The 57,105-nt window shown below is 61.9% G+C and carries 53 protein-coding genes (2 of these 53 running past the window's edge); 41 read left to right on the forward strand and 12 right to left on the reverse strand.

The window, feature by feature from the left end:
* Together LPA37_RS11735 and oxlT are read left to right on the forward strand one after the other, a co-directional pair.
* On the forward strand, positions 1–388 hold the 3' portion of the coding sequence (locus tag LPA37_RS11735) for a GntR family transcriptional regulator (protein ID WP_228979748.1). The gene continues 332 nt to the left of window position 1, outside the view; 388 of the gene's 720 nt are visible here — the last part of the coding sequence; the start codon falls outside the window, past its left edge; the stop codon is at positions 386–388.
* Positions 389–670: 282 nt separating this feature from the next.
* Positions 671–1,990, forward strand: coding sequence for an oxalate/formate MFS antiporter (oxlT, locus tag LPA37_RS11740; RefSeq protein WP_229012628.1), 1,320 nt, complete (start codon positions 671–673; stop codon positions 1,988–1,990).
* Between the two features lie 174 nt (positions 1,991–2,164).
* On the opposite strand, the gene LPA37_RS11745 is transcribed toward oxlT, so the two are convergent.
* Positions 2,165–2,554: a hypothetical protein gene (locus tag LPA37_RS11745; protein ID WP_228979627.1), complete on the reverse strand. Its 390-nt coding sequence runs from the start codon at positions 2,552–2,554 to the stop codon at positions 2,165–2,167.
* Between the two features lie 506 nt (positions 2,555–3,060).
* Here LPA37_RS11745 and oxc point away from each other — a divergent pair.
* The 4 genes from oxc to LPA37_RS11765 all read left to right on the forward strand — a co-directional run bounded on the left by oxc (position 3,061) and on the right by LPA37_RS11765 (position 6,970).
* Complete coding sequence (gene oxc, locus LPA37_RS11750) at positions 3,061–4,803, forward strand: oxalyl-CoA decarboxylase (protein WP_228979626.1); 1,743 nt, start codon at positions 3,061–3,063, stop codon at positions 4,801–4,803.
* A gap of 29 nt (positions 4,804–4,832) precedes the next feature.
* Positions 4,833–6,083, forward strand: coding sequence for a formyl-CoA transferase (gene frc / locus LPA37_RS11755; protein WP_228979625.1), 1,251 nt, complete (start codon positions 4,833–4,835; stop codon positions 6,081–6,083).
* A 145-nt stretch (positions 6,084–6,228) separates the two neighbouring features.
* Positions 6,229–6,672 (forward strand): PAS domain-containing protein, encoded by a 444-nt coding sequence (locus tag LPA37_RS11760; RefSeq protein ID WP_228979623.1) that lies wholly within the window; start codon positions 6,229–6,231, stop codon positions 6,670–6,672.
* Positions 6,673–6,715: 43 nt separating this feature from the next.
* On the forward strand, positions 6,716–6,970 hold the full coding sequence (locus LPA37_RS11765; protein WP_229012629.1) for a hypothetical protein: 255 nt from the start codon (positions 6,716–6,718) through the stop codon (positions 6,968–6,970).
* A gap of 42 nt (positions 6,971–7,012) precedes the next feature.
* Here LPA37_RS11765 and LPA37_RS11770 read toward each other — a convergent pair whose 3' ends face one another.
* The 3 genes from LPA37_RS11770 to LPA37_RS11780 form a co-directional block, all read right to left on the reverse strand.
* Positions 7,013–8,482 (reverse strand): MDR family MFS transporter, encoded by a 1,470-nt coding sequence (locus LPA37_RS11770; protein ID WP_228979617.1) that lies wholly within the window; start codon positions 8,480–8,482, stop codon positions 7,013–7,015.
* Between the two features lie 170 nt (positions 8,483–8,652).
* Positions 8,653–9,570, reverse strand: a complete 918-nt coding sequence (locus tag LPA37_RS11775; RefSeq protein ID WP_228979615.1) for a DMT family transporter — start codon at positions 9,568–9,570, stop codon at positions 8,653–8,655.
* 381 nt (positions 9,571–9,951) lie between these two features.
* The gene (locus LPA37_RS11780; RefSeq protein ID WP_229012630.1) at positions 9,952–10,752 is read right to left on the reverse strand and encodes an N-acyl homoserine lactonase family protein; all 801 of its coding nucleotides are present in this window, start codon (positions 10,750–10,752) and stop codon (positions 9,952–9,954) included.
* A gap of 139 nt (positions 10,753–10,891) precedes the next feature.
* Here LPA37_RS11780 and LPA37_RS11785 point away from each other — a divergent pair, with 139 nt between their 5' ends.
* The 15 genes from LPA37_RS11785 (at position 10,892) to LPA37_RS11855 (ending at position 25,112) form a co-directional block, all read left to right on the forward strand.
* Positions 10,892–11,962 (forward strand): LacI family DNA-binding transcriptional regulator, encoded by a 1,071-nt coding sequence (locus tag LPA37_RS11785; RefSeq protein ID WP_228979611.1) that lies wholly within the window; start codon positions 10,892–10,894, stop codon positions 11,960–11,962.
* 353 nt (positions 11,963–12,315) lie between these two features.
* Positions 12,316–13,095, forward strand: coding sequence for an SDR family NAD(P)-dependent oxidoreductase (locus LPA37_RS11790; protein ID WP_229012631.1), 780 nt, complete (start codon positions 12,316–12,318; stop codon positions 13,093–13,095).
* Between the two features lie 182 nt (positions 13,096–13,277).
* The gene (locus LPA37_RS11795) at positions 13,278–14,681 is read left to right on the forward strand and encodes an MFS transporter (protein WP_228979608.1); all 1,404 of its coding nucleotides are present in this window, start codon (positions 13,278–13,280) and stop codon (positions 14,679–14,681) included.
* 63 nt (positions 14,682–14,744) lie between these two features.
* Positions 14,745–16,124 (forward strand): MmgE/PrpD family protein, encoded by a 1,380-nt coding sequence (locus tag LPA37_RS11800; RefSeq protein ID WP_229012632.1) that lies wholly within the window; start codon positions 14,745–14,747, stop codon positions 16,122–16,124.
* A gap of 69 nt (positions 16,125–16,193) precedes the next feature.
* Positions 16,194–17,093, forward strand: a complete 900-nt coding sequence (locus tag LPA37_RS11805) for an NAD(P)-dependent oxidoreductase (protein ID WP_228979604.1) — start codon at positions 16,194–16,196, stop codon at positions 17,091–17,093.
* Between the two features lie 60 nt (positions 17,094–17,153).
* The gene (locus LPA37_RS11810) at positions 17,154–17,480 is read left to right on the forward strand and encodes an NIPSNAP family protein (protein WP_228979602.1); all 327 of its coding nucleotides are present in this window, start codon (positions 17,154–17,156) and stop codon (positions 17,478–17,480) included.
* A gap of 30 nt (positions 17,481–17,510) precedes the next feature.
* Complete coding sequence (locus LPA37_RS11815; protein WP_229012633.1) at positions 17,511–18,941, forward strand: aldehyde dehydrogenase family protein; 1,431 nt, start codon at positions 17,511–17,513, stop codon at positions 18,939–18,941.
* A 112-nt stretch (positions 18,942–19,053) separates the two neighbouring features.
* On the forward strand, positions 19,054–19,449 hold the full coding sequence (locus LPA37_RS11820; protein ID WP_228979599.1) for a carboxymuconolactone decarboxylase family protein: 396 nt from the start codon (positions 19,054–19,056) through the stop codon (positions 19,447–19,449).
* Between the two features lie 70 nt (positions 19,450–19,519).
* Positions 19,520–20,869 carry an MFS transporter gene (locus LPA37_RS11825; RefSeq protein ID WP_228979596.1) on the forward strand — a complete coding sequence of 450 codons (1,350 nt, stop codon included), beginning with the start codon at positions 19,520–19,522 and terminating at the stop codon, positions 20,867–20,869.
* 42 nt (positions 20,870–20,911) lie between these two features.
* Positions 20,912–21,829 (forward strand): NAD(P)-dependent oxidoreductase, encoded by a 918-nt coding sequence (locus LPA37_RS11830; RefSeq protein WP_229012634.1) that lies wholly within the window; start codon positions 20,912–20,914, stop codon positions 21,827–21,829.
* Positions 21,826–22,218 carry a cupin domain-containing protein gene (locus LPA37_RS11835; protein ID WP_229012635.1) on the forward strand — a complete coding sequence of 131 codons (393 nt, stop codon included), beginning with the start codon at positions 21,826–21,828 and terminating at the stop codon, positions 22,216–22,218. Before LPA37_RS11830 ends, LPA37_RS11835 begins: the two co-directional genes overlap by 4 nt.
* A gap of 101 nt (positions 22,219–22,319) precedes the next feature.
* Positions 22,320–23,108: a carboxymuconolactone decarboxylase family protein gene (locus LPA37_RS11840; protein WP_228979590.1), complete on the forward strand. Its 789-nt coding sequence runs from the start codon at positions 22,320–22,322 to the stop codon at positions 23,106–23,108.
* A gap of 93 nt (positions 23,109–23,201) precedes the next feature.
* Positions 23,202–23,945 (forward strand): 2,3-bisphosphoglycerate-dependent phosphoglycerate mutase, encoded by a 744-nt coding sequence (locus tag LPA37_RS11845; RefSeq protein ID WP_229012636.1) that lies wholly within the window; start codon positions 23,202–23,204, stop codon positions 23,943–23,945.
* 87 nt (positions 23,946–24,032) lie between these two features.
* Positions 24,033–24,719, forward strand: a complete 687-nt coding sequence (locus LPA37_RS11850) for a GntR family transcriptional regulator (RefSeq protein ID WP_228979585.1) — start codon at positions 24,033–24,035, stop codon at positions 24,717–24,719.
* Between the two features lie 9 nt (positions 24,720–24,728).
* Entirely contained in the window at positions 24,729–25,112 is a 384-nt protein-coding gene (locus LPA37_RS11855; protein ID WP_229012637.1) for a hypothetical protein, read from the forward strand.
* 64 nt (positions 25,113–25,176) lie between these two features.
* Here LPA37_RS11855 and LPA37_RS11860 read toward each other — a convergent pair whose 3' ends face one another.
* Both LPA37_RS11860 and LPA37_RS11865 read right to left on the reverse strand, forming a co-directional pair.
* Positions 25,177–26,487: an MFS transporter gene (locus tag LPA37_RS11860; RefSeq protein ID WP_229012638.1), complete on the reverse strand. Its 1,311-nt coding sequence runs from the start codon at positions 26,485–26,487 to the stop codon at positions 25,177–25,179.
* Between the two features lie 97 nt (positions 26,488–26,584).
* Positions 26,585–27,706: a tartrate dehydrogenase gene (locus LPA37_RS11865; RefSeq protein WP_229012639.1), complete on the reverse strand. Its 1,122-nt coding sequence runs from the start codon at positions 27,704–27,706 to the stop codon at positions 26,585–26,587.
* Between the two features lie 109 nt (positions 27,707–27,815).
* On the opposite strand from LPA37_RS11865, the gene LPA37_RS11870 reads away from it, so the two are divergent.
* Positions 27,816–28,739 (forward strand): LysR substrate-binding domain-containing protein, encoded by a 924-nt coding sequence (locus tag LPA37_RS11870; protein ID WP_229012659.1) that lies wholly within the window; start codon positions 27,816–27,818, stop codon positions 28,737–28,739.
* Positions 28,740–29,157: 418 nt separating this feature from the next.
* Here LPA37_RS11870 and LPA37_RS11875 read toward each other — a convergent pair whose 3' ends face one another.
* Positions 29,158–29,451 (reverse strand): BON domain-containing protein, encoded by a 294-nt coding sequence (locus LPA37_RS11875; protein WP_228979581.1) that lies wholly within the window; start codon positions 29,449–29,451, stop codon positions 29,158–29,160.
* A gap of 770 nt (positions 29,452–30,221) precedes the next feature.
* Between LPA37_RS11875 and LPA37_RS11880 the strand changes: the two genes are divergently transcribed.
* The 9 genes from LPA37_RS11880 to LPA37_RS11920 all read left to right on the forward strand — a co-directional run bounded on the left by LPA37_RS11880 (position 30,222) and on the right by LPA37_RS11920 (position 39,519).
* On the forward strand, positions 30,222–31,373 hold the full coding sequence (locus LPA37_RS11880) for a porin (RefSeq protein WP_228979579.1): 1,152 nt from the start codon (positions 30,222–30,224) through the stop codon (positions 31,371–31,373).
* 196 nt (positions 31,374–31,569) lie between these two features.
* Positions 31,570–32,622 (forward strand): LacI family DNA-binding transcriptional regulator, encoded by a 1,053-nt coding sequence (locus LPA37_RS11885; RefSeq protein WP_229012640.1) that lies wholly within the window; start codon positions 31,570–31,572, stop codon positions 32,620–32,622.
* Positions 32,623–32,802: 180 nt separating this feature from the next.
* Positions 32,803–34,050, forward strand: coding sequence for an ABC transporter substrate-binding protein (locus LPA37_RS11890; RefSeq protein ID WP_229012641.1), 1,248 nt, complete (start codon positions 32,803–32,805; stop codon positions 34,048–34,050).
* A gap of 93 nt (positions 34,051–34,143) precedes the next feature.
* Positions 34,144–35,169: a carbohydrate ABC transporter permease gene (locus tag LPA37_RS11895; protein ID WP_229012642.1), complete on the forward strand. Its 1,026-nt coding sequence runs from the start codon at positions 34,144–34,146 to the stop codon at positions 35,167–35,169.
* On the forward strand, positions 35,166–35,996 hold the full coding sequence (locus tag LPA37_RS11900; RefSeq protein ID WP_228979565.1) for a carbohydrate ABC transporter permease: 831 nt from the start codon (positions 35,166–35,168) through the stop codon (positions 35,994–35,996). Before LPA37_RS11895 ends, LPA37_RS11900 begins: the two co-directional genes overlap by 4 nt.
* Before the next feature lie 62 nt (positions 35,997–36,058).
* Positions 36,059–37,486 carry a GH1 family beta-glucosidase gene (locus tag LPA37_RS11905; RefSeq protein ID WP_229012643.1) on the forward strand — a complete coding sequence of 476 codons (1,428 nt, stop codon included), beginning with the start codon at positions 36,059–36,061 and terminating at the stop codon, positions 37,484–37,486.
* Entirely contained in the window at positions 37,487–38,617 is a 1,131-nt protein-coding gene (locus LPA37_RS11910) for an ABC transporter ATP-binding protein (protein ID WP_229012644.1), read from the forward strand.
* 282 nt (positions 38,618–38,899) lie between these two features.
* Positions 38,900–39,133 carry a type II toxin-antitoxin system Phd/YefM family antitoxin gene (locus LPA37_RS11915; RefSeq protein WP_228979561.1) on the forward strand — a complete coding sequence of 78 codons (234 nt, stop codon included), beginning with the start codon at positions 38,900–38,902 and terminating at the stop codon, positions 39,131–39,133.
* Positions 39,130–39,519: a type II toxin-antitoxin system VapC family toxin gene (locus LPA37_RS11920; protein WP_228979557.1), complete on the forward strand. Its 390-nt coding sequence runs from the start codon at positions 39,130–39,132 to the stop codon at positions 39,517–39,519. Before LPA37_RS11915 ends, LPA37_RS11920 begins: the two co-directional genes overlap by 4 nt.
* On the opposite strand, the gene LPA37_RS11925 is transcribed toward LPA37_RS11920, so the two are convergent.
* A complete protein-coding gene (locus LPA37_RS11925; protein ID WP_228979555.1) occupies positions 39,498–40,577 on the reverse strand; it encodes a LacI family DNA-binding transcriptional regulator in 1,080 nt (359 codons plus the stop codon). The two genes, LPA37_RS11920 and LPA37_RS11925, sit on opposite strands and share 22 nt — an antisense overlap.
* Before the next feature lie 277 nt (positions 40,578–40,854).
* Here LPA37_RS11925 and LPA37_RS11930 point away from each other — a divergent pair, with 277 nt between their 5' ends.
* The 9 genes from LPA37_RS11930 to LPA37_RS11970 all read left to right on the forward strand — a co-directional run bounded on the left by LPA37_RS11930 (position 40,855) and on the right by LPA37_RS11970 (position 52,694).
* Complete coding sequence (locus tag LPA37_RS11930; RefSeq protein WP_229012645.1) at positions 40,855–42,120, forward strand: extracellular solute-binding protein; 1,266 nt, start codon at positions 40,855–40,857, stop codon at positions 42,118–42,120.
* A 62-nt stretch (positions 42,121–42,182) separates the two neighbouring features.
* Complete coding sequence (locus LPA37_RS11935) at positions 42,183–43,100, forward strand: carbohydrate ABC transporter permease (protein ID WP_228979550.1); 918 nt, start codon at positions 42,183–42,185, stop codon at positions 43,098–43,100.
* Positions 43,101–43,102: 2 nt separating this feature from the next.
* The gene (locus tag LPA37_RS11940) at positions 43,103–43,948 is read left to right on the forward strand and encodes a carbohydrate ABC transporter permease (protein ID WP_228979547.1); all 846 of its coding nucleotides are present in this window, start codon (positions 43,103–43,105) and stop codon (positions 43,946–43,948) included.
* Between the two features lie 116 nt (positions 43,949–44,064).
* Positions 44,065–45,195, forward strand: a complete 1,131-nt coding sequence (locus tag LPA37_RS11945; protein ID WP_229012646.1) for an ABC transporter ATP-binding protein — start codon at positions 44,065–44,067, stop codon at positions 45,193–45,195.
* Positions 45,196–45,460: 265 nt separating this feature from the next.
* Positions 45,461–47,866, forward strand: coding sequence for a glycoside hydrolase family 3 N-terminal domain-containing protein (locus LPA37_RS11950; protein WP_229012647.1), 2,406 nt, complete (start codon positions 45,461–45,463; stop codon positions 47,864–47,866).
* Between the two features lie 79 nt (positions 47,867–47,945).
* Entirely contained in the window at positions 47,946–48,713 is a 768-nt protein-coding gene (locus LPA37_RS11955) for an SDR family NAD(P)-dependent oxidoreductase (RefSeq protein ID WP_229012648.1), read from the forward strand.
* A complete protein-coding gene (locus LPA37_RS11960; protein WP_229012649.1) occupies positions 48,710–49,594 on the forward strand; it encodes an SMP-30/gluconolactonase/LRE family protein in 885 nt (294 codons plus the stop codon). The genes LPA37_RS11955 and LPA37_RS11960 overlap by 4 nt, the downstream gene beginning before the upstream one ends.
* Positions 49,595–49,637: 43 nt before the next feature.
* Positions 49,638–51,422, forward strand: coding sequence for an IlvD/Edd family dehydratase (locus LPA37_RS11965; protein WP_229012650.1), 1,785 nt, complete (start codon positions 49,638–49,640; stop codon positions 51,420–51,422).
* A gap of 84 nt (positions 51,423–51,506) precedes the next feature.
* Positions 51,507–52,694 (forward strand): fumarylacetoacetate hydrolase family protein, encoded by a 1,188-nt coding sequence (locus tag LPA37_RS11970; protein ID WP_229012651.1) that lies wholly within the window; start codon positions 51,507–51,509, stop codon positions 52,692–52,694.
* Positions 52,695–52,928: 234 nt separating this feature from the next.
* On the opposite strand, the gene LPA37_RS11975 is transcribed toward LPA37_RS11970, so the two are convergent.
* From LPA37_RS11975 to LPA37_RS11985, 3 genes are all read right to left on the reverse strand, one after another.
* Positions 52,929–53,201 (reverse strand): DUF4148 domain-containing protein, encoded by a 273-nt coding sequence (locus LPA37_RS11975; protein ID WP_228979746.1) that lies wholly within the window; start codon positions 53,199–53,201, stop codon positions 52,929–52,931.
* Positions 53,202–53,484: 283 nt separating this feature from the next.
* Entirely contained in the window at positions 53,485–54,777 is a 1,293-nt protein-coding gene (locus LPA37_RS11980) for an SUMF1/EgtB/PvdO family nonheme iron enzyme (protein ID WP_229012652.1), read from the reverse strand.
* Between the two features lie 161 nt (positions 54,778–54,938).
* Positions 54,939–55,700 carry a helix-turn-helix domain-containing protein gene (locus LPA37_RS11985; RefSeq protein ID WP_228979531.1) on the reverse strand — a complete coding sequence of 254 codons (762 nt, stop codon included), beginning with the start codon at positions 55,698–55,700 and terminating at the stop codon, positions 54,939–54,941.
* 422 nt (positions 55,701–56,122) lie between these two features.
* On the opposite strand from LPA37_RS11985, the gene LPA37_RS11990 reads away from it, so the two are divergent.
* Complete coding sequence (locus LPA37_RS11990; protein ID WP_228979530.1) at positions 56,123–56,812, forward strand: FadR/GntR family transcriptional regulator; 690 nt, start codon at positions 56,123–56,125, stop codon at positions 56,810–56,812.
* Positions 56,813–56,881: 69 nt separating this feature from the next.
* Here LPA37_RS11990 and LPA37_RS11995 read toward each other — a convergent pair whose 3' ends face one another.
* Positions 56,882–57,105, reverse strand: partial view of an acyl-homoserine-lactone synthase gene (locus tag LPA37_RS11995; protein ID WP_228979528.1) — the 3' end only. It continues 370 nt past the right edge of the window; the window shows 224 of its 594 coding nt (coding positions 371–594); its start codon lies beyond the right edge, outside the window; the stop codon is at positions 56,882–56,884.

Consider the following 57,105-nt stretch of genomic DNA (forward strand, 5'->3'; position numbering starts at 1 on the left):
AAGCATGGCGGCGCGTCTTGCCACGCTGCATGCCACCGATCTGGAAATCGCCCGGCTGCGTCGCATGTTCGATCATTTCCACGACACGACGCCCACCGATCACATCGCCGATTACTCGGACGCGAACATTGCGTTTCACCAGGCCATTGTCGAACTGTCGAAATCGCAGGTCATTCTCGACACGATTAAAAATATCTTTATTCACGTGCGCGCCATTCGCCGGTTGACGATTTCGCAAAGCGATCGTGCATCGCGTTCAATTGTCGATCATCTGCGCATTATTGAAGCGCTGGAATGTCGCGATACCGAGCTCGCCGAACGACTTACACGTCAGCATTCACTTGATCTCGCCGCTTTTGTCGAGGCGAACTGCGATTTTCTCGACTGATCGACACTTAAAAACCGTCTGACTGGAAGACGGTCAACGACAAGCCCGGGACGTTACCAACGACCGGGCTTTTCGCCATGCGCGCGCGATTTGTGACCCTGAATGACGAAATTCAATGCATAAGCAATAGCGAATGAAAATGATAAGGAATTTTGATTATTCGTAGATGTGTAATGTACTTAGCATGACTCCGTATAAGCCGGCGCAGCACGACTCAATGCAGCGCATCAGAACGCACAAAGCAGGACGCCGGCATCAATCAATATAACGGAGACAAGACACATGAACGTTCTTACCCAGCAACCGCCGGCCCCTTCTTTTATAGGGAACCGGTGGACTCAACTCGTCATTGGCATTGTGTGCATGGCACTCGTTGCCAATCTTCAATACGCATGGACTCTGTTCGTCGGGCCGATGAACGCGCGGCACCACTGGGGGCAGGCATCGATCCAGCTGGCCTTTTCGATTTTCATCCTCACCGAGACGTGGCTCGTGCCGGTTGAGGGCTGGCTGGTCGACCGGTTCGGTCCACGACCGGTGGTCGCCGTCGGCGCGCTGTGCGCGGGCGTCGCGTGGATCATGAATTCGTATGCAACGACCTTGCCCGAGTTGTACGTGGCGGCCGTGTTCGCGGGTCTCGGCGCGGGCGGCGTGTATGGCACATGCGTCGGCAATGCGCTGAAACTGTTTCCGGACCGGCGCGGGCTCGCGGCCGGACTGACGGCGGCGGGTTTTGGCGCCGGCGCCGCGGTCACCGTGATTCCGATCGCCAACATGATCACGCGCACGGGCTACGAACATACGTTCCTGTTCTTCGGCATCCTGCAGGGCGTATGCATCTTCGTGCTGGCGCTGCTGCTGCTCAAGCAGGCGCCGCGTCCGGCGTCCACCGCGAAGCGGAAGTTCGCGATGAGCAAGATCGATTACACGCCGGGCCAGATGATCAAGACACCGGTGTTCTGGGTGATCTACGCATCGTTCGTCGCGGTGGCCGCGGGCGGCCTGATGGCCACCGCGCAGATCGGCCCGATCGCGAAAGACTGGGGTCTCGCCAAACTGCCGATGAACTTCTTCGGCATGACGCTGCCGCTGCTCACGATGACGCTCTCGGTCGACAGCATCTGCAACGGCTTCACGCGTCCTTTATGCGGTTTCATCTCCGACAAGATCGGTCGCGAGAACACGATGTTTTTCATCTTCATCGGTGAGGGGCTCGCGCTGCTCGGCCTGATGCAGTACGGCAGCAACCCGTACGCGTTCATGACGTTCGCCGCGCTGGTCTTCCTGTTCTGGGGCGAGATCTATTCGATTTTCCCGGCGATCTGCGCGGACACGTTCGGCAGCAAATACGCGGCCTCCAATGCGGGCACGTTGTATACGGCGAAGGGCACGGCATCGCTGATCGTGCCGATCGCCTCGGTGCTGTCGGCGACGGGCGGCTGGAGTCTGGTGTTCATCGTCTCGGCGGTCATCACGATCGCGGCCGGCATCTCGGCGAAGTTCATTCTTGCGCCGATGCGTCGACGCTGGATCGAATCGAGCGATAACGCGGCGATGAATGCGGCCAGCGTCGCGACCAGTTCGGGCCTGAGCCATCACTGATACATACGGTCGCGAACGGATGGGCAGACAGGCCGGCGCGCGGCAACCGGCAACGAAGGTCGTGCAGTAAAAAAACTCACCCGGCTGCACAGGCAGCGGGGTGAGTTTTACACGTTAAGGCGGGAAAGTTTGCCGCGCATGGGCGCGGCACAAGACGGAACGTAAAGCTCGAATTCAGGCGCCGGCGAGCGCGGGCAGATCCGGTTCGCCCGACCAGTACGCGGCGATCGAGAAGCCTTGCGAGGCCGGCTGAACGGTTTGCGCGCCTGTGCTGGCTTCGACAGGCGAGGGCAGCACCTCGGGCGCGATCGCGGTCTTCTTCGCGAGGATTGCTTCGCTCAGGAACGCAGCGCTGTACGCGTTCAGCAGATGCGGATGATGCGCCTCGATGTACGCGACGATGCGTGCCTGCTCGCCGTCGATGGCTGCGAGCGATTCGAGCGTCTGCACGTCCCAGCGAAAGCGCAGGCCCAGTTCGGCGAACGCCATGTTGTATGCGCAGAGCTGGGTGCGGATCGCCTGTTCGCGCTCCGTTTGATGTCCGTGGATGTGTGCGTTGCCCATGATGTCTCTCCGGTGATCGATAACGTAGATACAGCGTAGGGCGTCAGAACGATAGATGATAGTTAAAGATTATTTCGATAATCATAAGTTTTTGTTTATGAAACTACGCAGCTGCCAAGCCGATATCCGGGGGGGCGTAGCTACATATTTGTATGTAATATACAAAATAAAGAATGTGTAAACGACAAATTAGAAACTGGGGAAATCGTTTGCCTGCATCTGGCAGCAAGGAAAACGGCGCTGAAAAGAGAGGGATGGGATCGATGGCTTACAGCATGAAATCCAGACTGGAAACTGCCTGCAAGCTTTGCGTGGCGGGATTGGTGCCCTGTACAACATTGATGCGTCGCGGCAATCGATCCGGCAAAAACGAGGCAATTCACCTGCTTCGCTCACGCTGCATAGCAGCATGACAACACATCGGATAAAACACGCTTGACTAATATTGTGTTTGGAATATTGTATATCACGAAGCAACACACACGCCCCGCCAAGGAGGAGACGTCATGGCAGAAGTAGTTGGGACCACTGAACCGCGGACCGCTGCTGCAGAAAGTGCACAGCAAACAACCGACGGCTTTCACCTCGTCATCGATGCCCTGAAGGCAAACGACATCGATACGATTTTCGGTCTGGTTGGCATTCCCATCACCGACCTCGCTCGCCTCGCGCAAGCCGAGGGTATGCGCTTTATCGGCTTTCGCCACGAGCAGCACGCAGGCAACGCGGCGGCCATCTCCGGCTATATGACAAAGAAGCCGGGCATCTGCCTGACGGTGTCGGCGCCGGGCTTCCTGAACGGCCTCACGGCACTCGCCAATGCCACCACGAACTGCTTCCCGATGATTCTCATCAGCGGTTCGAGCGAACGCGAGATCGTCGATCTGCAGCAAGGCGATTACGAAGAGATGGACCAGCTGAACGCAGCAAAGCCGTACGCGAAGGCCGCGTATCGCGTGCTGCACGCCGAGGACATCGGCATCGGCGTCGCGCGCGCCATTCGTGCGGCTGTGTCGGGCCGTCCTGGCGGCGTGTATCTCGATCTGCCCGCCAGGCTGCTCGCGCAGACGATGGACGCCGTGAAGGCAAAGAAATCGCTCGTGCGCGTGATCGACGCAGCGCCGCGCCAGTTGCCGGCGCCTGAATCGGTACAGCGCGCGCTCGATCTGCTGAAGGGCGCAAAGCGTCCGCTGATCCTGCTCGGCAAGGGCGCCGCCTACGCGCAGGCCGACGCGGAAATTCGCGCGTTTGTCGAGAAGACCGGCATTCCGTATCTGCCGATGTCGATGGCGAAGGGCCTGCTGCCCGACACGCACGAACAGTCGGCTTCCGCAGCGCGCTCGTTCGTGCTGGCTGAAGCGGACGTCGTCGTGCTGATCGGCGCGCGTCTGAACTGGCTGCTCTCGCACGGCAAGGGCAAGACCTGGGGTGCGCCGAAGCAGTTCGTCCAGATCGACATCTCGCCGACGGAAATCGACAGCAACGTCGCGATCGCCGCACCGGTTATCGGCGATATCGGTTCGTGCGTGTCGGCGCTCGTGGCGGGCATCGATGCGAGCTTCCCGAAGCCGGGCGTGGAATGGACCGGCGCGATCACCGAGCGCAAGAGCACCAACCTCGCGAAGATGGCCGCGACGCTGGCGAAGAACCCGTCGCCGATGAATTTTCACAGTGCACTGCGCGCGATCCGCGACGTGCTGAAGACGCGTCCCGACATCAACGTCGTCAACGAAGGCGCCAATACGCTCGACTACGCCCGCAGCATCATCGACATGTACGAGCCGCGCAAGCGTTTCGACTCGGGCACATGGGGAATCATGGGCATCGGCATGGGCTTCGCGATCGGCGCGGCGGTAACGAGCGGCAAGCAGGTCGTCGCGATCGAAGGCGACAGCGCGTTCGGCTTTAGCGGCATGGAACTCGAAACCATCTGCCGTTACGACCTGCCGGTCTGCACGATCGTCTTCAACAACAACGGCGTGTATCGCGGCACCGACGTGAACCCGACGGGCGGCAAGGACGTCGCGCCGACGGTGTTCGTGAAGGGTGCGCGCTACGACAGGATGATCGAGGCGTTCGGCGGCATCGGACACCACGCAACGACACCCGAGGAATTGACGAAGGCCCTGCTCGAAGCAATCGCATCAGGCAAGCCGACGCTCATCAACGCAGTGATCGATGAAGCCGCCGGCACCGAAAGCGGTCGTTTGACGAATCTGAATCCGCAAAGCGCGGCAATGAAGAAATAACATCCATTTGGCAATCAGGAGATTTAAAGGTGAGCAAACCCCTCGATGGCATCAAGATCATTGACTTTACTCACGTGCAGGCGGGTCCGGCATGCACGCAGATGCTGGCATGGTTCGGCGCCGACGTAATCAAGGTCGAACGCCCTGGTTCCGGCGACGTCACGCGTAGCCAGTTGCGCGATATCCCGGGCGTCGACGCGCTTTACTTCACGATGCTGAACAGCAACAAGCGTTCACTGACGCTCGACACCAAGAAGCCGGAAGGCAAGGAAGTGCTCGAAAAGCTGATCCGCGAATCGGATGTGCTGGTTGAGAACTTCGGCCCGGGCGCACTCGACCGGATGGGTTTTTCGTGGGAACGGCTGAACGAACTGAATCCGAAGATGATCGTTGCTTCGGTGAAGGGTTTCAGCGACGGCCACCACTACGACGACCTGAAGGTTTACGAAAACGTCGCGCAGTGCGCGGGCGGCGCGGCATCGACCACGGGCTTCTGGGACGGTCCGCCGACAATCAGCGCGGCGGCGCTCGGCGACAGCAACACGGGCATGCACCTCGCGATCGGCATCCTGACCGCGCTGATCGGCCGCGACAAGACCGGCAAGGGCCAGAAGGTCGCGGTCTCGATGCAGGACAGCGTGCTGAACCTGTGCCGCGTGAAGCTGCGCGACCAGCAACGTCTCGATCGCGTCGGCTACCTCGAGGAGTATCCGCAATATCCGCACGGTGAATTCAGCGACGTCGTGCCGCGTGGCGGCAACGCCGGCGGCGGCGGCCAGCCGGGCTGGGTGCTCAAGTGCAAGGGCTGGGAAACGGACCCGAACGCGTACATCTACTTCACGGTGCAGGGCCATGCGTGGGAGCCGATCTGCCGCGCAATCGGCCGGCCGGAATGGATCGAGGATCCGGCGTACAAGACTGCTGAAGCGCGCCAGCCGCACATCTTCGAAATCTTCAAGACGATCGAGGAATGGCTTGCCGACAAGACGAAGTTCGAAGCGGTCGACGTCCTGCGCAAGTTCGATATTCCGTGCTCGCCGGTTCTGACGATGAAAGAACTCGCGAACGATCCGTCGCTTCGCGCAAGCGGCACGATCGCCGAAGTGCAGCACAAGGAGCGCGGCAGCTATCTGACGGTGGGCAGCCCGATCAAGTTCTCGGACATGAAGCCTGAAATCACCGGGTCGCCGCTGCTCGGCGAGCATACCGAGGAAGTGCTCGCGGGCCTCGGCTACAACCGGAGCCAGATCGATAATCTGCGAGAATCGAAGGTGGTCTGATTACGCCACAGGGGTCGCACGTGACGTTCGCAGCTTGCTGAAGTGCGAAACGTCAGTGAAACAGCGCCCCCGTGGGCGCTGTTTTCACAATGACACTGGCGGGCGCGATCATCGTGCTCGCCATCAACGGAGATTCGCTCGAACCATGCAGGCAGCCATCGATTATCAGCAACTTGTCACGGCGATCGGAGACGCGGTCGTCATTTCGGGCACCGACGGCAACATCACGCTGTGGAATCCCGCGGCGCAGCGCATGTTTGGCTTCACTGAAGAAGAAGCGCTTGGCAAGTCGCTCGATGTGATCATTCCCGAGCGTCTGCGTGGACGTCACTGGGAGGGTTACCAGAAAACCATGGCAACCGGCGAGACGCGCTACGGCAACGACGTGCTGCGCGTGCCCGCCGTTCACAAGGACGGCCGTGCACTGTCGATCGCCTTCACCGTCGCGCTGCTGTATGCGCCGGACAGGACGCTGACCGGCATCGTCGCCGTGATTCGCGACGAAACGAGCCGCTTCCAGGAGGAACGCGGTCTGCGCAAGCGTCTCGCCGAACTGGAAGCGAAGGCACAGGCGCAGGCAGGCGCATAAGGCTTCGCGGGCTTCAACGACGGGCTCTGTCAGGAGAGATTCGATGCGTGTAGAAACGCTTGGACGTTACCAGCTCGAACTGTCGGCGCGGCAGTTCATCCATAACGGCGGATGGGCCGCGTTCGCCGCGATCAGCACCACGGAAAACGACGCTGCGCCGGTCGACGTGCTGCCGCTGCAACAGGTCATGGAAAACGCGATCTTCGAGAGCGAGGCGGCGGCGATCGCCGCCGCGCGTGGCGTCGTGATCGCGCTGTTGAAGCGGCCACAGGCGCCCGCCACGCCGGCCATCATCTGAACGACGACGGGCGGCCGGCGACCGGCGACGGCGGGCAAGGCGTCAACTGGTCGACGCCTCGCGGGCTGCCCGTAGTTTGATCGCGGGCACGATCGTCACCGAGATCATCACGCCGAGCGAAATCACGAGAATCGACGCAAACGTGAGATGCAGCGACTGGTGCAGGACCAGCCGGGCGGCGTTGTCGCGCATTGTGTCGGCGGTCGAGTCGAGGAGTTGCCGCAACTGGTCGGACGAGACGGCGGCGGTGCCCGCCGAGTGGCTCAACCCGTAGTTGAGCACCGCGCCGAACATCGCTGCGCCAAGCGTGCTGCCCAGATTGCGCGAGAAGAGATTCGATGCCGTTGCGCTGCCGCGCTCCGACGGCGTCACGATTTCCTGGATCAGGATCAGCGAGCTGACGCTCACAATGCCCATTCCGAACCCCATCACCAGCGAACCGATGCCCGCGAGAACCGGCGTGCTGCCGGGTGTCAGCGTGGTGAAGAACACGGCGCCAAGCGGCAGGAACACGCTGCCGGCGATCAGCGTGGGGCGCAGTCCGACCCGGTGAAACGTGCGCGCGGCGAGCGTGGCGCCGCTCGGCCAGCCGAGCATCATCATCGTCAGCGCAAGCCCCGCGATGACCGGCGAGCGGTGCAGCACGCCCTGCACGTACATCGGCAGAAACGTCGTCAGTCCCATCAATGCCATGCCCGAGAGCACGGTGGCGGCGTTGCACGCGGCGATCGGCCGGTGGCTCCACAGCGCGAATGAAATCATCGGGTCGGCGGCGCGCCGTTCCTGCACGACGAAGAGGAACCCGCATACGACGAACGCCGCCAGTTCCAGCGTGCCGCGCGAATAGCCCGACGTGCCGAAACCGGTCAGCGCCATCATGAGCGAGGCAATCGCGAGCGTGAACAGCGCCGCGCCCGCGATATCGATCGAGGGCTTGCCGTGCCGCTCGTGTTCGTGCAGATAGCGAACAAAGCCGATTGCCGACAGGATGCCGATCGGCACGTTGATCCAGAAAATCCACGCCCACGAGAGCTCGCGAATGATGAGGCCGCCGAGCATCGGCCCGATCACGGCGGCGATCGCCCATACGCTCGCGAGATACCCCTGAATCTTGCCGCGCTCGCGCGCCGGATACAGGTCACCGACGATCGTCAGCGCAACGGGCTGCATGGCGCCGGCGCCGATACCCTGAATCAGGCGAAACGCGATCATCGCCGGCATCGACCACGCGAAGCCGGCCAGCACCGAGCCCGCCAGGAAAATCGCGATGCCGGTCAGCATGACTGGCTTGCGTCCGTACAGATCGGCAAGCTTGCCGAACACGACGGTCATCGCCGTCTGCGCAAGCAGGAACGACGAGAAGACCCAGCTGTACAGATGCAGTCCGCCGAGTTCGGTCACGATCTGCGGCATCACGGTGGAGACGATGGTGGCCTCGATCGCGACCATCGCCATCGTTGCCATCACCGAGGCAATCACCAGCGGTCGTACGGTTTTTGTGTGTTGTGACATGGGGCTCGTTTCAGGGACCGGCCGGCGGCGTCGGGTCCGCAATGGGCATGGTATGCAGGGTGGTGTGCGTTACTGTGACGCAAGCGCTCGATGTTATCACCGGAGATAAAGCACCGTGCGGTGCGCTCGACGCCTGGAAACGGACCGCGTTCGATCAGGACCTTGCGGTCTCAAGCTGCGCGGGTGCGTGAATGCAGAAGGACAGTGCCGATACCGCCCAGTGCGATCACGCTCATGCCGAGCGCGGTCCACAGATCGGGTATCTGGCTAAACAGCGCCCAGCTGAAGAGTGTGGCGAAGGCGAGCTGCGCGTAACCAAACGGCGTGAGCAGCGCGAGCGGCGCGCGGCGCAGCGCCTGGAGCATCAGCACGTGCCCGAACGTCGCGAGCGATGCCATCAGCAGCACGAGAACCCAGCTTCCAGTCCGGACGCGTCCCATTTCCGGAAGCAGCGTCGCCTGATCTGCCCAGAGCAGAAGCGCAAGCGTGACGGTGGCGACGAGCGCCGTCAGAAAATTCGTGGTGATAGGGTCGCCGCTTTTCGATAGCTTGCTGGATGCGACCTGAAAGCAGGCGAAGGTTGTCGCAGCGCCAATGGGAAAAATCACGGTCCAGCTGAATTGACCGCCGCCGGGGCGCACCACCATCAGCATGCCGATGAAACCCACCACGACCAGCGCCCACTTGCTTCGCGGCACGTCTTCGTTGAGCACGGTTGCAGCGAGGAGGGTGGTGATGAGGGGCGCCATCATCGCGAGCGAGGTCGTGACGGGCAGCGGCAGATAACGCAGGCCGGCGAACGTGCAGGCCGAATTGGACAGCAACAGGAATGCGCGCAGAAACTGCAGCTTCAGCTCGCCGGTGTTGCGAAAGTGCCTGGCGCCGCGCCGTGCCTGCCACACGCCGAGCACGAGCGCCTGGAAGAAGTAGCGCACGAGCAGCAGTGCCAGCAGCGGCACTGCCGTGCCGATCACCTTGACGGTTGCATCGCTGGCCGCGAACGTCGCGGTCGTCGCGACCATGACGAAAATGCCCGCCTCGACGGTGACCGGTAGCGAAAAGCCGCGCATGCGGGCCAGAACGTCCATCGGGCTCTCTTGTTGTGGGCGCGGATTCTTCAGGTTTGCGTTCGAACCCGATTTGCCCTGTTTGTTACGCTGGGGTCAATTATGACTATTAAAGTGAAAGATGAACCCATGCAGGGCAAAAAATGAACGCTGGATGTCCAGCTGGTCGGGATAGCGCCAGCGAAGCCGAGGCAGAAGCCGGCTGCTGTTCGCAGGGACAAAGTGGAAGGTGAACTTTCTGGTGGTCATCAAAGCGGATGCGAACTGCCGCCCCGGGCCGTGATGTTCGTCCAGTTACGGCTGCCGTGTCATGCCACGCGGCGTCAGGGCAACAGCGCGCCCGTGGCAATAGCGAAACGGCGATCCGCCTGCTGCGCGCATCGCCTGTTGACTCACATCCTGTTATCGCGGCGTGCCGTCCAGCCGCACGATCCAGTCTTCAGTTTCCCTGCTTTGCGCAGGGAAGCGCCTGAGTACATCGGGATCGTGACCCGGAATGACGTGCTGGGCGGAATCGGCGAGCTGATAGACCGTCTCATAGCCTTCGAGCATGTCCCCGACGTTGTACACGGCTGGAAACGGGCGGCTCTGTTCCATGTTCGCGTACAGATGCGATGCGTCGGACGCGAGCACGACCCAGCCGCGCTCAGTGTGCACACGCACGACCTGCAAGCCGTTTGTGTGGCCGCCGACCCGATGCACGCTCAGACCCGGCGTCAGAGGCGACGTGCCGTCATGGAACTGCACGCGGCCTTCGAAAATCCGCCCAACCATCGATTTGACGTCTTCCGCGTCGAATGGGTGGTTTAACGCGCCGTGGCACATGCAGCGGCCGGTGCAATATGCCATCTCGCGATCCTGCACGTGATAGCGCGCTTTGGGAAACAGCGAGCGGTTACCGGCATGGTCGTAATGCATGTGCGTGATGATGACGTCTTCGACGGAATCCGCACGGATGCCGATCTTGCCCAGCCCTTCCTCCACTGTCCGCGTGATGATGCGGCGGCGCTTCGCGCCGACTTCCGCGTCGAAGCCCGTGTCGACAAGAAACGTGCGGCTTTCACCGACCACCGCCCAGACAAAGTAGTCGAGCGGCATGTTCGTGTCGTGCGGATCGCCGCCTATGAAGTTATCTCGCGCCGGGCGGTCGTGATGTGCGTATTTGATCGCGTAGACCTTGTAGTTCTCGGGTGCAGTCGTCATCTGGCTGTCTCCTTTCATGACGTATGAGAGCGCTATCATAACAAAGCAGTTCCACCTTGTGTTGCGTGCCTGAAGGTGGGTTGGTGCACGATTGCCGTGCGCTACAATCCAGCGTCGAATTGAACATCTGGATAGACGAGTGAAAAAGCGTGGGGCGCCCGCCGCCGACGGGAAAATCGTACTAACCGAAGGCAAGACGCGTACGGGCGGGCAGGCCGTGCGGATGATCGACGTCGCGAATGCGGCGAACGTATCGTTAATGACCGTGTCGCGCGCCCTGAATGAGCCGTCGAAGCTTTCGGAAGAAACCCGCAAGCTTGTGCTGGACACGGTCCGGCGAATTGGCTACGTGCCGAATCACATCGCGTCCAATCTCGCATCCGCGCGCTCCAACGTGGTCGGGCAGATCGTGCCGAGTATCCAGAATTCGCTGTATTCCCACACGATCCAGGGCAGCTCCGATGTGCTGCGTGCAGCGGGCATGCATCTGCTGCTGGCCGACAGCGGCTATTCGCTCGACGAAGAAGAGGCATTGATCGGTGCGTTTCTCGCGCAGCGTGTGTGCGGACTCGTGCTGCACAACACGGCCCACACACCGCGCGCGGTGCAGATCATTCGCCAGGCCGGCATCCCGATCATCGAAACCGGCGACCTCGTGCACAACCCGCTCGACATGGCGATCAGCTATTCGAACTTCAATGCGTCAAAGGAAATGACGCTCTATCTGGCTGCCCGCGGCTACAAGTCGATCGGTTTCGTCTGCCTCGCGACCCGCAACAACCTGCGCGCGAAAGAGCGCCTGAAAGGTTACAACGCGGCGCTAACCGCACTCGGCCGTGCGCGCAACCCGGCATTGGTGCGCGAGGTGGAGGGAGGACTCACGTCGGGCGCTCATGCGATGACCGACATGATGCAGCGTGCGCCGGAAGTCGACGCGATCTTCTTCGCCGGCGACGTGCTGGCCGTCGGCGCACTGTTCGAAGCACAGCGGCGCAACTGGAAGGTGCCGGAGCGCATCGCGATTGCCGGCTTCGACGATCTCGACATTCTCCGGCATACGGTGCCGCGGCTGACCTGTCTGAACCTGCCGCGCCTCGAAATCGGCCGACGCAGCGCCGAAGCAGTACTGCAACGGCTGCGCAACGACGGACCTGTCATGCCGGGCCGGCTCGATCTGGGCTTCGAAATCATCCAGCGCGAAAGCACCTGAGACGCGCCTGGCAGGAACGGGTGCGGCGCGTCAGCTGTTTCCATCCCCCATTTCGTACCGACGGCGTCGTCCATTGCCGTCACTTGCCGACTGGACGATCCGCGCGCTGCGCATCCGTCGTCGCTGGCGATCGTCCGGCCCCCGTCAGATTCCGCTTTCCCTCCTTGCTATCTCCTGGTTCTCGCAACTACCTATGTTGCAGCCGCTAGTCTTTTCAGATAAGTTAGCGCTATCATAGATAACGTGAGAGACTTTCCGCGAAAGCGCGCGATGCGCAGAGGCGATCGCGGCAAGACCGTCAACCGCCAGCGCCCTTTTTCAGGGCGGCGTCAGTCAACAGGGAAAATTGCAGAATGAAGGGAAAGACCGCGCTCGTTACAGGTTCCTCGCACGGACTGGGCTTTGCGATGGCCGATGCGCTTGCGCGCGCCGGATATCACGTCGTGTTGCACGGGCTCGAACCGTCATCCGACGTGGAGTCGGCGCGAGCCGCGTTCGAAGCGCGTCATGGACAGCAGACGCACTATCTGCAGGCGGACCTTGCCGGGGCGCGCGCGGTCGAACAGCTTGTCTTCGATACGATCCAGCGCGTTGGCCCGATCGACGTGTTGATCAATAACGCGGTGGTCCGGCATTTCGCGCCGATTGAATCGTTTCCCGCCGACATGTGGGACCGCGCGCTCGCGGTGAACCTGAGCGCCGCGTTCCATGCGATCCGCCTCGCGCTGCCGGGCATGCGCGAGCGCGGCTGGGGACGCATCTTTAACATGACCTCGGTCTATGGCGTGCGTGGCACGGCGAACCGCGTGGACTACGTGACCACCAAATCCGCTCTGCTGGGCCTGACACGCGCGGTAGCCGCCGAAACGTTGGGGCAGGGCATCACCTGCAATGCGATTTGCCCCGGTGCGGTTCACACGCCGACCAGCGAGGACCGCATTCAGTCACTAATGGAAGCCAGAGGGCTGGATCGCGAGCCCGCAATCAAGGCATTTCTCGCCGGCAAACAACCCACGGGGCGCTTCGTCGAAGCCGCGCATATCGCTGAACTCGTGGTGTTCATGTGCGGCGCCGCGGCCGGCGAAATAACGGGGGCGATGTTGCCGCTCGAGGGCGGCTGGCTTGCGACCTGAATGAAAGGACCGGCGGCCGGGATATCCCTGACGCGCCACATCGCGAAGAAACACTCGACGGAGACCAATAACGTCTTGCCAGATTGTATGACAGGCATATAATCGTATTCATTGATAGCGCTCCCATAACCGCGAGTCGCCGAACTACGAACGCATCAAGAAAAATCGCCGGAGACAGCCTTATGCAGAGCGAAGCGAGCATCGGATTCCGACTGGACAGGTTGCCACTGTCCGGTTATCACTGGCGGCTGCTTGGCCTGATCGCCGCTGGCATGTATTTCGATTCGTTCGATATCTACATCGCGGGCACGGTGCTTGCAGCGATGATCCACAACGGCGAATCGACGCTCAAGCTGAACGCGATGTTCGTCTCCGTCACATTCCTCGGCATGATGGCGGGTGCCTGGTTGTCCGGGCTGCTGGGCGACCGTTTCGGCCGGCGTTTTTCCTACCAGTTCAATCTGGGCATCTACGGTTTTGCATCGATCGCCGCGGCACTCGCGCCGTCGATCTACTGGCTGATCTTCTTTCGCCTCGTGATGGGCATTGGCATGGGCGCCGAAATCGTGGTCGGCTACGGCACGCTGAGCGAGTTCATTCCCGCCCGGTGGCGCGGCCGTTTCGGCACGATCCTCAATCTGGTCATCAACACGTCGCTGTTCCTGTCGACCTTCCTCGGCTGGCTGATCGTGCCGCAATACGGCTGGCGCTGGATGTTCGCGATTGCCGGCTGCGGCGCGCTCTTCGTCTGGTTCCTGCGCAAGTCGATGCCTGAATCGCCGCGCTGGCTGGCGGCGCGCAATCGCGGCGACGAAGCGAACCAGATTGTGTCGCGTATCGAGGCCGCATGCGGTGTCGATTCCACCACCGCCATCGCCGCCGCCGCGCAGCAGCCTGCCCGTGCGAGCACGGCCGGCAAGGGAAGACTCGCCGATCTGTTCTCGAGTCGCCTGCGTATCCGCACGATCATCGGGATCACGGTGCTGGTCGCACTCTTCACAGTCAATTACGCGTTCGTCAGCTGGATTCCGACGTTTCTCGTCAAGCAGGGTCACAGCGTATCGAACTCGCTTGGCATCACTGCGATCATGTTCGCGGGTGGGCCGATCGGTTCGCTGATCGCGTTCGCGCTTGCCGAACACGTCGGCCGCAAATGGGGCATCGTGCTGTTTTCGCTGATCTGTGCCGGCTTTGGCATCGCATATCCGTTCGCGCAGTCGGCAGTGGCGATCACGGCGCTCGGTTTTGCGATTACCTGCTGCATCTATGTGCTGTCCTCGTTCAGCGTGGCGACGTATGTCCCCGAACTGTTTCCAACCGACTTGCGCCTGCGCGGCTCGGGCGTGTCGAACACGGTGGGTCGCGCGGTCAGTATCGTGGTGCCGTATGTGGTCGCGGCGGCGTTCACCGGCTTCGGCATCACGGGCGTGCTGACGCTGATCGTCGGAACGTTGCTGCTGCAGGCGCTGATCGTCGGCGTACTGGGCCCGGAGACCAGGAACCGTTCGCTCGAGGCAATCGCCGCCGAGGCGGCGGGCGAACCGGGCTGCACGCTCGAACATGATGCTGCCGCGGCGGCGAAGTAATGCGATCTGCCTCACGCGACATGACAGAACGGCAAAAGGGAATAACGAGGGAAATCGCCCGACATGACATTGCCCGCTGAAAACCATCGAACTCACGAAGCCGCCGGCCTGACGCGACGGCTCGCGGATTTCGTCGAGCGCACACGCTGGGCCGATGTGCCCGCCGTGGTGCGTCACGAGGCGAAGCGTTCGCTGGTCAATTACTTTGCCGTCGCGTTGGCCGGTTGCTCGGATCCAGCCATCGACAAGGCCGTCAGCGTGTACGACCGCTTTCGCGCCGGCGACGACGCAGGCGTGATCGGCCGCCGCGAACGCACCGACATCCTGAACGGCGCGGCGCTCAACGCGATGAGCGCCAACGTCTTCGATTTCGACGACACGCATCTGCCCACCATCATCCATCCGACCGCACCGGTCGCCGCTGCGTTGTTCGCGCTCGCCGAAGCGCGGCAATTGAGCGGCGAGGCGCTGCTGCTTGCGTTCGTCGTGGGCGTTGAAGTGGAGTGCCGGATCGGCAACGCGGTGTCGCCGGAACACTATCAGCGCGGCTGGCACATCACGTCGACGTGTGGTGTGTTCGGCGCGGCCGCCGCGGTCGCGAAGGCCGTGGGACTCGACGCGCAGCACATCGTCTGGGCGTTGGGCAATGCGTCCGCGCAGGCATCGGGTCTCGTCGAGACGCTCGGCACGATGTCGAAGAGCATCAGCGTCGGCAACGCTGCGCGTAACGGCTTGCTGTCGGCGCTGCTCGCGGCGGATGGATTTTCCGGGCCCGACGCGCCGCTCGAAGGCGAACGTGGCTTTCTGCGTGTCACCGCACAACGGCCCGATTTCAGTGCGATCAGCGAAGGGCCAGGCCGTGAATGGGCGCTGCTGTCGAATACCTACAAGCCGTATCCATGTGGCGTCGTGCTCAATCCGGTGATTGACGCATGCCTCGATCTGCGCCGCGATGCACGGTGGCGCTTCGACGAGATCGAGCGTGTCGAACTCACGGGTCATCCGTTGCTGCGTGAACGGACCGACCGGCCTGGCATCCGCTCCGGACGCGAATCGCAGGTCAGCGCGCAGCACGCGGTTGCGGTGACGCTTGCGCGCGGCAAGGCCAGTCTCGCGGAATTCAGCGACGCTGCCGTGGCCGATCCGTCGCTGCGCGCGTTTGCCAGCCGTCTGCGCTTTATCGACGACGCCTCGTGGCCCGTCGAGTCCGCGCAGGTGACGATCGTGTTGCACTCGGGCGAACGCGTGTCACGTCGCGTGCAGGCTGCCCGTGGCAGCCTTGCCGCGCCGCCCGGCGATGTGGAGCTGGCTGCGAAGCTGCGTGAGCTGGCGGCGTATGGCCGCTCGGGCGTCGATCCGCAGGCACTGCTCGATGTGCTTTGGCAGCTGGATCATGAGCCTGACAGCGCCGCACCGATGCGCGCCGCGCGTCGGGTGGCCTGACAGCCGGCGCATGATGGCGAACAGATAGCGAAGTTATTGCAAGCAGTTTTTCAGACGCGTGAGGGAGTTATGTCGGAAAGTCAGAAAATCGGTTTTATCGGTGTGGGCGTGATGGGGCGTCCGATGGCGCGCCGTCTCATCGAAGCGGGGCACGCGCTGGTCGTGTTCGATCGCGACGAAGCGGCGCTCGCGGAACTGTCGGCGCTCGGCGCGAGAGCAGCGAAGTCGGTGCGCGAAGTGGCGGACACGGCGCGCATCATCTTCACGAGCCTGCCGACGCCCGCAGTGTTCAGGCAGGTTGCGACTGGTGACGACGGTATCGTTAGCGGCAGCGCCGTGAAGATTCTCGTCGATCTGTCGACTGTCGGCTCGCGTACCGAAAAGGAAGTGGCGGCCAGCCTGCTCGCGAAAGGCATCGAGACGGTCGATGCGCCCGTCAGCGGTGGCGCCGCGGGCGCACAGAAGGGCACGCTGGCAATCATGGCGGCCGGCAAGCCTGCCGCGGTCGACGAGATCCGTGGCCTGTTCGAGGTGCTCGGCAAGGTCTTCGTCGTCGGTGACGAGGCAGGGCAGGGGCAATTGCTGAAACTGCTGAACAACATGCTTTCGTCGACGGCCTTCGCCATTACGTCCGAGGCATTCGTCGCGGGCGTGAAAGGCGGGCTCGATCCTGAAGTCATGATGTCGGTGTTCAACGCCGGCAGTGGCAAGAACGGCGCGACGCTCGACAAGTTTCCCAAACAGGTGCTGACGCGCACGTTCGACTTCGGCTTTCCGATCGGCAGCGTCTGCAAGGACATCGGCCTCGCGGTCGACGAATGCCAGGCGCTCGGCGTGCCCATGTGGGTCGGCAACGCCGCGCGCCAGGTCTGGAACTACGCGGCGATGCAGGACGGCACGCGGCGTGACATGACCGAACTCGTCGAATACGTCGAGAACTGGTCGTCGGGCAAGGGTCCGGCCGTCTGATCAATCAACCGGCTGTTCGCGACGCACGCCGTCGCGTTGATGCCCTCGCAGGAGAACAACATGATCGTCGAATTGCGCATCTATCACTGTGCCCCCACTCGCCTGCCGGCGCTGCTGGACCGTTTCACGAGCACCACGCTCGGCTTCTTCGAGAAGCACGGCATCCAGCAGATCGGTTTCTGGACCACGCTGATCGGGCCGAGCAATCACGCGCTCACCTACATGCTGAAGTGGGAAAGCCTCGCTGAACGCGAGCAGAAGTGGAATGCATTCCAGGCAGACGCCGACTGGATCACGAAGCGCGCGGCGACCGAAGCGGACAGGCCGATCGTCGAGCGCATCGAAAACCACTTTCTGACGCCGACGGCTTTTTCGGCGTTGCGCTAGAACCCGATCCCGCATTGACTGGAGTGTGTCATGTCTCATGCAGCACAGTTCTATATCGACGGACGATGGGTCGAGCCCGTGTCCGCCACGTGGTTCGACATCGTCGATCCAGCGACAGAAACCCCATTCGAGCGGCTCGCGCTGGGCGGCGCGGAGGACGTCGATCGCGCGGTGGCCGCCGCGCGCCGCGCGTTTCCCGCGTGGTCCGGGACCGTCGTCGCTGAGCGCGTCGCGCTGTTGAAGCGCGTTCTGCAGATCTACGAGCGTCGCTACGACGAATTCGCCGAGGCGATGCGCCGCGAAATGGGCGCGCCGATCACCTTCGCGCGCAACGGCCAGGCGGTGCGCGGTCCGGCGCATCTGAACGCGCTCATCGACGTGCTCGAACGCTTCGAATTCGAGGAGCAGCGCGGCAGCACGCGAGTGGTGCTGGAACCCGTCGGCGTATGCGGACTCATCACGCCCTGGAACTGGCCCGTCAACCAGATCGTCGTGAAGATCGCGCCCGCGCTCGCGGCCGGTTGCACGATGGTGCTGAAGCCGAGCGAGTATTCGCCGCTGAGCGCACTGCTGTTCGCCGAGGTGCTTCACGAAGCCGGCGTGCCGGCCGGTGTGTTCAACCTGGTGAATGGCGACGGCCCTGGCGTGGGCGCGGCGATCGCGAGCCACCCGGACATCGACATGGTGTCGTTCACGGGCTCGACGCGTGCGGGCGTACTGGTTGCAAAGGCGGCGGCGGAGACGGTGAAGCGCGTTGCGCAGGAGCTGGGCGGCAAGTCGGCCAACATCCTGCTCGACGACGTGAACCTCGACGAGGCCGTCACGCGCGGCGTGGCGGCGTGTTTCACAAACTCGGGCCAGTCGTGCTCGATTCCGACGCGCATGCTTGTGCCGCGCCATCTGATGAACGACGCCGCGCAGATCGCAAAGCGCGCGGCGGAAGCCTATTGTGTCGGCCCGACCGACGATCCTGCGACGCAGCTCGGCCCGCTCGTCAACCGTAACCAGTTCGAACGCGTGCAGATGCTGATCCAGACGGGCATCGACGAAGGCGCGCGTCTCGTGACGGGCGGCACCGGCTTGCCGGCGGATGTCGACAGGGGCTACTACGCGCGCCCGACAATCTTCGCCGACGTCACACCGCAAATGACGATCGCGCGCGAGGAGATTTTCGGACCCGTGTTGTCGATGATCGCGTACGACACGGAAGACGAAGCGATCGGAATTGCAAACGGAACGGAGTACGGCCTCGCCGCGTACGTGCAGTCAGGCGACGTGCGGCGCGCCCGCAAGATCGGGCGTGCGTTGCGCGCGGGCGGTGTGCATCTGAACTATCCGCCGGCGGATTTCGGTGCGCCGTTCGGCGGCTACAAGCGCTCGGGCAACGGTCGCGAATGGGGTGAAGCGGGGTTGCGCGAATATCTGGAGACCAAGGCGATGGTGGGCTACGGCGCGGACTGATCCGTTCGGATCGGGTTGTCGCCGTAAAAAATTTTCCTTTTATAAATTGTCGGACAATCATCTGGTCAGGCAGTAATAGTATTGACGGATATGAACCTGCGAGGAACGCACGATGGACAAGAGTGAACGCTTTGACAGAGGTTTTGAGAACCGCAAGGAGGTGCTTGGCGCCGCGCACGTGGAGAAATCCTGGGCGAATGCCGACGACTTCAACAGGCCGATGCAGAAATTCGTCACTGAAAGTTGCTGGGGCGACATCTGGGGCGATACGACGCTGTCGTTCAAGACGCGCAGCATGCTGAATCTCGGCATGCTCACCGCGATGAGCCAGCACCACGAACTCTCTGTACACGTGAAGGGCGCGCTGCGCAACGGCGTGACGACCGGGGAAATCCGCGCGGTGCTGATGCAGGCCGCGGTCTACTGCGGCGCGCCGCTTGCACTGGCGGCGTTCCGCGTCGCCAGCGAAGCGATCAAGGCCTACGAGGCGGAGACTTCGACGGCCTGAATACGCCATCCGCAGCGTACGGAGAGATATGCACCGCTGCGCGGTGCGCACAACGAACTGGAGACACACGATGAAGGCATTGACTGCAGATGAGGTCGTAAGGTCGGAGGGCGAGCAGTCGGTTGAAACGAAGAGACGCAACGCGATCAAGGGCGCGTTCTTCTCTGAGTTCATCGACATGTTCGATATTTACCTGCCAGTGGTGGTGCTGTCACCGGTGCTGGCGTTTTTCCAGCCGGCGCATCTGTCGAGAGGGATGGAGACGATTCTGGCGTCGCTGGTGTTCATCACGACACTGCTCGGCCGGCCGGTCGGCGCGCTGCTGTTCGGCATGGTGGCCGATCGCATTGGACGCCGCAAGGCGTCGATCTGGTCGGTGTCGGGCTTCGGCGTCGTCACGTTGCTGATCGCGCTGCTGCCCGGCTACGAGAGTATCGGGATCATGTCGTACTGGCTGCTGGTGCTGCTGCGTTTCGTCGACGGGATTTTTCTCGGCGGTGGCTACACCGGTGCGATGCCGCTCGCGATCGAGTATTCGAAGAAGGAACAGCGCGGCTTCGTGGGCGGTTTCATCATCGCCGGTTTTCCGGCAGCGTACGTGACGATCAATCTCATCGCGATGCTGATGTTCGCGCTCTTTCCGCTGAACGGCACGCATTCACCCTATGCGCAATGGGGCTGGCGTATTCCGTTCGTGCTCGGCGCGGTGCTGGCCGGCGCGCTCGCGATGTACTACGTGCGCAAGGTCGCCGAATCGGAAATCTGGGAAAGCGAAACCGCCGACAAGACCGGCGCGGCGGAGAAGCTGCCGCTGTCGGACCTGATTCGCGGCAAAAGCGGACGCAATCTGCTGCAGGTGCTGGTGATGATGACGGGCTTCTGGCTCACGCAGAACATCATCACGATTTTCCTGCCGACCGGTCTTCTGGTTCGCCAGCTCCATCTGACCGGCTTTCAGATGACGTCGACGCTGATGCTCACGTACTTCGTGCTGTTCTTCACCTATATCGGCTCCGGGATGATCGCGCAGAAGATCGGGCGGCGGCGGTTCTTTGCGATCGTCGGCCCGCTGATCGCCACGGTGGGCGCCGCGCTGCTGTATGTGCTCGCCAACGTCGACGGGCTGTCGCTGCCGGCCATCATGTTCATCGTCTGTGTGCTCGCCGTGCTGGTGACATCGCCGTGGGGCGTGATCGTCACGTACATCAACGAACGCTTCGTGACCGACGTGCGCGCGACGGGATTCGGCGTGGGTTTCAGTCTCTCGGTGATCATTCCGTCGTTCTACGCGTTCTATATGAACTGGTTGAGCGCGTTCATGCCGCTCGCGCTGACGTCGGTGGTGCTGCTGTGCGTCGGCGGATTGATCGGGACGGTCGGTGCGCTGATGGGGCCCGAAACGAAGGACGTCGATTTCTAGCCGGATGGTTGTTTTTGTGATTTTCGTGGAGGAATGGGATTCATGAACAAGGAACGGATCGGTTTCATCGGTCTTGGCAACATGGGCGGCCGCATGACCCGGCGTCTCGTCGACTCGGGCATCGCGGTGCTCGGCTACGACACGGCGCCTGGGCGCATCGCGGCGGCCGGTGCGCAACCCGCCGGTACGCTGCGCGACGTGCTCGCGTATGCGGACGTCGTGATGATGTCGCTGCCGGACAGCAACGTGGTCGAAGCGGTTGTCGAGGGCGAGGGGGGGGTGCTCGCGCACTGTCGCGAAGGCCAGACGGTCGTGGATCTGAGCACGGCTGCGGCCAGTTCGACGATCCGGCTCGCGAAGCTGTTCGCCGGTCGCGGCGTTCACTATATCGATGCCGGTATTTCGGGCGGCGCCGCGGCTGCGGAGAAAGGCACGTTGACGCTGATGGTGGGCGGCGACGCCGGCGCGGTCGACGCGCTGAAGTGGGCCTTCGCGCCGATCAGCTCAAAGGTCGCGTATATGGGCGGGAGCGGGGCGGGCCACACGACGAAGCTGCTGAACAATTTCCTGAACGCCGTGAGCCTCGCGGCGAGCGCGGAGGTGATGGTGGCCGGCAAGAAAGCCGGGCTCGACCTGCATGTGCTGCTCGACGTGCTGAACAGCAGCAGCGGAGTCAACTTCGCGACGCTGAACCGCTTTCCGAAAATCGTCGACGGCGATTATCTCGAAGGCGGCCTGACCGGCAAACTGATGACGAAGGATGTCGTGCTGTACGTGGACCGCGTGCGCGAACTCGGCGTGATGTCGCTGAATGCTGCCGGTCCGCTCGCAAGCTTCGGTCTCGGCACGGCGCTCGGCTATGGCGACGTGATCAGCAATCGGGTCGTCGATGCGATCGGCGACGTGTCGGGCGGCGTGCGGCTGTTCGACGGTCAACAGAAGCAGGAGAAAAGCGCATGAAGGTCTTTCACGGCAGGGCGGACGGCGCAATGTCGGAGCGTCGCAGCGAAACGTTCTCGGGCACGGTGTGGGCCGACCCGGTGATGCCGGCGACCAGCGGCGTCACGATCAACACGGTGTTCTTCGCGCCGGGCGGCCGTACCTACTGGCACACGCATGAGCAGGGCCAGGTATTGCAGGTAACGGCTGGCAAGGGCTGGATCTGCCTTGACGGCGAGGAGCCGCAGGAGATCCGCCAGGGTGACATCGTTTTTATCGGTCCAAACGAGCGGCATTGGCACGGTGCGAGCGCCGGCAGCTACATGGTGCATATCGCGACGTCGATCGGTAAAGGGACGTGGCAGGAAGAAGTGGCTGAACGGGACTATCCGTCAGGCACTGCACGCTGATCGTGCAGGCGTCCGGTGCGCGTGATCTCGCGCGCCCGGAAGCACGTATCGATAACCGGCAATCGCGGGCGGGGCCCTCTGCTTTCAACAGGAACGATGCAATGAGTTTGACCGGACAGGAACTGCAGCAACGTGACGCGCAGCGTATCAAGGAAAAATTCGTCCGTGTACACGGCGCATGGAACGCTGCGTGGGACAGCATGTTGCGCCTCGACGCCGGCTTCGTTGACGCGTATCTCACGTTTTCCGAAGTGCCGCAGCGCAAGCGTTATCTCGATGACAAGACCCGGGAGTTCATCGCGCTCGCCGCCGATGCGTGCGCGACACAGCTTCATGCGCCGGGTGTCGCGCATCACCTGGAGCGCGCGTTGTCGTTTGGCGCGACGCGCGAGGAGTTGATGGAAGTGCTCGAACTGATCAGCACGATCGGCATTCATACGAGCAACGTTGGCGTGCCGGTACTGCTCGAAGTGCTTGAAGAGGAGGGCATGCGCGCGGGGCCGCCGCCACTTGATGAACGTCGGCTCGCACTGAAGGCGGGGTTCGAGAAGAATCGCGGCTACTGGCATCCCTCGTGGGACGGTCTGCTCGAACTCGACCCCGATCTGTTCGATGCGTATCTCGCGTTTTCATCGGTGCCGTGGCGCACGGGCCCGTTGAGCCCGAAGGTCAAGGAACTGATCTATTGCGCGTTCGACGCGTCCGCCACGCACCTGTACGTGCCGGGTCTGAAACTCCATATGCGCAACGCGCTGCATTACGGAGCAACTGCCGAAGAGATCATGGAAATGCTGGAGATCGTCAGCACGACCGGCATACACGGTGCCGAGCTTGGCGCACCGCTGCTCGAAGCCGCGCTGGCGCGAACAGAAGCGCACACCGATGCGTAACGTGACGTCGCGGTATTCGATGATGCCGGGCGAGGCCATGTTGCCCGTGCGGGCCGCCGCGATACCCGGCTACAACTAGCGAGCCATACGGACATGCCGGATCACGCTACGCTCGTTGTACTTCGCCACGGACAGTCGGTGTGGAATCATGCGAACCGCTTCACTGGCTGGACCGACGTCGGGTTGTCGGAGGCGGGCGTCGAACAGGCGCGGCGCGTTGGCGAGCAGTTGCGCGACGCGGGTTTTAACTTCGATCTGGCGGTTACGTCGGCGTTACAGCGGGCGACGGTGACGCTTCAGCACCTCGTGCACGCACTTGGCGAGCCGAATCTGCGGACGACGCGCTCGTGGCGTTTGAATGACCGGCACTACGGCGCGTTGACCGGCATGGAGAAAGCGGCGGCTGCGGCTGTGTTCGGCGTGGCGCGGGTGCGCGAATGGCGGCGTGGGTTCAATATCGCTCCGCCGCCGCTCGATCCCCCCGCACAGCGTGAATTGCTTGACGCGCTCCACGATGCGTCGATGTCGGACCTCGACACGCTGCCGCGCACCGAAAGCCTGCGCGATACGCTGGTGCGCGTACTGCCGTTGTGGGAGGAATGCGTGGCGCCGGCTCTGCAAAATGGGGAGTCGGTGCTGATGGTTGCTCACGGGAATTCACTGCGTGCGTTGTTCAAGCATCTGGACGATATCGACGACGTGGCGATTGCGTCAATCGAGGTCGCGCACGCCCAGCCGCTGGTGTTGACGTTCGATGCGACGCTTCGCATCACATCGCGCACGCCGCTCGACAAGTGGCAGATTATTCGAGCAAAAAACGCGGGCAATGTGTGTTGAGGGCTTGATCCAGACGGCTGGAGACTCAGAAAACGGTCCGCGATGAAGTATCATGAACGCCATATCTTGTCGGACAGGAAGACAATAATGCTAGCTGATATTGGCGTGGTGCGACCTGAGACACTGCGTCATCAAGTCGAAAATGTGTTGCGGCAGGCCATCGTGACCGGACGTTTCGCGCCGGGCGCACGGCTTATCGAGCGCGAACTGTGTGAGACGCTGGGCGTGAGCCGCACGTCGATACGGGAGGCGTTGCGCAAGCTCGAGGCCGAGAAGCTGGTGCGCAACGTGCCGCACAGGGGGCCGATTGTTGCCGTGATGTCGAAAAAGGAAGCGAGCGAACTCTACGCGCTGCGAGGCTTGCTCGAAGGCTTTGCCGCGCATGAATTCGCGCGGCTGGCGAGCGATGCGGCGATTGTCCTGTTCGGCGAAAAGGTGAAGGCGTTGCGTGTCGAGGCGATGGCGCAGAATCAGGCCGGTGTGCTGGGAGCGAAGACCGCGCTATACGATGTGCTCCTCGATAACTGCGGCAATGCGCTGGTAAAGGAAGTCCTGACGAGCCTGTATTCGCGCGTTAACCTGTTGCGGACGACGTCGTTGATGCATCCGGACCGGTTGCCCACCAGCCTGCGTGAAATCGACAGGTTGTATAAAGCGCTCAAGGCACGCGACGCCCAGGCAGCGCAGGAGCTTGCGAGCCTGCATGTTGCGAATGCGGAGAAGGCGGCGTTGCGGATGCTGGAGCAGGCGGGAGCGGAAAAGGTCGAGCTGTAGGTTCGCCCGATGCCATCCACCATTCGCAACTCGCTCGTCTGGATCTTCGAGGCATTCGAGCGGGAGGCCACCTACATTCGCAAGCCGATGTTCGGCTGCGAAGCCGCCTATGTCGACGGCCTGTTATGTCTGGTCGCGGCCGATCGCGACGAGCCCTGGAGTGGCCTGCTGGTGTGCACGTCGCGAGAGCGCCATGCGGCGCTCATCGAGGAAATGCCCGCCTTGCGGCCGCATCCTGTCCTTGGAAAATGGCTATATGTACCGCAAGCCGATCCTGCGTTTGAAGACATCGCGGAAAGGATGACGTCGCTCGTGCTTGCGCGCGACTGGCGTGTCGGTGTCGAGCCAAAGCCACGCCGACGTGGCGGAAAATCTCCGCTTCCGAAGGCATAAGGCATCATTGACGGGCGTGAACGGACACCCAGCGCAAGAGACCCGGCGAGCTACGGGAATCCCCTCAGTGCCCGTGTCGCTCTTCGACCGCGACCGGAGTCTGTTTCGATTGCCGGCTCAGCATCAGCGTGACGATCGCGGACACGGCCAGCGTCGCACCGACTACGTACAGGCCCGCTGAATAACCGCCCGTAACGTTCTTGAGCCATCCGATCGCGAATGGACCGACGAAGCCGCCCAGATTGCCGACCGAATTGATCATCGCGATTCCCGCAGCCGCACCGGCGCCTGACAGGAACATGCTGGGCATCGCCCACAATGGCGCCTTGGCCGCGCTGATCCCGATGTTCACGATCACGAGCGCCAGGATGATCATCAACGCTGTAGTCGCGTTACCGGCAAAGACGAATCCGAGGCACGCCACCACACAGGGAATGACAACGTGCCACGTGCGCTCTTCCGTGCGGTCCGAATGCCTTGCCCACACGATCATCGGGATCACGGCAAGGATGCTCGGTACGCCTGCCAGCAGACCCGTTTCGAACAAACCGAACCCATACTGGCGAATGATCAGCGGCGCCCACAATCCGAGTGTGTACAGTCCCGCCGACGTGCCAAAGTAGATGAGTGCGAGCGCGAGCACGCGTGGATCGCGCAACGCGCTTAGCGCACCGGCGGTGTGGCCGGAATGCGACTGCCTGGCCTCCGCTTCCATTTTCATCTTCGCGATCAGCCATGCGCGCTCTTCCGGTTGAAGCCACTGCGCTTTAGCCGGCGTGTCCGTCAGGTACTTCAGTACAAAGAAGCCCAGAATGATCGCCGGCACCGCTTCGAGAATGTAGAGCAGTTGCCAGTCGGCAAGTCCGGCGACCGGAGGCAGTTTCATGATCGCGCCGGAGAGCGGCGAGCCGATCGCGGTCGAGATCGGCGCGGCTGCCATGAACCATGCCGCTGCGGCCGCACGCTGACGCAACGGAAACCACAGGCTCAGATAGAGGATGATGCCGGGGAAGAAGCCTGCTTCGGCGACACCCAGGATAAAGCGCAGCGCGTAGAAGCTGCTCGGGCCGACGACGAAAGCCGACGCGAACGACACGATTCCCCATGACACCATCACACGGGCAATCCACCGGCGCGCACCGACCTTGTGAAGAATCAGGTTCGACGGCACTTCGAACAGGAAGTAGCCGATAAAGAACAGTCCGCCGCCAAGACCGAAGGCCGTCGGCGAGAGACCGATGGCCTTGTTCATCGACAGCGCGGCAAATCCCACGTTGACGCGGTCGAGAAAGCTCACGAAATACAGGAGCATCACAAACGGGATGATCCGCAGCATGAGCTTGCGGGAAACCCGGCTTTCGAGTTCGGAAATCATTGTCTCCTCCTTGTATGCGCCGTGTCCGGAACGAGCCGGGCCACGGCCGCCCGGGCCGGGCGTGCAGAGCAGGCTTGTGCGGAGCCGCTCAAGCGGCTTAAGCCGCGTCCCCCAAGGGGACTTCCTTCGGGGCGTTCGCTGTGGGCACAGCGGCTTTCTCGATGAACGCGCAGACGGCTGCCGTCACCTGCGCTGTCGTTGCCGTGCCGCCAAGGTCACGGGTGTGAAGCGAGGTATCAGCGGTCACTGCCTCGACGGCTTGCATCACGCGTTTTGCCGCATCGAATTCGCCCAGATGTTCGAGCAGCATGACAACCGACCAGAAGGTGCCGACCGGATTGGCGAGATCCTTGCCCATGATGTCGAACGCGGAACCGTGGATCGGTTCGAACATCGACGGATAGCGGCGTTCCGGATCGATGTTGCCCGTCGGCGCGATGCCGAGACTGCCGGCGAGTGCGGCGGCGAGGTCGCTGAGGATGTCGGCGTGCAGGTTGGTGGCGACGATCGTGTCGAGCGTGGCCGGACGGTTGATCATGCGGGCGGTCGATGCGTCCACCAGTTCCTTGTCCCATTTGACGTCCGGGAATTCCTTCGAGATTTCGAGGGCGATTTCGTCCCACATCACCATCGCGTGACGCTGCGCGTTGCTCTTCGTGATGACGGTCAGCAGTTTGCGCGGCCGGGATTGCGCGAGACGGAACGCGAAACGCATGATCCGCTCGACACCGGCGCGCGTCAGGATCGATACGTCCGTCGCGGCTTCGATCGGATGCCCCTGATGGACGCGGCCGCCTACGCCGGAATATTCGCCCTCTGAGTTTTCGCGGACGATGACCCAGTTCAGATCTTCCGGTTTGCAACGCTTGAGCGGCCCATCGATGCCTGGCAGGATGCGGGTCGGACGGACATTCGCGTACTGGTCGAAGCCCTGACAGATTTTCAGTCGCAGGCCCCACAGTGTGATGTGATCAGGAATGTCGGGATCGCCAGCCGAGCCGAACAGGATCGCGTCCTTGTCGCGGATTGCGTCGAGCCCGCTGGCGGGCATCATGACGCCGTGCTCGCGATAATAGTCGCCACCCCAGTCGAAGTTTTCAAATTCGAATGCGAACGACCTGGTGGTGTTTGCGAGTGCTTCGAGGACCTGCGCGCCAGCGGGTACGACTTCCTTGCCGATGCCGTCGCCGGGGATGGTTGCGATGCGATAGGTTTTCATGTCTCCGTCCTTCAGATGTCTTGGGTGTGCGTGAACTTTACCCATCTCCCGGGCGCGAAACCGGTGCTAGACTCAAAGCATCTTTAACTTGAATTCACAAGTGAAAGTCATGCGCGACACCGTCGAACCGTCTGATTTAAGTTTCTTTTCGACGCTTGCTGCATCCGGCAGCCTGAGCGCCGCCGCGCGGGAGCTGGGGCTGACGGCAGCGGCCGTCAGCAAGCATTTGACGCAGATGGAGCGTCGCGCTGGTATTGCGCTCGTCAACCGGACCACGCGGCGGATGATGCTCACGCCCGAGGGCGAGCTGTACCTCGAGCACGCGCGCCGGATCCTCGACGAGATCGACGAACTGGCCGAATTGCTGGGCACCGCGAAGAAAAATCCGAAGGGACTGCTGCGCGTGAATGCGACGCTCGGCTTTGGGCGCAGCCATGTCGCACCTGCGGTCTCGCGCTTTGTCGCGAGGTATCCGCAGGTATCGGTTCAGCTTCAGCTATCGGTCACGCCTCCGCCGCTGACGGACGATACGTTCGACGTCTGCATCCGGTTCGGCGAGCCGCCCGATACGCGGGTGGTCGCGCGTCGTCTGGCGAAGAACCGGCGGTTGCTGTGTGCCGCGCCTTCGTACATAGCGTCACGCGGGATGCCGGTGACCGCGCACGACCTGACGCGGCACAACTGCATTGGCATCCGCCAGGGTGACGAAGCCTACGGCGTGTGGCGTCTGACTTCGGGCAGGGGCGCGTCGCTTAAAACGGAGGCCGTGCGTATCAACGGGTCGCTGACGACGAACGATGGTGAAATCGCGGTGAAGTGGGCGCTCGAAGGGCACGGCATACTGATGCGGGCCGAGTGGGACATCAAGCAGTACCTCGCCGAGGGTTCACTGGTTCTGGTATTGCCCGGACACGACACGCCGAACGCCGATATCTTTGCTGTCTATTCGCAACGACACCAGATGTCCAACCGGATTCGCGCGTTTGTCGATTTCATCGCACACGATCTTCGGAGCGAAGCTGCGCAGAACTAACGGTCTCCATTGTTGCGTTGCCGACTTCGCCGAGACAAAAATGAAGACGGGGGTGAACGGGGCAAGAGGTGCTTAAGCAGTCAGGTTACTGTCGAATCAAGCGTAACCCGGACAATTTAAATGAGAAATCGAACGGCAGGTTGTGGCTAAACTTTGGTGCCAGCGCGGCCATCCAGATCAGAAGACGGCGGAAGTTAGCGGAAGTTAGCGGAAGCTAACCAAAAAGCGAATGTACTTCCGCAGACCTTTATGTCGACCACTATCAGGTCGAGGGGTTGCTTCTATCTCGACCCGGCGTCCTCCGCGCTTCTCGTCGCGAAGTTTCAAATCCGCTACATGACTATCAACGCTGCTAAAGCAGACCGATATTAGCGCGCGGCCGGTTCGAGCGCCGTCCGCGCGGCGGCTTCGTTTGATTTCAATGTCCACGAGAGAGCAGATTGTTCACCGAGGTGACGCCGTCCACCCCGTTCGCGCTCTGTTCGGCCAGCGCGACCTGCTGGCGCTCAGGTACCCATCCGATCAGTGTGACTTGTCCTGATCGTGAGAAGACGAATACGTGAGACGTATCGACGCCGCTGTGCGCAAAGGCGACGCGGACGTTATGGGCGAGTTGCGGATCGGTTGCGCCCGAACCGGTGTCGGCGTGAACCGCAGGCGCGATTGCGCTGGATATCAACACTGCGAGTGTGGAAGCAATGGCTGTTTTCACGGTACCTCTCCTTACAGATAGGCGGATGTGCCGGCGGACTCCGGCAGCAGGTCTTCCGGTCCGACTCCAGGAGGGGCCGCGGAAGTGGATGACAGAATCCCCATGCGGTTCTTGCTCGCCCATCTCTATCGATGGAGCGTCCAGGGTTTTATCTGTCGGGACGGTTGGCGGGTTTTTATCATTGCCCGGCGAAAAGCCTGCGCGTTCATCGTGCCGGAACGCGACGTAGGGCTGTCCAGCGCCTGTTGATCGATCATAGTCCCGAATGCCGGCGCGTGCTGGAAGCGTGCAGGAACAGCCGTCTGGCTGTCCCGCAAGCACCCGCCTCCCCCCCGAGACCTGGAAATTCCAGAAACGCAGAGCAAAAAATCCGGCACATGCACGTCAAGCTGAATGCCGGTCGTTGCATTTGCGCAACATCCAGATTTGATTCACACACGTACCCGAACGGTTCGATACGAGTCGCGAAACGCCAGAGAGGCGACGCATGCGTTTCCTGCAGTTTTTCAGTGTATGGATTCAAGCGGATTTGCCAGGCAGGTGACCACGACGTCATGGTCACGAAGCGCGTGCTACTTCGCCATTGAATCGTGCGCAACAGCTATGAATAACAGCGTTTTCCCTGACACGGAAGATCGATACGCAGCGCAACGGCGGTCCCTATAATCGCCTCGAAATGTGAAGCAGGCATTTCAGCAAAGCGGGGAGTGTACGGAGTCAGTACATGTCCTGAGCGGCTCGGAGACGCCAAAATTAATATAGGATATCTAATGAAAAAGACGGTTCTTGCTTTGTCAATTATGGCAGCCGCGACGGCGGCCCATGCGCAGAGCAGCGTTACGCTATACGGTCGTATCGACAATGGCTTTCAGTTCGAAAGCGGCATTCCAGGCGGTCACGCGTGGAGCGCTCAGAGTGGCGACTGGGGTTGTTCGTGGTTCGGCCTGGAGGGTGCTGAAGATCTGGGCGGCGGCACAAAGGCGGTCTTCCAGCTGGAAGGGCAACTGAACACGATGACGGGCGCTTCGGCGGGCAACCTGTTTGGCCGTCACGCTACTGTCGGCTTTACCAATGACCATTACGGCCTGTTCAAGGTGGGTAACCTCGGCGCCGGCGAACTGTCACAAGACAGTTGGGGCACGGACCCGCAGCTGATGCAGCGTTACGCCATTTCGACGCTGGTGCGCGGACGGAACTGGGCAAGTGCCAGCAACGGCGCGGAATATGACTCGCCCGTCCTGTTCGGCGGCCTTGTCTTCAAAGGACAATATTCGCTCACTAACAACACGAGCTGGAACTCGGCGCCGGTTAACTCCGCGGGCGTTCCCACCGGCCAGGGCCGTACCGATGCGCTCGAAGGTATCTATACGTTCGGCAGCGGCCACATCCGCGTGATTTATGACGAAGTCCGCGGCGCTGACGGTTCGTTCAACAACGTCTACTCGGCCTCACGTTCGATTCTGGCCGGCGGCACGTATGTCATTGGCCCGGTGAGGCTGTACGCCGGCTACCAGCATCTGAGCGCGCCCGATGCGACCAACGCGAGCATTGGCGTCAGCAACGCATCGCAGCCGGGTGGCGTGAGCGCGCCTACCGGGGTCGATCATGAGTGGCTGGGTGCCGCGTGGCAGGTGAGCGATGCCACGGCGATCACCGGTGCCGTGTTCCACGCGAACGCGAACAACGGCAACGGTAACGCAACGCTGTTCACGCTCGGTGCGACGTACGCCCTGTCCAAGCGTACGTTCCTGTACACGGAAGCGGGCTACGTGCATAACAGCTCGACGTCGAATATCAACCTCGGCAACGGCCCGTACGGCAACAACAACTACGACCCATCGACCGGCACGTCGTCCAACGGCAACCCGGACTACGGTCACAGTCAGACGGGCGTCTTCGCCGGCGTCATGACGATGTTCTAGGTTGTTGCCTGACCGGCAATCGTAGTGATCTCTGTGTTTCCAGTACTGCTTATATCTCTTTCGTAGAGAGGCCGGTGCGACGCTTCCTCCACCCTCGTCGCACTGGCTGTTTTTTCAGCGGCCCCATCCTGGATGGGTAGGGACATAGGGTTTACTCACATTTGAAAGCGCTTTCAAGGACAGTATTCTGCGGACCATGATCGAAGATGCCGCCACCCCCCCTAATGTGACACTCGAGGAAATCGCGCGGGCAGCCGGCGTTTCCCCCAGCACGGTGTCGCGCATCCTGAACGGCACGGCGCGCGTATTGCCGGCCAAGCAGAAAGCCGTGGAGCAGGCTATCGCGCGGTTCAACTATCGGCCGAACGTGCTTGCGCGCAGCCTGGCGAGCGGGAAGACCGACACGATCGGCGTGCTGACGCAAACCGTGTCCAGTCCGTTTTACGCGGAGTGGCTGCGCGGTATCGAAGACGGGCTCCAGGAGCCGGGTTTTACGCCGCTTTTCGTCAGCAGTCGCTGGAACGTAAAGGATGAAGTGTCGCGTATGGAGCAGTTCATCGCGCGCCGCGTCGACGGCGTCATCATGCTGCATAGCCAGCTCGACGAGCCATCCCTGATCGGTTACTCGCGGCATGCACCGTTGCTCGTGCTCGGCCGCTCCCTGCAAATCAGCGCCTCGCTCGCGAGCCTGGCGCTCGACAACCTGCAGGGCGCGCGTGACGCTACCCGGCACCTGCTCGAGCAGGGCCATCGCGAGATTGCTTTCATCGCCGGGCCGCCCGATCACGAGGATGCTATCGAGCGGCTGAACGGTTACCGGATGGCGCTCGAGGACGCGGGTATCGGCTTCGACGTCGATCGCGTCGAGCAGGGCGACTATCTTGAGACAGGTGGCGAGGCCGCCATGGAGCGGCTGTTTGCGCGCGGCGCATCGTTCAGCGCGGTGTTCTGCGCGAACGACCAGACTGCCTATGGCGCGCGTCTCACGCTATTTCGTCGTGGGCTGCGCGTGCCGGAGGATATCTCGCTGGTCGGTTTCGACGATTTGCCCACCTCGTCGTATATGACCCCGCCGCTGACGACGGTTCGCCAGCCGACCTATGAAATCGGCCGCCTCGCAGCTCAGGGGATCGTCCAGATGATCCGCAGGCAACCCGTCACACTGAGCCCTGTTCCGCTCACGCTCATGACCCGGGAAACCACACGGCGAATCGTACCGTCGTCCAGATCGGGAGATTCGCCCCTCTAGCCGTCAGGCCGTTCCAGAACCGATGACACCCCCACGGGGGCGTTTTTTTACTGTGTCATGAAAGCGCTTTCAAGAGACAGGGTGTAGCAAGCAGATCGTAGTCAAATCGCAAGAAAAAACCAGAGAAGCACCAGGAAGTAACCGCAAGCAATCTACAAACGGTTCAACAGGAGACGATTAATGAAATTTCGCTTTTCAGGGCCCGCGGCCGCAGTTCTGCTCAGCCTGGCAGCCACCGGCGCGCATGCCAACACCACGTTGAGGGTCGCGGTTTTTCCGAAGCTGGATCAGGAAATCAAGGACGCGATTCCCGCATGGAAGAAGCTCCATCCTGATGTCGACATCAAGGTGTCGGCACTGGCGATCGCCGACCATCACAACGCGATGACCACCGCGCTCGCGACCAGCTCCGACCTGCCCGACGTAATGGCGGTCGAAGTCGGCTTCATCGGCCGGTTCGCGGCGGGCGGCGGCCTGGAAGACCTGTCGAAGCCGCCTTACAACGCGGGCCAGTACAAGAGCCAGTTCATTCGCTATACCTTCGCGCAAGCCACCACGCAGGACGGCGTGATCGTCGGCATGCCGGCGGATATCGGCCCGGGCACGCTGTTCTATCGCAAGGACATCCTCGACAAGGCGGGCGTCACCGAAGCTGATCTGAACAGGTCGTGGGACTCGTATCTCGCTGCTGGACAGAAGATCAAGAAGGCCACGGGCGCGTACCTGATGGCGTCGTCGCGCGACATCGAAGATATCTACATTCGTGCTGATCTGAAGGAAGGCGACGGGGTGTACTTCGACAAGGCCGGCAACCCGGTTGTCACATCGGAGCGCTTCGTCAAGGCATTCCAGCTCGCGAAGAAGGCGCGCGACCTCGGTCTCGACGCGAAGATCACGCCGTGGTCGAACGAATGGGCTGAGAGCTTCAGGCGCGGCACCGTTGCAACGCAGATGATGGGCGCATGGCTCGGCGGCCATCTGTCGTCGTGGATTGCGCCGGACACGAAGGGTCTGTGGCGCGCGGCCAATCTGCCGAACAACGCGTACGCCTCTTTCGGCGGCACGTTCTACTCCATTCCGGTGAAGGCGACCCAGAAGGCGATGTCGTGGGAATTCATCAAATTCCTGACGACGCGCAAAGACACCCAGCTCGCCTCGTTCCGCTCGATCGATGCGTTCCCGGCGCTGCTCGCGGCCCAGGACGATCCGTTCTTTGCCGAGCCTGTTGCGTTCCTTGGCAATGAAAAGGCGCGCCTGATCTGGCGCGACGCAGCCGCCCATATTCCGTCGATCCAGCGCAGCAAATACGACCAGGTGGCTGAGGAAGCGGTCCACTCCGCGCTCGACAAGGTGGTCGACAGCAACGAGGACATCGGAACGGCGCTCAAGGAAGCGCAGGACGAGATCACGCATCGCATCCGGCGTTGAGGAAACAGCACGGCGCTGCCCGCGCCGTGTTGAAGTTTGCAATAGCGTAGCCGGCGTCGGTCGCCGGTTACGCCAGACTGGACGGAACTATTGATGAGCCTTTCCCTGCCCACCCCCGAGCCGGGCGTCCGCGACGCACGCGTGAGCGATGTGCGCCCGCCGCTGACGGCGCCGCGCGGAAAATCGCTGGTCAATCCAGTGAAGATCGCACCGTACCTGTTTCTCTGTCCGTTTTTTCTGCTGTTCGCGTTGTTCATCGCTTTTCCGCTGCTGTTCTCGCTGTATCTGTCGTTCCAGAGCTGGGACGCGACCGCGGGACTCGCCAGCATGAAGTGGGTGGGCCTGTCGAACTTCGCTTTCACGCTGACCGACCCGTGGTACTGGAAATCGCTCTACAACACGGCGTGGATGGCGATCATGTCCGGCTTGCCGCAACATCTCATTGCGTTGCCGCTCGCCTTTTTCCTGCAGACCGCTTTTCGCCGCTGGCGCAATTTCGTCGTCGGTCTGTACTTTCTGCCGTTCATCACGTCGAGCGTCGCAATCGCATTGATCTTCTCGTCGCTGTACTCGACGGACTACGGCATGATCAATCTCGCCATTGCCGCGATCGGCAAGTTGCCGGGCCTGCACTGGATCGTGCCGACCCATCCCGTCGAATGGCTATACAACCCGGCGAACGTCAAACCGGCGGTGTCGGTGGTGATTTTCTGGCGCTATGTCGGCTGGAATACGGTGCTGTATCTGTCGGCGCTGCAAACCATTCCGAAGGATCTGTACGAGGCCGCGAGGATCGACGGCGCTAACGGCTGGCAGCAGTTCACGCGCATCACCATCCCCCTCATCAAACCGATGATTTTCTTCGCGGTGACGCTGTCCATCATCGGTGGCCTGCAATTGTTCGAAGAGCCCTTCATCCTGCTGCCGAACGAGGGTATGGGCACGAGCCAGTCGGGTTTGACCACCGCCGTCTACATGTACCGCACGGCGTTCCACGACGGCGATTTCGGTACGGCGAGCTCGATTGCGTGGCTGCTTTTCATCACGATCGCCGCGCTGATGTGGCTCAACACACGCATCTTTCACCGCAGCGGCATGAACGAGGAGGCACAGCGATGAAACTGTCGAACAACAAGGCCCGCTATACCGGCTATGCCGTCGTGCTGGCGGGCGCGGTGCTGATGTTCTCGCCGTTTTATTTCATGTTCGTATTCGCGACGCACACCAGTTCCGAGATCTTCTCGATGCCGCCGCCGTTGTGGTTCGGCAGCGCGTTTCTGGACAACATGGCATCGCTGATGCGGCACATCCCGTTCTGGCGCAACCTCGGGTGGAGCTTCTACACGGCGACGATCCAGACCGTGCTGACGCTGCTGGTCACGTCGATGGCGGGTTATGCGTTCGCGATGTACGAGTTCCGCTTCAAGAAGGCGCTCTTCGCGGTCGCGTTGACGGCGATGCTGGTGCCGCCGTTCCTCGGCATGATTCCGACCTTCATGACGATGAACCTGCTGGGGTGGATCAATCAGCCGCGCGCGTTGTACGTGCCGGGTGCGGCCGCCGCACTCGGCGTGTTCCTGATGCGCCAGTACGTTGCGTCGGCGATTCCGTCCGATCTCATCGAGGCGGCACGCATCGACGGTTGCGGCGAATTCCGCATTTACTGGAGCGTGGTGCTGCCGCTGCTGGGACCGGCATTGGGCACGCTTGGGCTCATCAGCTTTATCCAGGCGTGGAACAACTTTCTGTCGGCACTCGTCGTGCTGCGCTCGCCATCGATGTACACGCTGCCCCTCGCGCTGCGCATCTTGCAGAGCCCGACCAATTCGGACTGGGGGGCGGTCATGGCGGGTTCGGCGGTCGCGGTGCTGCCGCTGCTCGTGCTGTTCGCCTTCACCTCTCGCCGGCTGATCGACGGTCTGACGACCGGCGCAGTCAAGGCCTGATTCTGTTCCGTTTCTCTTTTTCCAGGCCCTCGCGGGCATGATTATTCGAGGCAACATCATTCATGTCGACATATCGATTTAAAGAAGACTTCGTTTGGGGCGTCGCTACCAGTTCCTATCAGATCGAAGGTGCAGCGCATGAAGACGGCCGCGGCCCGTCGATCTGGGACGCGTTCTGCAACGTGCCGGGCAAGGTCGTGAACGGCGAGAACGGAGACGTCGCCTGCGATCACTACCATCGTATCGAGCAGGACCTCGACATGATGGCCGGACTCGGCGTCGAGGCCTATCGCTTTTCGATCGCATGGCCGCGCATTCAGCCGGACGGTCGCGGCGCGTTCAACGAGAAAGGTATTGCGTTCTACGAACGGCTCGTCGACGGTCTGCTCAAGCGCGGCATCCAGCCGTTCGCGACGCTGTATCACTGGGACCTGCCGCTCGCGCTGCAGGAGACGCAAAACGGCTGGGAAAACCGCGATACGGCTTATCGTTTCGCGGACTATGCACGCAAGATCGGCAGCGTGCTCGGCGACCGCGTGGCGTCGATCTCGACGCACAATGAACCGTGGTGTACCGCGTGGCTCGGCAATGCAACGGGCTATTTCGCACCCGGCAACGAAAGCCTGAAGAAGGCGGCGCACGTCTCGCACCATCTGCTGCTTTCGCATGGTCTCGCGTTGCAGGCGCTGCGCGCCGATGGCGTCAAGGCGCCGCTTGGCATCGTGCTGAACCAGTCGCCGGCGGATGGCGCGACCGGTTCACCCGAGGATCAGGCCGCCGCGTCGCTCGAATATGCCAAGTTCGTCCGCTGGTACATGGACCCGCTCTTCAAGGGCGAGTATCCGGCAGAGGCGCTGCAGTGGTACGGCGAGAACGGCCCGCAAGAGGTGGTTCTCGACGGCGACTTCGACATCATCGGCACGCCGATGGACTTTCTCGGCGTCAACTACTACACGCGGATCTTCGCGAGCGCGTCGGGTGAAAAACGGCCGCCGGGTGTACTCGGCTTCACCGACATGGACTGGGAAATCTATCCGCAGGGCCTGACCGACTTGCTGACCCGACTGAACGCCAGCTACACGCTGCCGCCCATCTACATCACCGAGAACGGCTGCGCGACGAAGGACGTGCTGGACAACGGACGGGTGCGCGATGCCGAGCGCGTCAGGTTCTACGACCTGCACCTGGCCGCGCTGTCGGATGCGGCGCAGAAAGGCGTCGACATCGCCGGCTATTTCGCGTGGAGCCTGATGGACAACTTCGAATGGGCGTCGGGGTACGACAAGCGCTTCGGCATGGTGCACGTCGACTACGCCACCCAGCAGCGCACGCCGAAGGACAGCGCTTACTGGTATCGCGACGTGATCGCGCAGCATGCCGGCGTGACCGCGCCACGCCAGGGCGAAATCATCGGTACCGCGACCCGCGCGACGCGCCAGAGCGCAACGTCGCGCGGGAGAGCAGGCATAAGGATTCAGGAGAAGCTATAAATGGGCGAACTCGTATTGCGCAACGTCGCGAAGACGTATGGTGAAGGGCCACAGGTCATACAGGGCATCGATCTTCACATCCCGGACGGTCAGTTCACCGTCTTCGTCGGACCATCCGGGTGCGGCAAGTCGACCATGCTGCGCATGATCGCCGGACTCGAATCGGTGAGCGGGGGCGACATTCTGATCGACGGCGTGCGTGTCAACGAACTGCAGCCCGCGGACCGGGGCATCTCGATGGTGTTCCAGAGCTACGCGCTTTATCCCCATATGACAGTCGCGGAAAACATGGGCTTTTCGCTGAAGCTGTCGGGTAAATCGAAGCAGGAAGTGCGTGAAGCGGTCGAACGGGCCGCCGGGATCCTGCAGATCAACCACCTGCTGGAGCGCAAACCCAGGGCGCTCTCGGGCGGCCAGCGGCAACGCGTCGCGATAGGACGGGCGATTGTGCGCAAGCCGCGCGTGTTCCTGTTCGACGAGCCGTTGTCGAACCTTGATGCAGCGCTACGCGTGCAGATGCGAATCGAGCTCGCGAAGCTGCACCGCGAGCTTGGCACGACGATGATCTACGTCACGCACGATCAGGTCGAGGCCATGACGCTAGGCGAGAAAATCGTCGTCTTCAACAAGGGAAATATCGAACAGATCGGCGCGCCGCTCGACCTGTACGACCGGCCGGCGAACCGCTTTGTCGGCGGCTTCATCGGTTCGCCGCAGATGAACATGTTGCCGGCCGTGCTGGTGTCGCAAAGCGAAATGCAAACCGTCGTCACGCTCGCGGGCGGCAGCGAATCCATCGTGTTGCCTGGCTGTCCGGCCCGCCCGCTCACAGGCAAGCTGACGCTCGGGGTGCGTGCCGAGCATCTTGGCATCGGGACACGGGGGGAAGGACTGGCCGCCTGTGTCGAACTGGTTGAGCATCTGGGCGACGTATCGATTCTGCATGCGCATCTCGACGGCGTGGGCCAGGCGATCTCGCTCAAGCTCGACAAGAAGGACGCGCAGCTTCCGGTCGGTGCGCGCATCGATGTCAAGGTGGCGTCCTCGTCGGTCACGCTGTTCGATGCGAACGGCATCGCGGTGGCGTTTGAGCACAGTGAAGCTGCAGCGCGTGTTCAGGCAGTCGTTTGACCTTTTACGGGAAACACTTTGGCCATTTTGCCGCGCCTGATTTTGACTGAAGCCAGCTTGTACCGTTTCCATGCTGGCTAGCCATTATTTGCCTGATCAGCCCATCGAGACGGTTCAGGAGACCAGGTTAACTCCGCATGGCGGCGGCTCCGATACGATACTAACATTTATTAACGTTAAGGATAACGTTAGGCGATTGATAAAGAATATCCTGCCGGGAACCGCAACCGTTTCGGCCCGATTCAAAAAATAGTTATACGAATTATCTGGGTGGAGATTGCAATGGAAAAGAGAGTATCGAAGGCCATTTTCAAGTCCAGGGCATGCGAACTGTTCCGGCAGGTTGAGATGCTGGGGGAAACGGTTGTCGTCACGGACCGGGGGCAACCCACCATCGAAATCAGGCCTTACTGCAGCAAGCATCAAAATCCGCTTGAACTCCTGCGTGCTTCGATCGTGCATTTCGATGCGATGCACGCAGCAGCTCCGGTCGCATCGGAGCCGGAAGGTCGATGATTACGCTCGATACGCTTGCGCTGGTCTGCTGGCTGGGCAGGCAGAATGCGTTGAGTCAGGCGGCGCACGATGCGATCGATCGGGAACTGAACGGAGGCGAGATCCTGATTTCGGCGATCAGTGCGCTCGAAATCGCGGATTTCGTCAAGGACGGCCGGCTCGGCCTGTCGATGGATGCGCGAAGCTGGCTCTCGACCGTGGTGTCGATGGAGGGCGTGCGGCTGGTTCCAGTGGACACCGAAATCGCCTTTCGCGCGGCCAGGCTGTCACCCGCGCTAACGTCCCACCAGAGGCTGATCGCCGCCACTGCTCGCACCTTCGGCAGTGCGCTCGTTACCTCGGATGCGAAGGTTCGCGCCTCGACTTACGTCGAAACGATCTGGTGATGTGCGCCGCTCTGCTTCGTCCGGACCTGTCCGGTGGAGTCGCGCACGACAAGTTCCGCCGGCAGTGTGATGCGTTGCGAGGCCGCGTCGATACCCGCTATCTGCGCGAGCAGCGTATTGATCGCCGAGCGCGCCATTTGCTGGAACGGCTGGCGGATCGTGGTGAGGGCGGGATGGAATTGCTCGGACATCGGAATGTCGTCGAAGCCGATCACCGAAATGTCATCCGGCACACGCAAGCCCGCTTCCCTGACTGCCGCGATGACGCCGAACGCACTCTGGTCATTCGCCGTGAAGATCGCGGTAGGCGGATCGGGGAGGTTCAGCAGATCGAATGTGACATCGAACGCCATCATCTGCGAGAGGTCGCCCGCGGCGACGAGCGCGTCTTCGCGCGGCAGCCCGAGTCGCGCGAGCGTGTCGTGATAGCCGCGCTGCCGGTCGCGCACCCCTTCGATCGTCTCGTCACCCGCGAGGAAAGCGATCCGCTTGTGGCCGAGTTCCGCAAGATGTTCGACCGCGAGACGGGCGCCTCCGTAGTTGTCGACCGACACCGATGGAAAATTGGTCAGCGTGCCGCCGCGCTGGTCGACGACGACGACCGGCACCCTGGCGTTCGACAACGCTTCGAGACAGAGCGATTCACGAGGCAGGATCGCGAGGATCCCATCCGAGAACTGCTGGATCAACCCGAGCAGATCGTGATGTGGATGACGGTCCTCGTCGAATACGGTATAGACCAGGATCTCGCAGCCCGCGCCACGCGCCGCGCGCCCCGCGCCGAGAATCAGCTCGCTGGAGAACTGGGTATCGAGTGTCGGCGTGATGATGCCGATGATGCCGTTGCGCCCGCCCGAGAGCTTCTGTGCGGTACGGTTGACGACGTAGCCGATGTCCGACGCGATTCTCAGCACTTCGTCGCGGGTCTCGCGCGACACGCCGGAACGGCCGTTGAGCGCGCGCGAGGCGGTCATCTGGGACACGCCGGCGAGCTTCGCAACGTGCTCGAGCGTGGGGGTCTGCCTTGCCATGCGTGACGAGGGGGGGCGAGAGGTCATGTCGGAGTTCACTCACTAACGACGTTAGCGGTACCGTTTGTATGTAAACTATTCTACCAGAACCGGCTGTAACCGAAGCTTCCATTGGTGGGCCAACTTTTCACAATATGCGATATGTCGTAAAAGCGACCAGGTAAAATCCCGCATAGCACTAGTTCGCACACGAGTCTAACATCAACTAACGTTATGGCTAACGTTAGACGTTTGGGCTGATATTCCAATATCCATAAGAGGGGACATAAATATGGCGTACCCGGCTTTTTCTAAAGCGCGGTCAATGGTCGGCGCCACGGCGCTCGTATGCTCGCTGGCCGCAGTCGCATCGACAGCCGCATTTGCGCAATCTGGCAAGACGATTACGGAGTGGGACCAGCAGACTAACGCGACGTCGAGCAAGGTGCTGCGGGATGCGGCAGATCGCTTCGAGAAGCAGAATCCCGGCTATAAGGTCGAAGACTCGCACGTCCTGAACGAGGCGTACAAGACCAAGCTGAAGGTGGCGTTCGGCGCAGGCGAGCCGCCTTGCGTGTTCGAGTCGTGGGGCGGCGGTCCGTTGCATGAATATGTGAAAGCCGGCCAGATTGTCGACCTGACGCCGTATCTCCAGAAAGATCCGGCTTATCGCGACCGATTCCTGCCGACCTCGTGGCATGCGGTCACGTTCGACAACAAGACGTATGGCGTAGCGGCGGAAAATGCATCCGCCGCCGTGATTTTCTATAACAAGGACCTGTTCAAGGAATACAACCTGAGCCCGCCGACGAATTGGGATCAGTTGATGCACGTCGTGCAGGTGCTGACCTCGCATGGTATTGCGCCGTTTGCGCTGAGCAACAAGAACAAGTGGACCGGTTCGATGTACTACATGTACCTCGTCGACCGGATCGGCGGGCCCGAAGTGTTCCGCAAGGCAGTGGATCGCGCGCCTGGCGGCAGCTTCGCGGATCCGGCCTTCGTTGAAGCCGGCAAGTACATTCAGGAACTCGTGAAGGCGGGTGCTTTCGCGAAGGGTTTCAACGGTCTCGACTACGACGTGGGCGCCTCGCGTCGCCTGCTGTATTCGGGGCGCGCCGCGATGGAATTGATGGGCGGCTGGGAAGCGTCGACGATCCAGAACGAGAATCCCGGCTTTGCAGGCAAACTCGACTTCTTCCCGTTCCCGAGCGTACCGGGCGGCAAGGGTGATCCGCGCGATGTGATCGGCACGGTCGGCGACGGCTTCATGAGCATCTCGACGGAGTGCAAGGACCCGCAGGCGGCGTTCAGGCTGATCCAGACGATGACTGACGATACGTCGATGCGGGGTCGCGTTCTCGACAAGAAAATTCCGCCGGTCAAGAACATCACCATTACGGATCCGTTCCTGAAGCGCCTGCAGGCGTTGATCGCCGACGCGCCGAACGTGCAGCTCTGGTACGACCAGGAGTTGCCGCCGAAGCTGGGCGAGCTGCACAAGGATACGTCGCAGGAGCTGTTCGGCCTGTCGATCACGCCTGAAGCCGCTGCGCAGCAAATGGAAGCCGCCGCGAAGGCGGGAAGCTAACCCGTAGTCCGAAGAGGAGCCCGGCCCGCGTCGTTTTTCGATGCGGGCTGGACACACGATCTGTGAATATTGCAATTTCCACTGCGCCCGCCGCGCGGGCGCGCATTTCGTCACAGTGGCTGGTTATCACCGTCTTTCTCGCCCCCGCGGTGGTGCTGCTGGCGATATTTCTGCTGTATCCGTTGCTCTCCAGTCTGCGGCTTTCGCTGGTCGACTGGACCGGGCTCGGTACGCATTCACGCTTCGTCGGGCTTGCCAACTGGGCGCATCTCGCGCAGGACACGGTTTTCTGGCGCTCCTTGTGGAACAACGTCATTCTCGCGCTCGCGTCGATCGTGATCGAGCTGCCCATCTCGCTGGCGCTGGCTGTGCTGCTGGAAAAGGCGGGGCGTGGCTCGCGCATTCTCAAGATTCTCTATTTCCTGCCGCTGCTGATGTCGAGCGTCGCGATCGGCGTGCTGTTCAAGAACATCTACGATCCGAACTTCGGACCGCTGAACGTCGCACTGCGCGCCATCGGCCTCGACATATTCGCGCAGGACTGGCTCGGCGACACGCGCTTCTCGCTCGCTTCGACGATTGCGGTGATCTGCTGGCAAAACGTGCCGTTCTACATGATCCTGTTTCTTGCCGGACTGTCGTCGCTGCCCGCGGAGTTGAACGAGGCGGCCCGCCTGGATGGCGCCTCCGAATGGACCATCTTCTGGCGCATCAAGCTGCCGCATCTGCAAGGCGCGATCCGCACCGCGGTGCTGCTGGCGGTGCTCGGCTCGCTGCGGTATTTCGATCTGATCTACGTGATGACGGGCGGTGGCCCGGAAGGCTCGTCCGAGCTGATGGCGACGTATATGTACCGGACCGTGTTCAGTTCTTTCCAGCTGGGCTACGGCAGCACGATCGGTTCCGCGATGTTCATCATCGTCTCGCTGGTTGCGGCCATCGCATTGCGCATGACGCGTCGTTACGAAACGGAAGTTTGAGCATGGCCACTGAAACAAATCGCCTTCATTTTCCCAGGATTCGCATCGGTGTGCCGTTGCTGGGCTTGATCTGGCTCGCCGTGACGACGTTGCCGTTCCTCTTCGTCGTGGTGACGAGTCTGAAGACACAGGAGGAAACGTTCTCCGCGCCGGTCTGGGCGCTGCCCTCCCATTTTTATTTCGGGAACTACTGGGCGGTACTGCACGGTCCCTACCTCACTTACTTTGGCAACAGTGTCTTTGTCGTCGGACTTTCGGTTCTGCTGATCGTGCTGTTGAGCGCCATGGCGGCCTATGTATTCGCCCGCTTGCGTTTTCGTTTGAACAAACTGCTGTTCGGGCTGGTGATCGCAGGGATGATCGTGCCGCTGCACGCAACGCTTGTGCCGATCTATCTGCTGACCCGCAACCTCGGACTGTACGACACCCAGTTCGCGCTGATCGGACCATATGTGGCGCTCAGCCTGCCGATCTCGATCTTCATCCTGACGGAGTTCATGCGCCAGATTCCGCATGAACTCGAGGAAGCCGCGCAGCTCGACGGCTGCGGTCCATTCAGGATTTTCTGGCGCATCTTTTTTCCGCTCTCCACGCCGGGGCTGGCCACAGTCGCGATCTACAACGGAATCGCGCTCTGGAACGAGTTCATTTTCGCGTACATGCTGACCTCGACTCCGCCGCACCGTACGCTGCCGCTTGCCGTGTGGGATTTCCAGGGGCAGTACTCGTCGAACATTCCGGCGATGCTGGCGGTCGTCACGATGACGTCGTTGCCGCTCATCGCGGCCTACGCATTCGGTCAGGAGCGTCTGATCAAGGGCATGATGGCCGGCTCCCTGAAGGGCTGACGGGCGGATGGCGAACCGGGTCCAGCCAGGCAGGGCAGGGTTGCGGCCCGCACTGCCGGCCGGATCAGTCGGGCTGAAGCGAACGCCCGGTAATTTAACTGCGAACACAACGAGCTATGGCAAGCATTACTCTGACTAAAGTACAGAAGGCGTACGAAGGCAATCCGCCGATTATTCGCGACGTCCATCTCGAGGTCGGCGAGAACGAGTTTTGTGTGTTTCTCGGGCCGTCGGGATGCGGGAAGTCGACGTTATTGCGCATGGTCGCCGGACTCGAATCGATCACCAGCGGCGAGCTGCGCATCGACGCTCAGCTGATGAACAACGTGCCGCCCGCGGAGCGCCGTGTCGCCATGGTGTTTCAGAACTACGCGCTGTATCCGCACATGAGCGTCTACGAGAACATGGCTTTCGGGTTGCGTCAGGCGAAAATCGACAAGGCGACGATCGACAGCAAGGTGCGCCGCACGGCTGCCGCGCTGCAACTGGACGGGCTGCTGGAGCGTCGTCCCGCTGCGTTGTCCGGGGGGCAGCGGCAGCGTGTGGCGATCGGCCGGGCGATCGTGCGCGAGCCGGGCGTGTTCCTGTTCGACGAGCCGTTGTCGAATCTCGACGCCGCGCTGCGCGTGCAGACCCGCACTGAGATTGCCCGCCTGCATCGGGAATTCCGCCAGGCAAGCGCGATTTACGTCACGCACGATCAGATCGAAGCCATGGCGCTGGCGGACAAGATCGTGCTGTTGCACGCCGGCGCGGAAATGGAGAAGCACGGCAGCATCGCGCAGATCGGTGCCCCGCTGGATCTGTATCACCGGCCCAAAAGCCGCTTCGTGGCGGGCTTTATCGGATCTCCGAGGATGAACTTCCTGCCGGGCGTCGTGACGACGATCGACGCCCGGGGTGTCGAGATCCAGCTGACGAGCGGTGAGCGCGTGCGGGCACAGGTCGATGGCCGCAATACGCGCCCTGGCATGCGGGTCACGCTGGGCATCCGGCCCGAACACCTGGGCCTGCCCTCCGGCCAGCCAGGTACTCAGACCATCCGTCGCGCGGTTCGCCTCGTGGAGCGGATGGGAGAGCACAGCTACATCCATATCGACGGTGGCAGCCGGGACGGCAACACGCTGATCGCCAAATTGCCTGGCGATGGGGGTGTGGCACGCGATGAACATATCGATCTTGCGCTGGCACCAGACGCATGCCATGTGTTCGACGAACAGGATTTCGCGCTGTCGCGTCTGCACTGATCCTGGCATTCCAGCTGAACGGGCCGCGCCGGACAGTCGGCGCTTCCAGCAGCGAAACGGCGCCGCCTCGTCACGCTATCGAGGTAGTGAATTTCCAGCCCTTCAGGTATTCGTTCAATTTAAAGGACTGCGAAGTTCAGAAAGGAATATCGAATGCAAGGCGGGGTTGCGGATGAAGCAGTGCCTTCCCTGCGTTTGTGATGAAAAGCGGATTTGCCGGCGCCATTTGCGCCCTGTATACCCGGATCATTTAAAGGAGTTTTAGATGTTGCTTCGCCAAAGTGAAGTTCCGCTCTACCGCGATCCCACCGCGGCTGTCGACGAGCGTGTTTCCGACTTGCTGGCGCGTATGACAGTGGACGAGAAAATTGCCCAGTTGCACGCCGCGTGGCTGAAGCTGTCGTCCGATGGCAATCACGAAGCGCGTACTGTGGATTTTGCGCATGGCGATGCCGGCATTACGGTGGAAACGATTCTTCAACACGGGCTGGGTCAGATCACGCGCCCGCTCGGCACGCATACGGTCGACCCGAAGGAAGGCGTGCGTGCGCTCAACGCGCTGCAGCGGCAGATGGTGGAGGATACGCGCCTCGGTATTCCCGTGATGTCTCACGAAGAATGCCTGGTCGGCCTGATGATCAAGGACGCCACGCTGTTCCCGTCGCCGCTGAACTATGCGGCCACGTGGAATCCGGGGCTTGTCGAACATGTGGGGCAGATCATCGGCGAGCAGGCGCGTTCGATCGGTTGTCATCAAGGGCTCGCGCCGGTGCTGGACGTGTCGCGCGATCCGCGCTGGGGCCGCACCGAGGAAACGCTCGGCGAGGACCCCTATCTGGTCGGCGTGCTCGCCTGTCACTACGTCAGGGGGCTGCAAGGGGAACGCCGCGACCTGCTCGCGACCCTCAAGCATTTCGTCGGACATTCGGCGAGCGAAGGCGGCCGCAATCACGCGCCCGTGCATGTCGGCCCGCGCGAACTCAACGACGTCTTCATGCTCCCGTTCGAGATGGCGGTCAAGCTGGCGAATGCCGGCTCCGTCATGCCTGCCTATCACGACATTGACGGTGTGCCCTGTCATGCGGACCGTACGTTGCTTCAGGAGACGTTGCGCGAGAAGTGGGGTTTCGACGGACTGGTTGTCGCCGACTACGCTGGCGTCGATCTGCTGTACGGTCACCATGCGGTCGCGCGCGACAGCGCGGCTGCCGCAGCGCTCGCGTTCAATGCCGGACTCGACGTCGAGTTGCCCGGACACGAGTGCGCGCTGCATCTGAAAGAAGCGCTGACGCGCGGCGAGATCAGCGAAGAAACGATCGACGCCGCTGTATCGCGCGTGCTGCGCACGAAGTTCCGTCTCGGCCTGTTCGAAAATCCGTATGCGGATCCGGAGCGAGTGGATGTGAAAAGCGAATCGGCGAGCGACGTCGCGTATCAGGTGGCGCTTGAATCGGCCGTGCTCCTGCGCAATGAAGGCGACGTGTTGCCGCTGGATGTCGAGGCGACGGCGAAGGTCGCGGTAATCGGGCCAACTGCCGACGATCCGCTGGCGTTGCTGGCCGGCTACAGTTTCCCGGTGCATCTGATCAACGCCGGCGAGCAGTCGGTCGCGTTGATCGGTACGCCGCTGCAGGCGCTGCGCGCACTACTTGGCGATCGACGCGTGATCCATGCGCGTGGCTGCGACATCATCGCGGAGCGCCGCGCGGGCGCGCCGGTGTTCCCCGGCGACGTGTCGCTGGATACCACGGCGCACGCCAGCCGCGACGAGCTGATCAGCGAGGACACCAGCGGTATTGCAGCGGCGGTTGACGCCGCACGGCAGGCAGGTGTTGCGATCGTCTTCGTCGGCGATCTGTCGGGGCTGTTCCAGTCCGGCACGGTAGGCGAGGGATCCGATACGGACAGCCTGGACCTGCCTGGCGTGCAGCAGGCCTTGCTCGCAGCGGTGGTCGACAGCGGTACGCCGACGGTCGTCGTGATGACGGGCGGACGTCCGTATAACCTGGGAGGCCTCGAGGACCGGATCGCGGCGCAGATCATGGCTTTCGCACCGGGCGAGCGCGGCGCGCAAGCGCTCGCCGATCTGCTGGTGGGCCGCGCGAACTTCACCGGCCGCCTGCCGTTGTCGGTGCCGAAAAGTGCCGGAGCAGTACCCTATACCTACAACCACCGGTTGAAGAGCGCGGGTACGCCGGTCGCTTACCATTTCGGTTGCCGCTACCCGTTTGGATTCGGACTCAGCTATACGCAGTTCCGTTACGGCAGTCTCGCGGTGGCGCGACGCGAAGTCCCGATTGCCGACGGGACGATCGAACTCAGCTTCGTGGTCGAGAACATCGGCTCGCGCGAAGGCAGCGAGATCGTGCAGATCTATGTGCGGGACCGGCTGGCATCATCGGCACGACCGGTACGCGAATTGAAGGCTTTTGCCCGGGTGCCGCTAGCGGCGGGCGCTTCTGCGCGGGTTCGCGTGAAGATGCCCGTCGATATGCTCAATTTCACCGATGGACGCGGCGAGCGTATCGTCGAGCCAGGCGACTTCGACCTGATGGTCGGAAGCTCGAGTCGCGACCTTCATCTGGGCGACGTGGTGACTGTCACCGGTGGCGCGGCGAGAACACTCGAACGCGAATGGCGTATGGTGAGCGAGGTCGACGTACTGCGGTAACCCGCATGATGGGGCGCGCCAGCCGGGGCGGCTGGGCGCCATGGATTTGTTGTCGTACCCGTAACAAGTGGAATATTCGATGTCGTACGCAATCTATCCCAGCCTTTCAGGCAAAACGGTTGTCGTCACCGGTGGTGGCAGCGGTATTGGCGCCGCGATGACCGAGGCATTCGCACGGCAGGGTGCGCGGGTCTTTTTTCTCGACGTGGCGGAAGGCGATTCGCTTGCGTTGCAGGAATCACTGAGCGATGCCGTCCATCCGCCCGTGTTCCGCCGATGCGATCTGCGCAGTGTCGAGGCGATCCAGAGCACCTTCGCCGGGATCGCCGATATTGCCGGGCCGGTCGAGGTTCTCGTCAACAACGCAGGCAATGACGACCGGCACGAACTGGGCACTGTCACGTCGAGCTACTGGGACGCGTGCATCGCCGTGAACCTGAAGCACCAGTTCTTTTGCGCTCAGGCCGTAGCGGCCGGCATGCGCAAGCTCGAACGCGGCGTGATCCTGAATCTTGGCTCGGTGTCGTGGCATCTGGCGTTGCCGAACCTGGCTATCTACATGAGCGCGAAGGCCGGTATCGAGGGACTTACCCGTGGACTCGCGCGCGAACTCGGGGACGCCGGCATCCGCGTGAACAGCATTATCCCGGGCGCGGTTCGGACCCCGCGTCAGATGCAGCTCTGGCAGTCACCCGAGAGCGAAGCGAAGGTCGTCGCGAGCCAATGTCTGCGCCTGCGTATCGAGCCCGGGCACGTCGCCCGCATGGCCTTGTTCCTCGCGTCCGACGATGCGTCGCGCTGCTCCGGTCGGGACTATTTCGTCGATGCAGGGTGGTACGGAGAATGAATTTCCGCATCCCTGTCTGCGTATGGCCGGTCGGTGCCGAACTGGGGGAAGGCCCGGTGTGGCAGGTCACGGAGAACGCTGTCTATTTCGTCGATATCAAGGGTCGCCATATCCATCGTCTGACCATCGCCACGGGTCAGACGCAGACATGGAGCGCGCCCGATCAGGTCGGCTTTGTCGCACCGCTTGCGGATCGTACTTTTGTCTGCGGGTTGCCGGACGGTCTGTATCGCTTCGATGCCGGCAGCGGGCAATTCGGCAAGCTCAAGGACGTCGAGGCGCATCTGCCGGGCAACCGGCTCAACGATGGCTTTGTCGATGCCAGCGGGCACCTGTGGTTTGGATCGATGGACGACGGCGAGGAGCAGCCAGACGGCACCCTTTATCGCGTCAGTGACGACGGCGAAGTGGTGGCTCGGGACGACGACTATGTGATCACGAACGGACCGGCAATGAGCCCGGACGGACGCACGCTCTATCACGGCGACACCGTGCGGCGCGTGGTGTATGCCTTCGACGTGAGCGAAGACGGCGCGTTGTCGCGCAAACGCATCTTCGCCACTATTTCCGGCGACGGATACCCGGATGGAATGGCGGTCGATGCGCACGGATTCGTGTGGATCGCACTTTTCGGCGGATGGCGTATCGAACGGTACTCGCCTCTTGGCGAGCTTGTGGAGCAGGTACCTTTTCCCTGCGCTAACGTGACGAAGCTGGCTTTCGGTGGAGACGACCTGCAGACTGTTTATGTCTCGACGGCATGGAAGGGACTGTCGTCGGCGGAGCGCGAGCGGCAGCCGCATGCCGGTGGCCTGTTTTCGTTTCGCTCGCCGGTGCCCGGCCAACCCCAGACGCGATGTAAATGGGGTTTCTCGCAATGATTTCAGACGGTTCAACCATCCCGATGACAGAGAGGTAAACAACATGTCAGCATCCACACCTCGCAGGCTGAGAAGCCAGGAATGGTTCGACGACCCGTCGCACGCGGACATGACGGCGCTCTACGTCGAGCGTTTCATGAACTACGGCCTGACGCGCGAAGAGCTTCAGTCGGGCCGTCCCATCATCGGCATCGCGCAGACGGGCAGCGACCTCGCGCCTTGCAACCGGCACCATATCGAGCTCGCCGAACGTACAAAAGCAGGCATTCGCGACGCGGGCGGTATTCCGATGGAATTTCCGGTTCACCCGCTCGCCGAGCAGAGCCGCCGGCCGACCGCCGCGCTCGACCGCAATCTCGCATACCTCGGTCTGGTCGAAATTCTGCACGGCTTTCCGCTCGATGGCGTCGTATTGACCACGGGCTGTGACAAGACCACGCCCGCCTGTCTGATGGCCGCGGCCACCGTCGACATGCCCGCCATCGTTCTGTCGGGCGGTCCGATGCTCGACGGCTGGCACGAGGGCAAGCGCGTGGGTTCGGGGACCGTCATCTGGCATGCCCGTAATCTGCTTGCCACCGGGGAAATCGACTACGAAGGCTTCATGCAGCTGACGACTGCGTCGTCGCCCTCGATCGGCCACTGCAACACGATGGGCACGGCGCTCTCGATGAACAGTCTGGCCGAGGCGCTCGGCATGTCGCTGCCCGGCTGCGCGAGCATTCCCGCGGCGTATCGGGAACGCGGCCAGATGGCTTACGCCACGGGCAAACGCATCGTCGACCTCGTGCGCGAAGATGTGCGTCCGTCGCGCATCATGACGAAGGCGGCGTTCGAAAACGCCATCGTGGTGGCCTCCGCGCTGGGTGCGTCGAGCAACTGCCCGCCCCATCTGATCGCGATTGCACGGCACATGGGCGTCGAACTGAGTCTTGACGACTGGCAGCGCGTGGGCGAGCAGGTGCCGCTGATCGTGAACTGCATGCCCGCGGGCGAATATCTCGGCGAGAGTTTTCACCGCGCGGGCGGCGTGCCCGCCGTCTTGCACGAGCTGATCCAGGCGCAACTCGTACACGGTGAATGTCTGACCGTGTCGGGTCGTACCATCGGCGAGATCGCAGCGGATGCGTCTCCTGCCGATCGCGACGTCATCAAGACAACTGAAGATCCGCTCAAGCACGGCGCAGGCTTCATCGTGCTGTCGGGCAATTTCTTCGACATCGCGATCATGAAGATGTCGGTGGTCGGCGATGCTTTCCGGCAGACCTATCTGAGCGAGCCCGGCTCGGAAAATACCTTTGAGGCGCGGGCAATCGTCTTTGATGGCCCTGAGGACTATCACGCACGTATCAATGATCCGTCGCTTGAGATCGATCAGCGTTGCATCCTGGTGATTCGCGGCGCAGGTACCGTGGGCTATCCGGGGAGTGCCGAGGTGGTGAACATGGCGCCGCCGGCAGAACTCGTGCGGCAGGGTATTACGTCCTTGCCGACGCTCGGCGACGGACGGCAAAGCGGTACCTCCGCGAGCCCGTCGATTCTCAACATGTCGCCCGAGGCGGCGGTTGGCGGCGGACTGTCGCTGTTACGCACGAACGACCGCATTCGCGTGGATCTGAATTCGCGCAGCGTGAACGTGCTGGTCGACGAGGACGAACTCGCGCGGCGCCGTGAGACGGCTACCTTCACGATTCCGCCGGCGCAGACACCGTGGCAGGAGCTGTACCGCCAGACGGTTGGCCAGCTTTCGACCGGCGGCTGTCTCGAGCCGGCGACGCTCTATCTCAAGGTGATTGCCGAGCGTGGCAATCCGAGGCATTCGCACTGACGTGCCGGTTGCGAGACCGGGCTCCATGTTCACATCGAGTCCGGTCCCGCAGGTCTTCCAACCTTCCCGAAGATATTTATTCCCATGTCCGCAACTACTCAATCCAGTTTCCTCCCGGACGACATCGACCAGGCGCTGCTTGTGGGGCGCGTATGGCGCAAGACGGACCAGCATGAAGGCCCGTGTGTCGTTGTCGTGCGTCACGGCGAGGTGTTCGACATCACCGCGACCGTGCCGACGACTGCTGACCTGTTCGATCGGGAGAACCCCGCACAGGTCGCGCGTACAGCAACGGGCGTCCCGCTTGGCACAGTGGCGGAGCTCATCGCTTCCAGCCTTCCTGGCGTGGCCGGGCCCGCCGTGCGACTGCTCGCGCCGTGTGACGTTCAGGCCATCAAGGCGTGCGGTGTCACGTTCGCCGTGAGTTTGATCGAGCGCGTCATCGAGGAACAGGCGGGCGGTGATCCGGCGAAGGCGAAGGCCGTCCGCGAGACCATCGCTTCGATAATCGGCACGGACCTCTCGAAAATCGAGCCGGGCTCGGACGCTGCCATGAAGCTGAAGGCCGAACTGGAACGACGCGGTGCGTGGTCGCAATACATGGAAGTGGGCATCGGCCCCGATGCGGAAGTGTTCTCGAAGTCGCAGCCCATGTCGGCGGTCGGTTTCGGGGCTGATGTGGGACTGCTCGCTGCTTCGACCTGGAACAATCCGGAACCGGAAATCGTACTGGCTGTGAATAGTCGAGGCGGCATCGTCGGCGCGACGCTCGGCAACGACGTCAACCTGCGCGATATCGAAGGCCGCTCGGCGCTCCTGCTGGGTAAGTGCAAGGACAACAACGGCTCATGCGCCATCGGCCCGTTCGTGCGCCTCTTTGACGAAACCTTCTCGCTCGACTCGGTGCGCACGGCCAGTGTCGCGCTGCGGGTGGAGGGCGCCGACGACAGTTTTGTGCTCGAGGGCGTGAGCCACATGAGCGAAATCAGCCGCGACCCGGCGAACCTCGTCGAGCAGACGTGGGGACGGCATCACCAGTATCCGGACGGCTTCATGCTGTTCCTTGGCACGATGTTCTCGCCGATCAAGGACCGTGACGCACCCGGCGCAGGGTTCACGCATCACCTGGGGGATCGGGTGACGATTTCGACGCCGCAACTGGGTGCGCTGATTAACACGGTCCGCCTGAGCACTGAAATCGAACCGTGGACGTTCGGTGTGCGTGCGCTGTATCGGAATCTGGCCGCTCGCGGTTTGCTTGTCGCCGCTTGAGCAGTCAGGATTGTCACGTGCCGTTTGGCGGTCGCAAGGGTTCGAGTTACGTCCGCGCGGGCAACGCGGGCTGTGCCCGTTCAGGCGAAGCCGCCGGGAACCTGGGGCGCAGGTTCTGATATATAAAACAAACTCGCGATCGCCAGATAGCGATCGCGAGTCAGTGATTCAACGCGGCTGGACGCAACGAGCGCACGCGTTCCGGCCAAAAACAGCTTCCTGGCCTGACGAAGCTTACTGGGCTACTGCTGCAGGACCGTGTTGCGACGAACCGCTCGCAACGCCGCCCACAGCGCTGTTCTGCGCGGCAACACGAGCTTCAGCAGCCTGGATGTTCCCCGGATATTCATTCGGGTTCGAGCGAACCGGGTTGTAGCCCGCCTTTTCGATTTGAACCAGCTGTTCGCGCACTTCCGCACGGGTCAAGGGTTGGTTCGACTGGGCGAAAACGGCAACCGGAGCAGTAAGGGTGGCGGCAACAACGACAGCGTGAATGAGCGACTTCATGATTACGACCTCCAGAGATTGTCTTATTGGGCTGCAAGCATCTTTATTTGCAGCAGTGAGGACAGTGTAAGAGGCGATGAAATAAGGGTAAATACCTAATTCTGAAATCACTGTTTCTAAAAACAGGACAATCGGGGTAAGAGCAGCGGTTGTGGCACCGACTTTTCTGCGCATCACGCACCGGTGCCTGCTGTTGCTGCAGCCGAACTAGCTGTACCTTCACGCCGAATTCGTACGGTGTACGGGCTTTATCCTTGTTCTGCGTCAACTATTGCTTAAATGGTCAATTACGGACGCAGCGAAACCCCGCATACACGTATTGATAACGCGGCTGGAACCAGTTGCGGAACGTCGGGCGCAACATGCATGCCGCGGTGCGCGCCGAGCCGCCCTTGAGCACGTAATGCTGGCCGTCGAAAAAGTTCGCCGAATAGCCGAGGTAAAACGGAAACGCGTCGAAACCCGGTAGTGCATCGAACACGGTCGACGTCCATTCCCAGCCGTTGCCGAACTGCCCGACCACGCCGAACGCGCTGACGTTATCCGGATGCGCGTGGACGTTCTGCGGATCCCAGCTACGAAAATCGAAATTGCCCGATGCCGCGTGTGGCGCGCCGTGCGCCGCGCGCTGCCACTGCGCTTCGGTAGGCAGGGCCTTGCCGGCCCAGCGCGCGTATGCGCTGGCTTCGGCGTGGCTCACATAAACCGGCCAGGTTTCGGGCAGGGCGATGTCGTCGAACATCGTGCGCAGTTTCCACGCCTGCTCGCCGTTCTGCGTCGCCAGCGACCAGCCTGCAGGATGCTCGATATGTTCGGCTTCCCGCCATGCCCAGTCCTTGTCGGTCCACAGCGACGGGTCGCGATAACCGCCCGCTTCGACGAACGCGCGATACGCACCGTTCGTCACCATATGACGGTCGATCTCGAACGCCGGCACATCGACATGCAACGCGCCGAATTCGTTGTCCCAGCCGAAAGCGCCATCCTCGCGCACCATGCCGAGCACGGTCGGGCCCGCGGGCACGCTGACCATGCCGTCATCGGGCTGGCTGGTCTGGGGTTCGGTGATGGACAATCGCGGCGCGACTTTCTGTTCGAAAGGCAACTGGTGCAGCATGTACGCGAGCGTTTCGGCATGCATCAGCCGATGTTCGATCGCGACGTGCAACAACTGTTCGGCCGAAGCGGTGCGCATGCCTTCGCGCACGAGTTCAAGCGTGGCGAGTTTCTGGTCGATCTGCGCGCGCGCTTCCGCGGCGTATTCGTTGACCACTTCGAGCGACGGCCAGTCAGACGGCGCGTCAGTCGGCAAGTCGCTGTCGACCGGATCGATGCCGAAGGCGAACAACTGGTCCAGTTCAGGGCTGAGCGCGGGAAGGTCGAACAGACGCCGGTCGAACAGGTTCCGGTCGAATGCTTCGAGATGGCCGATATAGAACACGATCCGGTGCCGTTCGCGGATCGGACGCTCGTAAAGAAATTCAGGTTTAACGACGGCAAACAACGCGTCTGTGACGCTGCGGGCTTCGATAAGACGATGGATGAGCGGGTGCTGCAAGGCGGGTTCGCGATTCATTGCACCGGGTCTCCTGGTAGGGGACAGTCTGAAACTGTACCTGCTTGCAGAAGGCATGCCAAGGCTAAATGTATCGCAATCAGGTGGCCGGCTTGACGCCATGCCAGCGTGGCGCGCGGCCACGCGCCGGAGAATTACGGTGCGGGCCGGCAGCGGTGGCTTTATAACTGACGCAAACCGTCGAAATCGACGATGCGGATGAATTTGCCCTGCGTGTCGATCAGACCACGCTTTTGAAATCTTGACAGCGTACGGCTGACCGTTTCAAGCGTGATGCCGAGGTAGCTACCCATTTCCTCACGCGTCATGCGCAGGTTGAATTCGTTCGACGAATAGCCGCGTTGCGTGTTGCGCCCTGAGATATCCAGCAGGAACGCGGAGACGCGTTCGTCGGCGCTCTGTGAGCCGAGCACCATCATCTGCCTGGCCTCGCTCACGATCTGCTCGCCCATCAGTTTGTGCAGGCGGTCCTGCATCGTGCCGATTTCGCGGCACAGACGCTTCAACGCAGGATAGGGCACGATGCACACGGAACTGTCCTCAAGCGCGATCGCGCTGCATGCGTGCAGATCGGTACTGATGCCGTCGAGGCCGAGCGGTTCGCCCGCGAGTTTCAGCCCGGTCACCTGTTCGCGGCCGAGGCGATGCGACATCACCGTTTTCAGCGCACCCGACCGGACGGCGTACAGGTTGTCGAACGGGTCGCCGGTGCGAAAGAGCACCTCGCCGCGCCGCACGGTGCGCGCGTTGCAGATGAGCGCTTCAAGTTTCGGCAGGTCTTCGGCGCACAGGCCCTGCGGCATGCAGAGTTGTCGCATCGCGCAGGTCGAGCAGCGGGCGACATCGCGCCGCGTACGTACGGGCGCGATGGCCCGGACAGGTCGCTGTGCGACAGACGGGGAAAGCGCGATGGGATTGAGCATGATCGGTTAGCCCGGAAAGTAATGTTGCGCTGATTGTCCCACCGGCCTTTGCGCGACCTGAGTGACAAAAGGACGCGCGGTCATGTGAGAGTTGTGTCTTGAAAAGATAAGCAGCTCCGCTGCACAAGGATCTGCACGCCATGCGCAATGACCCGGGGGGAAAGGAGCGACGCACGTGGACCAGACATCACCAGATATGCGCTGAATCAAACGTCGGCTTAAATAATCGCTGAAAAGCGTCGACACTGCCTTGATGTAAATCAAGTCGTCAGGTCATTTGTCCTGGTTGGGAGAGAGGGGAGAATCAAGACCTGGCAAGGCTTTTCGCTGACAAAAGGCTTGCCGTCAATCAGAATCAGACCGGTAATTTGTCCAGTTTGCCTTACAATCATGCTCTATTCAGACAAGCTGCGACATCGACGATGAACGAGCGCAAATCCCTCGGTCTGCCCGACAAGATCTACGGCGATATCCTGAACCAGATTCTGGAAGGCGAGTACAAGGAGGGCGAGCGGCTGCCTACCGAGCACGCGCTGGCCGAGCGTTTTGAAACGTCGCGCCCGACAGTGCGTGAAGCGCTGGCCCGTCTGCGCGCCGACGGGATCATCGTGACGCGCCACGGTTCGGGTACCACGGTCGCGCGCCGTCCCGATCCGGACGTGCGCCGCTTCGCGCCGCTCGAAACGCTGTCCGATATCCGTCGCTGCTATGAATTTCGCATCGTCACCGAAGCAGGCGCGGCGGCGCTCGCCGCACAGCAGGCCGACAGCGACGATGTCGCCGCCATCCAGCACGCGTGGGACGAGCTCGAACGCATCATCGAAACGCAGGGCATCGGCGCGCGCGACGATTTCTCGTTTCATCTGGCCGTGGCGCGGGCGTCGAAGAACCAGTTTTTCATCACCGTGATGTCGTTCATCGAAGAGCAGATCGTGTTCAGCATGAACCTCTCGCGCAACCTGTCGCTCGTGAAGACGGTGGAGCGGCAGCGTCTCGTGCAGCGCGAGCATCTGGCCGTGCTGGAAGCGATCCGCAGCAAGGATTCCGCCGCCGCGGGGCAGGCCATGCGCGCCCATCTCGAAAACGCGCTCGACCGGATGTTCGGTTCGTAACCGCCGCGCGAACCGGACCGGCGTTAGCCTGAATCCGGCTCGAACCCGGCGGCGTGAACCGGCAATCCCTCAGGCCGCCACGGCCATCGGACCAAACAGCGCGGCCCGCGTCTGCGGACTGACCGCGATCTCCAGCGCCACCGCATTTTCGACGCCGATGCGCAGCGGCGACCCGAGCCGTCGCAGTTCGATACCGGTTTTGCGCAGCAGCCGCTCGATGGGCGTTGTCGTCACGGTCACGTAGCGCGTGATGCCCATCTGGTCGGCGAAGGTCACCAGTTCGTGGATCGCGT

The sequence above is a fragment of the Paraburkholderia gardini genome, from assembly GCF_907164545.1.
Lineage (GTDB): Bacteria > Pseudomonadota > Gammaproteobacteria > Burkholderiales > Burkholderiaceae > Paraburkholderia > Paraburkholderia gardini.

What these genes read in the sequence shown, in the direction of transcription:
- LPA37_RS11895 (WP_229012642.1), top strand. Translation starts at nt 34,144, where the DNA reads ATGAGCCTTTCCCTGCCCACCCCCGAGCCGGGCGTCCGCGACGCACGC.
- LPA37_RS11840 (WP_228979590.1), top strand. Translation starts at nt 22,320, where the DNA reads ATGAGTTTGACCGGACAGGAACTGCAGCAACGTGACGCGCAGCGTATC.
- LPA37_RS11965 (WP_229012650.1), top strand. Translation starts at nt 49,638, where the DNA reads ATGTCAGCATCCACACCTCGCAGGCTGAGAAGCCAGGAATGGTTCGAC.
- LPA37_RS11950 (WP_229012647.1), top strand. Translation starts at nt 45,461, where the DNA reads ATGTTGCTTCGCCAAAGTGAAGTTCCGCTCTACCGCGATCCCACCGCG.
- LPA37_RS11775 (WP_228979615.1), bottom strand. Translation starts at nt 9,570, where the DNA reads ATGGACGTTCTGGCCCGCATGCGCGGCTTTTCGCTACCGGTCACCGTC.
- LPA37_RS11925 (WP_228979555.1), bottom strand. Translation starts at nt 40,577, where the DNA reads ATGACCTCTCGCCCCCCCTCGTCACGCATGGCAAGGCAGACCCCCACG.
- LPA37_RS11850 (WP_228979585.1), top strand. Translation starts at nt 24,033, where the DNA reads ATGCTAGCTGATATTGGCGTGGTGCGACCTGAGACACTGCGTCATCAA.
- LPA37_RS11985 (WP_228979531.1), bottom strand. Translation starts at nt 55,700, where the DNA reads ATGCTCAATCCCATCGCGCTTTCCCCGTCTGTCGCACAGCGACCTGTC.
- LPA37_RS11905 (WP_229012643.1), top strand. Translation starts at nt 36,059, where the DNA reads ATGTCGACATATCGATTTAAAGAAGACTTCGTTTGGGGCGTCGCTACC.
- LPA37_RS11900 (WP_228979565.1), top strand. Translation starts at nt 35,166, where the DNA reads ATGAAACTGTCGAACAACAAGGCCCGCTATACCGGCTATGCCGTCGTG.
- LPA37_RS11910 (WP_229012644.1), top strand. Translation starts at nt 37,487, where the DNA reads ATGGGCGAACTCGTATTGCGCAACGTCGCGAAGACGTATGGTGAAGGG.
- LPA37_RS11800 (WP_229012632.1), top strand. Translation starts at nt 14,745, where the DNA reads ATGACATTGCCCGCTGAAAACCATCGAACTCACGAAGCCGCCGGCCTG.
- LPA37_RS11815 (WP_229012633.1), top strand. Translation starts at nt 17,511, where the DNA reads ATGTCTCATGCAGCACAGTTCTATATCGACGGACGATGGGTCGAGCCC.
- LPA37_RS11920 (WP_228979557.1), top strand. Translation starts at nt 39,130, where the DNA reads ATGATTACGCTCGATACGCTTGCGCTGGTCTGCTGGCTGGGCAGGCAG.
- LPA37_RS11945 (WP_229012646.1), top strand. Translation starts at nt 44,065, where the DNA reads ATGGCAAGCATTACTCTGACTAAAGTACAGAAGGCGTACGAAGGCAAT.
- LPA37_RS11855 (WP_229012637.1), top strand. Translation starts at nt 24,729, where the DNA reads ATGCCATCCACCATTCGCAACTCGCTCGTCTGGATCTTCGAGGCATTC.
- LPA37_RS11955 (WP_229012648.1), top strand. Translation starts at nt 47,946, where the DNA reads ATGTCGTACGCAATCTATCCCAGCCTTTCAGGCAAAACGGTTGTCGTC.
- oxc (WP_228979626.1), top strand. Translation starts at nt 3,061, where the DNA reads ATGGCAGAAGTAGTTGGGACCACTGAACCGCGGACCGCTGCTGCAGAA.
- LPA37_RS11795 (WP_228979608.1), top strand. Translation starts at nt 13,278, where the DNA reads ATGCAGAGCGAAGCGAGCATCGGATTCCGACTGGACAGGTTGCCACTG.
- LPA37_RS11940 (WP_228979547.1), top strand. Translation starts at nt 43,103, where the DNA reads ATGGCCACTGAAACAAATCGCCTTCATTTTCCCAGGATTCGCATCGGT.
- LPA37_RS11825 (WP_228979596.1), top strand. Translation starts at nt 19,520, where the DNA reads ATGAAGGCATTGACTGCAGATGAGGTCGTAAGGTCGGAGGGCGAGCAG.
- LPA37_RS11880 (WP_228979579.1), top strand. Translation starts at nt 30,222, where the DNA reads ATGAAAAAGACGGTTCTTGCTTTGTCAATTATGGCAGCCGCGACGGCG.
- LPA37_RS11745 (WP_228979627.1), bottom strand. Translation starts at nt 2,554, where the DNA reads ATGGGCAACGCACACATCCACGGACATCAAACGGAGCGCGAACAGGCG.
- LPA37_RS11885 (WP_229012640.1), top strand. Translation starts at nt 31,570, where the DNA reads ATGATCGAAGATGCCGCCACCCCCCCTAATGTGACACTCGAGGAAATC.
- LPA37_RS11835 (WP_229012635.1), top strand. Translation starts at nt 21,826, where the DNA reads ATGAAGGTCTTTCACGGCAGGGCGGACGGCGCAATGTCGGAGCGTCGC.
- LPA37_RS11970 (WP_229012651.1), top strand. Translation starts at nt 51,507, where the DNA reads ATGTCCGCAACTACTCAATCCAGTTTCCTCCCGGACGACATCGACCAG.
- LPA37_RS11780 (WP_229012630.1), bottom strand. Translation starts at nt 10,752, where the DNA reads ATGACGACTGCACCCGAGAACTACAAGGTCTACGCGATCAAATACGCA.
- LPA37_RS11870 (WP_229012659.1), top strand. Translation starts at nt 27,816, where the DNA reads ATGCGCGACACCGTCGAACCGTCTGATTTAAGTTTCTTTTCGACGCTT.
- LPA37_RS11805 (WP_228979604.1), top strand. Translation starts at nt 16,194, where the DNA reads ATGTCGGAAAGTCAGAAAATCGGTTTTATCGGTGTGGGCGTGATGGGG.
- LPA37_RS11790 (WP_229012631.1), top strand. Translation starts at nt 12,316, where the DNA reads ATGAAGGGAAAGACCGCGCTCGTTACAGGTTCCTCGCACGGACTGGGC.
- oxlT (WP_229012628.1), top strand. Translation starts at nt 671, where the DNA reads ATGAACGTTCTTACCCAGCAACCGCCGGCCCCTTCTTTTATAGGGAAC.
- LPA37_RS11830 (WP_229012634.1), top strand. Translation starts at nt 20,912, where the DNA reads ATGAACAAGGAACGGATCGGTTTCATCGGTCTTGGCAACATGGGCGGC.
- LPA37_RS11865 (WP_229012639.1), bottom strand. Translation starts at nt 27,706, where the DNA reads ATGAAAACCTATCGCATCGCAACCATCCCCGGCGACGGCATCGGCAAG.
- LPA37_RS11980 (WP_229012652.1), bottom strand. Translation starts at nt 54,777, where the DNA reads ATGAATCGCGAACCCGCCTTGCAGCACCCGCTCATCCATCGTCTTATC.
- LPA37_RS11890 (WP_229012641.1), top strand. Translation starts at nt 32,803, where the DNA reads ATGAAATTTCGCTTTTCAGGGCCCGCGGCCGCAGTTCTGCTCAGCCTG.
- LPA37_RS11820 (WP_228979599.1), top strand. Translation starts at nt 19,054, where the DNA reads ATGGACAAGAGTGAACGCTTTGACAGAGGTTTTGAGAACCGCAAGGAG.
- LPA37_RS11860 (WP_229012638.1), bottom strand. Translation starts at nt 26,487, where the DNA reads ATGATTTCCGAACTCGAAAGCCGGGTTTCCCGCAAGCTCATGCTGCGG.
- LPA37_RS11770 (WP_228979617.1), bottom strand. Translation starts at nt 8,482, where the DNA reads ATGTCACAACACACAAAAACCGTACGACCGCTGGTGATTGCCTCGGTG.
- LPA37_RS11810 (WP_228979602.1), top strand. Translation starts at nt 17,154, where the DNA reads ATGATCGTCGAATTGCGCATCTATCACTGTGCCCCCACTCGCCTGCCG.
- LPA37_RS11975 (WP_228979746.1), bottom strand. Translation starts at nt 53,201, where the DNA reads ATGAAGTCGCTCATTCACGCTGTCGTTGTTGCCGCCACCCTTACTGCT.
- LPA37_RS11990 (WP_228979530.1), top strand. Translation starts at nt 56,123, where the DNA reads ATGAACGAGCGCAAATCCCTCGGTCTGCCCGACAAGATCTACGGCGAT.
- LPA37_RS11930 (WP_229012645.1), top strand. Translation starts at nt 40,855, where the DNA reads ATGGTCGGCGCCACGGCGCTCGTATGCTCGCTGGCCGCAGTCGCATCG.
- LPA37_RS11845 (WP_229012636.1), top strand. Translation starts at nt 23,202, where the DNA reads ATGCCGGATCACGCTACGCTCGTTGTACTTCGCCACGGACAGTCGGTG.
- LPA37_RS11760 (WP_228979623.1), top strand. Translation starts at nt 6,229, where the DNA reads ATGCAGGCAGCCATCGATTATCAGCAACTTGTCACGGCGATCGGAGAC.
- LPA37_RS11960 (WP_229012649.1), top strand. Translation starts at nt 48,710, where the DNA reads ATGAATTTCCGCATCCCTGTCTGCGTATGGCCGGTCGGTGCCGAACTG.
- LPA37_RS11765 (WP_229012629.1), top strand. Translation starts at nt 6,716, where the DNA reads ATGCGTGTAGAAACGCTTGGACGTTACCAGCTCGAACTGTCGGCGCGG.
- LPA37_RS11915 (WP_228979561.1), top strand. Translation starts at nt 38,900, where the DNA reads ATGGAAAAGAGAGTATCGAAGGCCATTTTCAAGTCCAGGGCATGCGAA.